The sequence below is a fragment of the Streptomyces sp. NPDC005266 genome, from assembly GCF_040607655.1.
GTDB lineage: Bacteria > Actinomycetota > Actinomycetes > Streptomycetales > Streptomycetaceae > Streptomyces.
The window spans coordinates 513122-569716 of record NZ_JBEXHC010000001.1 but is presented as its reverse complement, the minus strand read 5'-3'; the positions used below and the strand labels follow the sequence as shown (position 1 = coordinate 569716).

Here is a 56595-nt window from a genome sequence, read left to right as displayed (position 1 = left end):
GCCGCGGGGGCTGTCGGCGAGGGCGGTCAGCAGGACGCCCGAGATCAGTGCGGCCGGGAACATGCCGGCGTGCAGCCAGCCGCGCAGCATCGGTTTCACGAGGGGCGGCGGAGCTGCTTCGGGCCCCTGGGGGGTGTCAACGGCGGCGTCGGGCGCAGCGGCAGTCATGGCGCTCATGCTACCTACGACACCGTAAGTTACCGAGTCATGCCGAGTGGTGATGGTCACCAAGGCGCCCACTGGACAGATCGGCCGCACAGACGGATGATCAAATGAGCGCGGTCGGCACCGGATGAGCTGAGCATCCGGGTCGCAGCCCCCAAGGGGTAGCTGTCTCCATATGCGGATGTATGTGCACATATCCGCCTAAACCCTCAATCTATGACGTCGGAGCCGTGCGGTTCCGACGGGATGGAGCGATCGTGGCGCCCAGCAATGTGGCTTCCTCTCTCACCGCCAGCCCCACCACCCACCAGGAGCTCATCTCCTGGGTGGGCGAGATCGCCGCCCTCACCCAGCCCGACGAGGTGGTGTGGTGCGACGGCTCGGAGGCGGAGTACGACCGCCTGTGTGCGGAGCTTGTGGAGAAGGGGACCTTCCAGCGTCTGGATCCGATCAAGCGGCCGAACTCGTACTACGCGGCCTCCGATCCGAGCGATGTGGCGCGCGTCGAGGACCGTACGTTCATCTGCTCCGAGAAGGAGGCGGACGCCGGTCCTACAAACCACTGGAAACACCCTGCCGAGATGCGGGCCATCTTTTGCGGAGAAGAAGGCAGTCTCTCCGGGGACCAGGGCATATTCCGGGGCTCGATGCGGGGCCGGACCATGTACGTCGTGCCGTTCTGCATGGGCCCGCTCGGCTCGCCGCTGTCCGCGATCGGTGTCGAGATCACCGACTCCGCGTATGTCGCCGTCTCCATGCGCACCATGACGCGTATGGGACAGGATGTCCTTGACGTTCTGGGTGACGAGGGCTTCTTCGTGAAGGCCGTCCACACCCTCGGCGCCCCGCTGGAGCCGGGCCAGGCCGATGTGCCCTGGCCGTGCAACTCGACCAAGTACATCTCGCACTTCCCGGAGACTCGGGAGATCTGGTCGTACGGCTCCGGCTACGGCGGCAATGCCCTGCTGGGCAAGAAGTGCTACGCCCTGCGCATCGCGTCGGTGATGGCGCGTGACGAGGGCTGGCTCGCCGAGCACATGCTGATCCTCAAGCTCACTCCGCCGCGCGGTGAGGCGAAGTACGTTGCCGCGGCGTTCCCGAGCGCCTGTGGCAAGACCAACCTCGCGATGCTGGAGCCGACCGTCCCCGGGTGGACGGTCGAGACGATCGGTGACGACATCGCCTGGATGCGGTTCGGCGAGGACGGCCAGCTGTACGCCATCAACCCCGAGGCCGGCTTCTTCGGCGTCGCGCCCGGCACCGGCGAGCACACCAATGCCAATGCCATGAAGACCCTGTGGGGCAATTCGGTCTTCACCAATGTCGCGCTCACCGATGACGGCGATGTGTGGTGGGAGGGCATGACCGAGGAGCCGCCCGCTCATCTGACCGACTGGAAGGGCAACGACTGGACCCCGGCGAGCGAGACGCCTGCGGCCCACCCCAATGCCCGTTTCACCGTGCCGGCCGGCCAGTGCCCGATCATCGCGCCCGAGTGGGAGGACCCCAAGGGCGTGCCGATCTCCGCGATTCTTTTCGGCGGGCGGCGGGCGAGCGCGGTTCCGCTGGTCACCGAGTCGTTCGACTGGCAGCACGGCGTCTTCCTGGGCGCGAACGTGGCGAGCGAGAAGACCGCGGCGGCCGAGGGCAAGGTGGGCGAGCTGCGCCGCGACCCGTTCGCGATGCTGCCCTTCTGCGGCTACAACATGGGCGACTACATGGCCCATTGGGTCAAGGTCGGCAAGAACGCCGACGAGGCCAAGCTGCCGAAGATCTACTACGTCAACTGGTTCCGCAAGGACGCCGACGGGCGCTTCGTGTGGCCGGGCTTCGGCGAGAACAGCCGGGTGCTGAAGTGGATCGTGGACCGTCTGGACGGCAAGGCCGAGGGCGTCGAGACGCCGATCGGTGTGCTGCCGACCCGCGACGCGCTGGACACCGCCGGTCTCGACCTCGACGACGCCTCGCTCGATCTGCTGCTCACCGTCGACGAGGACGTCTGGCGCGAAGAGGCGGCCCTGGTGCCCGACCACCTGAACACGTTCGGCGATCACACGCCGAAGGAGATGTGGGACGAGTACCGCGCGCTGGTGCAGCGCCTGGGTTGATCGGCCCGGCCCTGAGGCCCGGAGGCTCGCGCTGCGGGCCTCCGGCCTTTTACGCCGCGAGGCCCAGGGCCGTCGCGTGGGACTTCAGACGCTCGGCCGCCAGCTTCGTGGCGGCCGTGTCGTCGCGTGACGTGGCGACCACCAGCGCCCAGCCCGCCAGGGTGTGGGCCCGCTGGTGAAGGGCCGCGATGTGCGTCGGGTCGGAGTCCGTCGTCGTGGGGGCCGCGCGGAACGGGGTGCGGCCGTCGCGCAGCCGGGCGGCCTGGTCGGCGATGCGCTGGGCGGCGTCGTCAAGGCCCGGGTCCGGGGTGAGGGCGCGCAGCTCGTCGGTCACGGTCAGCAGTGCGGTCAGATGTCCGGCCAGCCGGATGTCCAGCTCCTCCTCGCGGGAGCGGTGCGGGAAGTCGGGCTGGGGCTCGGCCATGCTGTGGACCGACTTGGTGCGGATCGGTTCGTACATGGATGGCCTCCAAAGGTTCAGGAGGCCATCCTAACTTAGACGCTGTCTAAAGTTGAGTCGCTACTAAAAACGTCAGGGTTGTCCGTATCCGTCGAGGAACTTTCCGATCCGGGTCACCGCGTCGGCCAGGTCCTTCTTCGCGGGGAGCGTGACGATGCGGAAATGATCCGGCTCCGGCCAGTTGAAGCCCGTACCGTGCACGATCATGATCTTCTCGGTGCGCAGCAGATCGAGCACCATCCGCCGGTCGTCCTTGACCTTGTAGACCTTGGGGTCGAGCCTCGGGAACGCGTACAGCGCGCCCTTCGGCTTGACGCAGGTGACACCCGGGATCTGGGTCAGCAGTTCATGGGCGGTGTCGCGCTGCTCCAGCAACCGGCCGCCGGGGAGCACCAGATCGTTGATCGACTGACGGCCGCCCAGGGCCGTGGCCACCGCGTGCTGCGCGGGCATATTGGCGCACAGCCGCATATTGGCGAGGATCGTCAGCCCCTCCAGATAGCTGGCGGCGTGGGCCTTCGGGCCGCACACCGCGAGCCAGCCGCTGCGGTAGCCCGCGACCCGGTACGCCTTGGAGAGCCCGTTGAAGGTCAGGGTCAGCAGATCGGGGGCGATGGCGGCGGTCGGGGTGTGGGTGACCCCGTCGTAGAGGATCTTGTCGTAGATCTCATCCGAGCAGACGACCAGCTGGTGGCGGCGGGCGATGTCGGTGAGGCCCCGCAGCATCTCGTCGTCGTAGACGGCGCCGGTCGGGTTGTTCGGGTTGATGATGACCAGCGCCTTGGTGCGGTCGGTCACCTTGCGCTCGATGTCGGCGAGGTCCGGCATCCAGTCCGCCTGCTCGTCGCAGCGGTAATGCACGGCGGTGCCGCCGGCGAGGGAGACCGCGGCGGTCCACAGCGGATAGTCGGGGGAGGGGACGAGGACCTCGTCACCGTCGTCCAGCAGCCCCTGCATCGACATCTGGATCAGCTCGGAGACGCCGTTGCCGAGGAAGATGTCCTCGACATCGAGGTCGATGCCCTTGGTCTGGTAGTGCTGCATCACCGCGCGCCGGGCGCTGAGCAGACCCTTGGCGTCGCCGTAGCCGTGGGCGTCGCCGAGATTCCGCAGTATGTCCTCGAGGATCTCCGGGGGGCACTCGAAGCCGAAGGTCGCCGGGTTGCCGGTGTTGAGCTTGAGAATGCGGTGACCCGCCGCCTCCAGTCGCATCGCCTCCTCGAGAACCGGGCCACGGATTTCGTAGCAGACGTTGGCGAGCTTCGTGGACTGGATCACCTGCATGTCCGACACCTTACGGTGGTGCCTCGGGAGCCGCTCGGTGTTTTTCGCCACGTGGGCGGCGTGTGGACGGTGTGCGGAAGCGCTCGCGGCCGGCGTCATGGCGCCGCGCGCCGCCGTACGTCCCGGCGGCGCACGGACCGTCCGGCCAGCACATCCGTCCTCCGGCCGTCCTCGATCACGAAGCGGCCGTCGATCAGGACATGCGGGATCCCGGTCGGAAGCGTGCGCGGCGCATCGAATGTCGCCCCCGCCGCGACCGTCTCCGGGCCGAAGAGGACGAGGTCGGCGCGGTAGCCCTCGCGGATCAGGCCGCGGTCGGGGAGGCGCAGGCGGGCCGCGGGGCGGCCGGTGAGGTGGGCCACGCACTCCTCCAGGGTCAGCACGCCCAGCTCCCGTACGTAGCGGCCCAGGTAGTGGGGGAACGTCCCGTAGGCGCGCGGGTGCGGCTTGGCGCCGTGCAGGATGCCGTCGCTGCCTCCGGTGTGGACGGGGTGCCTCATGATCGCCCGGACATTCTCCTCGTGCCCGACGTGCTGCAGGATCGTCGAGCCGAGCCGGTCCTCCAGCAGCAGTCGGCGGGCGGTGGCCCACGGGGCCTCGCCGCGTTCGTGTGCGGTGGCGGCGATGGTCTTGCCGACGTGGTCGGCGAGACGGGGGTCGCTCACCCCGGAGATCTCGATGGTGTCCCAGTCCATCGGCACCCCATGGCAGCCGTCCGCCCCCTCCACCTCCATCACCTGCCGGATCCGCTCCGCCGTCGCGTCGTCCCGCAGCCGCGCGAGGGCCGCCTCGGGGCCGCCCTCGGCCGCCCAGCTCGGCAGCATCGCGGCGAGCGTGGTGCAGCCGGGGAGATAGGGATAGGTGTCGAGAGTGATGTCCGCGCCCTCGGCGAGTGCGGCGTCGAGCAGGGCGAGGAGCTCGGGGGCGCGGCCCTTGTTCACGCCGAAGTTCATCGTGGCGTGGGCGAGGTGGAGCGCGCAGCCCGCCTCCCGGGTGAGGGCCACCATCTCCTCGTACGCGCGCAGGGCTCCGGCCCCGTAGGAGCGGTGATGCGGGCAGTAGTAGCCGCCGTATGCCGCCACGACCCGGCACAGCTCGGTGAGTTCGGCGTCCGAGGCGTACATGCCGGGCGTGTAGGTGAGCCCGGAGGACAGCCCGACGGCACCCTGCTCCAGCCCCTCGGCCACCAGCCGCTTCATGTACGCGACCTCGGCGGGCGTGGCGTCGCGGTCCTCCCAGCCGACCGCGAGCATCCGGACGGTGCCCTGCGGGACGAGGTACGCGGCGTTGACCGCGATGCCCTGGCCGTCGAAGCCGTGGTCGAGGCGGTCCAGGAAGCCGCCGACCGTGCGCCAGTCGAAGTCGACGTCGAAGCCGTCCCCGTTCCAGCCGGTGATCGCGGTACGGACCTCAGCGAGCGTCCGGTCGTCCACGGGCGCGTAGGAGAGCCCGTCCTGGCCGATGACCTCAAGGGTCACGCCCTGGGCGGCCTTCGCGGAGTGGTCGGGGTCGCGGAGCAGCGCGAGGTCGCTGTGCGCGTGCATGTCGATGAAACCGGGGGCGAGGACGAGGCCGCCCGCGTCGAGGGTGTGCCGGGCGGTGGGACGCCGGGTGCCGTCGCCCTCTCTGACGATGGCGCGGATCCGCCCGCCCTCCACGGCCACGTCGGCCCGGTAGGCGGCGTTTCCGGTGCCGTCGGTGACGTGCGCGTCGCGGATGACCAGGTCCATGCGGGGTGCTGCCTCTCTGCTCGTGCCGGCCGCGCGCTACGGCGCCGGGTGGTGCGCCCACCCGCCCAGTCTCCCGAGGGGGCAAGCCCCCTCGGGCTCCCCGGGGCCGGGGCGCGGCATCGGGCGAACCGCCGTCAGAAGAAGGTGCGGATGTAGTCCGTGACCGTGCCGTCGGCCTCCGCTACCGGGATCAGTTGCCACTTGTCGAAGCTGGTGCAGGGGTGGGAGAGGCCGAGACCGACCCAGTCGCCGACTTCCAGGTCGGTGCCTTCCGCGACCGTGACCCAGGCGTGCTGGTCGGACAGGCCGGTGACGGTGAGACCGTCCGCGGGGCGGGTGGAGCCGTCGCGGGCGGAGCGGATGAGCTGGGGCTCGGGGAGGTCGAGGTCGTAGGCGGCGTCCCGCTTGCCGGCGTTGAGGAAGGCCTGGCCCGGTTCGGGGCGGGAGATGACCTGGGCCCAGAGGCGGAAGGCGGGCCGCAGGGCGCCCTCGTCCGGGATCCGGTTGAAGGGGGTCAGGTGGCGGTAGTGGCCGTCGTCGTGGGAGACGTACGCGCCCGAGCGCAGGAGCTTCAGGACAGGGCGGGAAAGCTCCGGGAGCTCGGCGAAGACGTCCGCCACCGCGTCGAACCACGCGCTGCCGCCCGCGCTGACCACGATCTCGTCCGTGCCGCCGAGGCTCTCGAAGCGGCCCGCCGCGTCGAAGTCGGCGGCCAGTGCGGTGAGGCGGCGCAGCCAGGCCCGGACCCGCTCGCCGTCCGCCCTCGGCACTTCGCCCTCGTAGCCCGCGACGCCGGCCAGGCGCAGGGTGCCGGTGGCCGTGACCGCGTCGGCGACCGCCGCGCACTCGGCTTCCGTACGGACGCCCGTACGCGCCCCCGCGCCCGCGCCCAGCTCGACCACGACATCGACGGGGCGTCGCGCCCCCGCCTCGCGGAGTGCCGCGTCCATCAGTTCGACGCCGCGCGCCGAGTCGACGTAGGCGATGAAGCGGAAGTCCGGGTCGGCGTCGAGTTCGGCGGCGAGCCAGTGGAGGGCGGCGGCGTCGACGACCTCGTTGGCGAGGAAGATCCGCTGGATGCCGAAGGCCCGGTACAGCCGCACCTGGGTGGGGACGGCGGCGGTGATGCCCCAGGCGCCGTGGGCGAGTTGGCGCTCGAAAAGCTGTGGGGCGAGGGAGGTCTTGCCGTGGGGGGCGAAGGCCAGCCCATGGGTGAGGGAGTAGCGCTCCATCGCCTGGAGGTTGTGTTCCAGGGCCTCGGCCGACAGGGCCAGTACAGGGGTGGTGAAGCCGCCGGTGAACAGGGAGCGGCGTTCGGCGGCGAGTTCGCCGACGGTGCGGCCCTCGGCGTTCGGCGGCAGTCCCTTGAAGCGGTGGTCGACGCGCTCCCGCGCGAGGCCCGCGACGGACGGGTCGCTGGGGTCGATGGCCATGGAGGCGCCTCCATATCGATCCTGGTTGCAATATGTGCAACGTTCATTGCGTATACCGCTCAGGGCTGTCTAACATCCCGCCAGGCACCGGGTCAACGGTGCCTGGCCCACCCCCGTCGCCGAGGAGCGAGACCGCCCGTGTCCCCTGTCCCGAGCGCCGTCCCGAGCGTCGACGTCGTGTGCCTCGGTGAGTCGATGGTGACCTTCGCCCCGTCCCGGCCGGGGCGGCTCGCCGACGTGCCCTCCTTCGATCGGGGGATCGGCGGGGCCGAGTCCAACGTCGCGTGCGCTCTGGCCCGCGGTGGCCACAGCGCCCGCTGGATCAGCCGGGTCGGCACGGACGGCTTCGGCGACCACCTCGTGGCGCAGATCGCGGCCACGGGGGTGGACGTCGGCTACGTCCAGCGCGACCCCCGCCGTCCCACCGGCGTCTACTTCCGTACGGCGGGCGAGCGGGCCACCGGATCGGAGCCCGCCGCCACCTCCGAGCCGCTCGCCGAGGTCGTCTACTACCGGGCCGGATCGGCCGCCGCGGCCATGTCCCCGGCGCTCGTCCCGCGCGAGCAGGCGTGGTCCGGCCGTGTCCTCCATCTGACCGGCATCACCCCGGCCCTCTCCGGCGACTGCCTCGCCCTGATGCGCCGGCTCACCGCGCGCGCCCCGGGCCGCCCGCTTGTCTCCTTCGACCTCAACTACCGTGCCCCGCTGTGGCGGGACGGCGCCGCTGAGGCCGAGGCCGAGGGCCCGGGCCCGTCCGTCCTGCTGGACCTCGCCCGCGGCTGCGACCTGGTCTTCGTCGGCGAGGACGAGGCAGAGGCGGCGTGGGGGGTGCGCGGCGCGGCGGCGATCCGCGCCGCCCTTCCCGAACCGGAGGTGCTGGTCGTCAAGCAGGGCAGTGTGGGAGCCACCGCCTACACCCGCCAGGCCGGCGGAGAGGACGCCCTCACCTTCGAACCCGCCCTGCGGGTCGACGTCGTGGCGCCGGTCGGGGCGGGCGACGCCTTCGCCGCCGGGTTCCTCTCCGGCACCCTGCGCGGCCTGCCGGTGGCCGCACGGCTTCGCCACGGCCACCTCATGGCAGCCGCCGCCCTCACCGTCCCCGGCGACCTCGGCACCCCGCCCTCGAGCGAGCGCGCCGATCGTCTGGTGGCGCTCGACGCCGCCGCGTGGGGCACACTGCGATGCGGCCCCGGCTGGACAGACCTGCCGAACCCGGCACATCCGGGGCCCGAGACCGCAGCCGTGGAGGTAGCCAACCCATGAGCCAGACCGTCGACCGAGCCCTGAGCATCCTGCCCCTGCTGGCGGAGGGACCCGCCAATCTGGAGCAGGTCGCCACGCGGCTCGGCGTGCACAAGTCGACCGCGCTGCGGCTGCTGCGCACGCTGCACGAACACGGCATGGTCTACCGCCAGCAGGATCAGCGCTACCGGCTCGGCGCCCGGCTCTTCGCGCTCGCTCAGGAGGCGGTGGAGAACCTGGACGTACGGGAGATCGCCCATCCCCATCTCGTCGCACTCAACGAACGGTGCGGGCACACCGTGCATCTCGCGGTGTACGAGGAGAACGAGGTCCTCTACATCGACAAGGTGGAGAGCCGCTACCCGGTGCGGATGTACTCGCGGATCGGCAAGCCCGTCGCCATCACCGTCGCCGCCGTGGCCAAGCTGTTGCTGGCCGATCTGCCCGAGCCCGAGCGGCGGGCGCTGGCCGAGCGGCTCACCTACCCCGCGTACACGCCCCGTTCGACGCCGAACGCCGCCGCGTTCCTCAAGGAGCTGGCGCTCGTACGCGAACAGGGCTGGGCCACCGACCTCGGTGGCCACGAGGAGTCCATCAACTGCGTCGCGGCGCCCATCCGGGGCACGGACGGCCGGGTCGTCGCCGCCTGCTCGGTGTCGGCGCCGAACGTCGTCGTCACCGCCGATGAACTCCTCACGCTGTTGCCCCAGGTACGCCGCACCGCCGAGGCCATCAGCCGGGAATACTCGGGCAGCCCCCAACTGTCCCACGGGTCCCACGACTCATCTGAAGCGACATCTGAAGCAACACCCGACGCAACACCCGACAAGAGAGCCGAGGAAACCTCCTCATGAGCGAGAAGCTGCAGAAGACCGCGATCACCCCGGCCACCCACACCGCCCCGCCCGCCAAGTTCTCGCACGGCGTGAGGAAGGGCAACATCCTCCAGGTCGCCGGTCAGGTCGGCTTCGGCCCCGCCGTCCCCGGTCAGGCGCCCACCCCCGTGGGGCCGACCCTGCGTGAGCAGACCCTGCAGACCCTGCGCAATGTGCAGGCCGTGCTGGAGGCGGGCGAGGCGAGCTGGGAGGACGTCGTGATGGTGCGCGTCTACCTCACCGACACCGGCCACTTCGCCGAATTCAACGAGATCTACAACGAGTTCTTCGCGGACCTGAAGGAGGCGCCGGCGGCCCGTACGACGGTCTACGTCGGGCTCCCCGCCGGTCTGCTCGTAGAGATCGACGCGCTCGCAGTCCTCGGCTGACGCGCCCTTTTCGGGCTCGGTTCGCCTCCGGGGCGCTCAAGCCCCTGTCGACGGTCGATCGTGCTCGGCCCCTCGTTCCCCGGGCCTCCGCACGTTCTCCCTTCGACAGCGGCGCGCCCCTTCGGCTCACTCGCCCCCTGGCCCCCGTGGCGGGCAGGGCGCCCGAAGGGCTCACCCCCCGTTGCCCTACGGCCGCAGCCCCGCCCGCCACGGGTTTCACCCCCCACTCGTCGGAAGCCGGACTTCTGATCATCCACACCCCGCCACCCCCACCGCGCGGCCCTCCGCCGTGCGGCGCTCCCCCCTACCCGGAAACCGGAGTTCCCCATGTTGTTCGCGGCCGCTCCCGCTGCCGAGACACCACCCCACACCGGTGGTCTTCTCGCGATCGTCGACGGCACCGCCGGTCTGCTGACCGTCGCCGCCCTCGGTATCGCCCTGCTCCTCTTCCTCATCATCAAGGTCCGGCTGCAGCCCTTCGTCGCGCTGCTGGGCGTCTCCATCGCCGTGGGCCTGGCCGCCGGTCTGTCGGTCACCGAGCTCTTCGGCACGGTCCAGAAGTCCGACGCCGTCTCGCTCATCGAAACCGGCATGGGCGGCATCCTCGGCCACATCGCCATCATCATCGGCCTCGGCACGATGCTCGGCGCGATCCTGGAGGTCTCCGGCGGTGCCGAGGCCCTCAGCGGCCGGCTGCTCGGCCTCTTCGGGGAGAAGCGGGCGCCGCTCGCCATGGGGCTCACCGGCCTGATCTTCGGCATACCCGTCTTCTTCGACGTCGGCATCTTCGTCCTCGCGCCGATCGTGTACGCGGCCGCCAAGAGGAGCGGCAAGTCGATCCTGCTGTACGCGATGCCGCTGCTCGCGGGCCTCTCCATGACCCACGCCTTCCTCCCGCCCCACCCCGGGCCGGTCGCCGCGGCCGGGCTGCTCCATGTCGACCTCGGCTGGGTCATCCTGATGGGCCTCCTCGTCGGCATGCCGTCCGTGCTGGCCGCGTGGGGCTACGCCGCGTGGATCGGCCACCGCGTCTTCGTCCCCGTACCGCAGGACATGGTCGAGGCCGCCGAGGAGGCCAAGGAGGCGGTCGCCGCCGAACAGCGCGCCGCCGGCGCCACTCCGGCGGAGCGGCCCGTCTCCGTCTCCACCGTTTCGGCGATCATCGGTACGCCGCTCGTCCTCATCCTCTGCGCGACCTTCTCCTCCATCGCGCTGGACCCGAGCACCGGGCGCTCGGTCATCGAGTTCTTCGGCCACCCCTTCGTGGCGCTGACCATCGCGCTCTTTCTCGCCTACTACCTGCTGGGCATCCGGCGCGGCTGGTCCCGCAAGTCCCTGGAGACCGTCTCCACCGCCTCCCTCAAGCCGATCGGCAACATCCTGCTGGTGGTCGGCGCGGGCGGCGTCTTCGGCGCCGTCCTGAAGGGCAGCGGCGTCGCCCAGGCCCTCGCCGACGCCTTCGACAGCGCGGGCCTCCCGGTCATCGTGCTGGCCTGGCTCATCTCGCTCGTCCTGCGGGTCGCCCAGGGCTCGGCCACCGTCGCCATCGTGACGACGGCGGGCATCGTCTCCCCGCTGCTCTCCGAAGGCCACTACTCCCAGGCCCATCTGGCGCTGGTCATCATGGCCATCTCGGCGGGCTCGATCTTCGCCTCGCACGTCAACGACGGTGGCTTCTGGATGGTGGCCAAGTACTTCGGCATCTCGGAGCGGGACACGCTGAAGTCGTGGACGGTGCTGGAGTCCGTGCTGTCGGTGGCGGGCTTCGCGGTGGCGGGCCTGCTGAGCATCGTCATCTAGCGGACGGCGCCCGCATGACGACGGCCCCCGATCGGCGGAAACCGCCCAGATTCGGGGGCCGTCGCTTCGGCGGTGGGGAGTGGGGTGGCGGGTGCGCGAACTCCGCGAACGCACCGGCCGGGCCAGGCAGCCCCGACGCCTGGTGAGCCGGCTCCATCAACTCGGCTACCAAGTGACCCTCCAAGCGGAAGGAACTGCTCAATGGGACTGGTCGGGCCGTGGAGGGGACTACGGTCCGTAGCCGCCGGCGGGTGAGCACTACCGGTCCGCTGCATCGTGACCGTGGTGCCAACGGGCCGCGGCGTGTCGATCCTGACGTCGGGGTCCACGACCGCCCCGTCAGAGGTGCGGAAGAAGCCGCGTTCGCCACGACAACGCCGAAGCAAGCAATTCCGCTTCGTGTCCAGTTGGCATTCACCGCAACATTCACCATTGCAACTCATTCATGGGAGCATCTAATTTTGCTCAAATATTGGCAAATAATGCTGGTCGAAACAGGAACGGCTCCCGCTCGGCGGTGACGTCGCGAATGCCAAGTCGTTTCATGTTCTACGTACATTCAACTCTCCATCCCCATGAGCGGCATGATCAATCCATAGGGTCCTTGAGGCATTTGAAGGAAGGGACCCATGGAAGAACTCCGCGCAATCCGGGCTCGCGATATCACGAAGAGCTTCGGTGATGTCGTCGCCCTGGACGGCATCGATCTCGATGTGACGCAGGGTCGGATCCACGGCCTGGTCGGACCGAACGGCGCCGGAAAAACGACGTTGCTCGGCCTTCTGCTGGGGCTCGCGGTGGCCGACAGCGGTCGCCTGGAGGTCCTGGGTACACCGGTCGAGCGGGCACTCGACGCTCCCGACGGTGTCGCCGGCTTCGTGGACGGCCCCGCTCTCTACCCCTCGCTCACCCCACGGCAGAACCTCGCCGCGCTGGCCGCACTCCGCGGCCACGACGCGCGCACGGCGGGGATCGACGACGTACTCGCCGAGGTCGGTCTCACTGATGTCGCCGACGACCGTACCCGCGGCTTCTCCCTCGGCATGCGCCAGCGGCTCGGGCTCGCCGCCGCCCTGCTGACCAAGCCCCGGCTGCTCGTGCTCGACGAACCGTCCAACGGCCTCGACCCGGCGGGCAAGAAGCACGTGCACGGTGTCCTCAACCGGCTCGCGGCCGACGGAACCGCCGTCGTGCTCTCCAGCCACAACATGGACGACCTCGAGGCGCTGTGCTCCGAGGTGACCATCCTCGCCGCCGGACGCGTCGTCTTCTCCGGCCCGCTGTCCAAGCTGGCCACCGAGAACCGTGAACTCGACTACCGGCTGCTCACCTCCGAGCCGCAGGCCGCGCGCCGGCTGGCGGACGACGCGCCGGGGATCCAGGTCGTCGACGACGCCGGGGTACGGCAGCACGCCGAACTGCTGGTCGTACGCGCCCTGGTGCCCGCCCTCGACCAACTCGTGGTGCGGCTCGTGGAGAGGGGCGTCGCGCTGCGCGAACTCACTCCCGTGGTGTCGCCGCTCGAAGCCGCGTTTCTCGCCCTCACCGAGCAGCAGGAGGCGGGCAGATGACCGCGACCCTCACCCAGAGCCGGGAACAGGAACACGAGCAGGTGACCGGGGGCCGTCGCGTCCCCGTCACCCGCGCCTGTCGCTTCGAGCTCGTCAAGCTCGTCTCCCAGTGGCGGATCCGCCTGCTGGTCCTCGCCTGCTGGATCGCTCCCGCCCTCTTCGTCGCCGGGGTGAGCCAGCAGAGCACGCTTCCCGTCGACACCCTCTTCGGGCGCTGGATGCTCGCCTCCGGGTGGGCCGGGCCGCTGGTGATGCTCGGTTTCGCGGGGACCTGGGCGCTCCCGCTGCTGACCTCGGTCGTGGCCGGTGATGTGTTCGCCTCCGAGGACCGGCTCGGCACCTGGCGCCATCTGCTCGTCGCGGTCCGCTCGCCTCGGCGGATCTTCGTGGCGAAGGCGGTGGCCAGTCTCACCGTCCTGCTGCTGCTCGTGGCCGGGCTCGCCATCTCCAGCACCGTCGGCGGCCTCCTCGTGGTCGGCAACCAGCCGCTGGTCGGTCTCGACGGCCATCTCCTGGCACCGTCGGACGCCGCCGTCTCGGTCCTGCTCTCCTGGGTCTGCGTCCTCGCTCCGACCCTGGCGCTCGCCGCACTCGGCTTCCTTGGGTCGGTCACGCTGGGACGGTCCCCGATGGGGCTGCTGGTGCCCGTGCTCGTCTCGCTCGCGATGGCGGTCGCCCAGATGCTGCCGCTTCCGGTGGCCGTGCGCGTCGCCCTGCCGAGCTACGCCCTCATCTCCTGGAACGGTCTGTTCACCAGCCCCCGGCAACTCGGCCCGCTGCTGATTGGCATCGTCGTCAGCCTCGTGTGGGCCGTGGTCGCGACGGCACTGGCGTATGTGCTCTTCGTACGGCGCGACTTCACCAACCTGGCCCACGACGGTTCGGGCCGCCGCGCGATCACCGTCGGAGTCCTGCCGCTCGTCGGGGTGGCCGCCGCGTCGTTCGCGGTCGTCGCCGCGACGACCCCGGCGACGGGCTCCGGGATCGAGCAGGACAAGGTGCAGCGCTCGCTCGCCACGGCGTTCGCGCACCTGTACCGCATGCAGACCGACCAACTCAACCGATCCGCCGTCACCGAGGCCCAGTTGCAGGCCACGGCGTCGTGCAACAAGGGAAGCGCCAGGGTCGCGGCACAAGGCCCGGGCAACGACTGGCGCTGCGTCGTGACCTGGCATCTTCCCGGCGTCGAGGCCACAGGACAGGCCATCTACCAACTTGACGTCACTCCGGACGGGCGGTTCATGGCCGATGGCGATGGACCGAAGGAAGTGAACGGCTACTTCCTGGTGCGGACCCCCGATGGGGACGCACCGAACCCGCTGTGGCAGTTCGACGGCAACGTCGAACTGCTCGACACCACCCCGAAGGGATAACCCTCAATGCAGGTAACTCGCCGCCGGAAACTCGTCGAGGAAGCTCGGATCAGCCTCATCAGCAGACGCATCGGCCGCCGCATACCGCTGTTGACGGCGGGCACCACCGCTGTTGCCCTCGTGGCCGCCGGCACGGCGCTCGCGCAGACCCAGCAGTTCGGCACGGACCAGGTCGGTCAGGTCACCGAGAATGGCCAGGTCGTCTCCAGCAACCAGTACATCGCCCCGTACGGCGACCGTCTTGTCATCAACCAGGGCAAGATCATGTCGTCCTCGGTCAGCCCGGACGGTACGCACATGGCCGCCTCGGTCACCGACGGTGGCGCGGCCCTGGCCATCGTGGACCTGAAGAACTGGAAGACGCAGCAGCTCGTCAGCAACGCCGCGTCGTCGAACCCCCGCATCAGCAGCAACAACGTGGGCCAGGAAGGCCCGACGTACTCGCCCGACGGCAAGCAGCTGTGGCTGGGCCAGCCGGACGGCTACACCGTGTTCACCGTGAACGCGGACGGCGGCGTCTCCAGCCCGCGGACCGTCAGCATCCCGGCGCAGGGCTCCAAGCACGCACTGGTGGCCGCGGCGGCGTTCTCGGCCGACGGCAAGACCGTGTACTCCGCGGTCAACGGCCAGAACCGGGTCGTCGCCATCGACGCCGCGACCGGGACCGTCAAGCAGAGCTGGAACGTGGGCAACGCCCCGCGCGGCATGGTCGTCGTCGGCGACAAGCTCTACGTGAGCAACGAGGGCGGCCGCCCGGCCAAGCCCGGCGAGCCCACGATCAACTCGTACGGTACGCAGGTACTCGCCGATCAGAAGACCGCTGCCACCACCAGCGGCACGGTCAGCGTCATCGACCTGGCGAACCAGGACGCCGCGGTCTCCAGCATCGAGGTCGGTCTGCACCCGACCGCCATGTACGCCAAGAACGGCGTGGTGTTCGTCACCGACACCGCCGACAACAACGTGTCGGTCATCGACACGGCGAAGGACAAGGTCGTCCAGACCATCTCCACCCAGCCGTGGGCCAAGGCCCACGTGGGCTACGAGCCCGACGCGGTGACCCTCACCGACGACGGTCATCTGCTGGTGACCCTCGGCCGCGCCAACGCCGTCGCCGTCTACAAGTTCACCTCCGCGCAGGAGCCGGTCAGCTACGTCGGCCTGCTCCCCACGGACTACTTCCCCTCGGAGATCACCACCTCCGGCAACGAGGTGTACGTCTCCAACACCCGTGGCATCGACGCCCGCCGTAAGGCCACCGGCGGTCACGGCACCCACGACACGACGTCGAGCGTGCAGAAGTTCACGCTGCCCGACGACAGCGTGATCAGGTCCTACACCGGCAAGGTCTTCAAGCAGAACGGCTGGAACGGCGAGTCCCTCAAGAAGTCCGACGGCTCCCCGGCCAAGCCGGTGCCGGTCCCGGTCAAGCTCGGCGACCCCTCGACGATCAAGCACGTCTTCCTGCTCGTCAAGGAGAACCGGACCTACGACCAGGTCTTCGGTGACATGCCGCAGGGCAACGGCGACCCGTCGCTGACCCAGTTCGGCGAGAACGTCACGCCGAACCAGCACGCCCTGGCCAAGCAGTTCGGCCTGTTCGACAACACGTACGACATCGGCACCAACTCCGCCGAGGGTCACAACTGGCTGATGCAGTCCGACAACCCGGAGTACACCGAGTCCTCGGCCGGTGAGTACACCCGCAGCTACGACACCGAGGACGACGCCCTCGGCCACCAGAAGACCGGCTTCATCTGGACCGGTGCGCAGGCGGCCCGCAAGTCCGTCCGCAACTTCGGTGAGTTCCAGCAGTTCCTGACCAAGCCGTCGGGCGCCAGCTGGCAGAACCTGTACTGCGACAGCAAGAACATGGCGGCGACCGGTCAGGACACCGCCTACCCGCTGAACTCGACCTCGCCGATCCCGTCGCTCAACGACGTCTCGGTGCACGGCTTCCCGAAGTTCGACACCAGCGTCCCGGACGTCTACCGGGCACAGATCTGGAAGAAGGACTTCGAGAAGAACGGTCCGGCGAACCTGAACATGTTCTGGCTCTCCAGCGACCACACCGGTGGCCCGGTGAGCCCTGCCTCCCAGGTCGCGGACAACGACCTCGCCGTGGGCCAGATCGTCGACAAGATCTCGCACAGTAAGTACTGGAAGGACTCGGCGATCTTCGTCGTCGAGGACGACTCCCAGGCCGGCCTCGACCACGTCGACGGCCACCGCGCCCCGGTCCAGATCATCAGCCCCTGGGCCAAGCACTCCACGGTGGACAGCCACTACTACTCGCAGATCAACATGATGCGGACCATCGAGCAGATCCTCGGGATCCAGCCGATGAACCAGAAGGACACCGCGGCCACCCCGATGGCCTCGGCGTTCACCCAGCGCCCGGACTTCACGCCGTTCAAGGCGCTGCCCAACCGGACCTCGCTGACCGACGGGGTGAAGACCCCGCCCTCCTGCGGTCTCGACACTCCCGCGGCGCAGAGCCCGAAGGCGGCGGCCGTGCCGTCGGCCTCGGTGCCGGCGGACATGAAGAACGTCGCCGCCCAGTGGGACCAGTGGAAGTCGAAGCAGCGGCTGACCGGTCCCAACGCCGTTCCGGACTACGCTCCCCCCGCCCAGATGAACCACCTCACGTGGTACGAGACGCACAACTGGGCGAAGCCGTACCCGGGCGAGAAGAAGATCTACGCTCCCAAGGACGTGCCGGGCGCCTACATCCCGTCGGCGGAGAACGACGGCTGACGCAGGCTCACGTTTCGGGTGGCCCCTGGTCGGGATCATCGCCGGTCAGGGGCCCACCTGCGGTGTGGCCCCGCACCCTGGATCAGGTGGTGCGAAACTCCCCGCGCCTGACGGTGGAGACGAACGCCGACCACGCGGACGGCTCGAATACGAGCGCCGGGCCGTACGGGTTTTTGCTGTCGCGAACGGGTATGGCGGAGTGGCCACGCGCGACCTCAAGGCATTCACCCTGATCGCCGCCGCTGTAGCTGGACTTGTACCACCCGGTGAGGGCGGACGCGTCGGAGACGGTGTGCTCACTACTGACCATGCGCGTGTTCCTCTGCTGCCGCCCTGACGAGGGCCAGTGACTCCTGTTGCGACAACGCGTCGCTCAGGGCCAGAGCGTAGGCGGTGTGGCAGGCGTTCACCAGAGATGGATCATCCATCAAGTTGCCGGTGAGGAAGCCTTCGACGTAACCCACGGGGGCGGAGTCCTTGAAGCTCATGAGCGTGAGCAGACTCTGTTGGAGTGCGTGAGCCCCAGCACTGTAGGGCAGTACGTGCAGCCGCAGGCGTCCCGCTTCCCCCATGTCCGCGATCTTGTTCAGCTGTTCGGCCATGACCTGGGAGCCACCGACGTGGCGTCGAAGGACGGCTTCGTCGAGGAGCGTCCACACGACAGGCGACGGGCTATCCAGAAGCCGGGCGCGCTCCGTTCGGATGACGACTTCCCGGTCAAGTTTCTCGGCTGTGTGGTTGGGTCGATAGGCGCTGAACAGGGCGCGTGCGTAGGCGGGAGTCTGGAGCACGCCAGGAACAAGGGTGAGCGCAAATTGCTGGATCAGCGTGGCCTGCTGTTCCAGCTCGGCCACGGCCGCGAAGTGGTCGGTCCACTTCGTCTCCAGGTCCTCCAGCCACCGCGCGAAGAACCCGTCCGTCCCCAGCGCCTGGTCGATCCGCGTCGCGTCGTCCGGCCTCGGCAACCGGCGTCCCGCCTCGAAGTGACTGATCAGCGTGGGCGAGCACACCACGATCTCGCTCAGCGCCTCCTGTGTCATGTCGGCCGCTGTGCGGCGGATCCTCAGCTCCTCCCCGTACTTCTCCCTGGGGGTGCGTGGCCTTCGGTCCATCTTCATGGGCTGACTCCCCGAGTTGAAAGGTGCGTGGTCAGGCTCGCCCTGCTGGCAGCGTAGCCAGAACAACCACCAATCTGTGAGGAAATCGCCACACAGCGTGAAGTAACTCAATGGAGCTGATGAACATGAGTACCGGGCTGCGCCTGCTGCCGTGGTCAAACCCCGACGGCAAGCCGTGTTACCTGGCGTCGGACGACGGGGACAGCCCGTTGAGCCGACGTGCGGACGCGATCGAGGCCGTGCAGATGTCCATGGGCGAGGAACTCCTCCGGCACGCCCGGGAGCTGCTGGGCGAGCCCAAGGCAGACGCGCGGGAACTCCGCTTCCTCGCGGATCGGCTGTGTGAGGCGCTGCGCGACGTGTTGCGGGTCGCTGAGAGCAGGGGCGCCCGCCTGCCTGCGTACGGCGGTTGCCAGGGCGATTGACGAGGCGCCGTCCCGGCGGGTTTCCCCGCCGGGACGGCGCCCGCGGCGTGCCCTACGGCCTCGGCTCAGGAGCAGTACTGGGCCTCCTTGCCGATCGACCGGTACATGCAGTCCGCGTTTTCCAGGAGTTGGAGCACCGCGTCCCGGTTGCGGCTGGTCTCACGGTCGATGACCTCGTCGGGTGGGTAGAAGCCGCCCGCGCCGGCCGAGGCCGGGTACATCTCGAAGGTGTACGCGAAGACCTTCTGCGTGCCCCACAGCCAGTCGTCGATCGTGCCGTCGGTGATGTAGAGGTCGCTGGACTGCTCGGGCGTGTAGCCGTTGCTGGCGGCCATCTTCTTGCCCACCGCGGCGAAGGCGTCGCGGTCGTCCTTGGTCATGCCGGTCGCCGTGTCGCTGGTCGTCCAGCCGAAGGGCCACAGCACCAGTTCGCTGTAGGTGTGGAAGTCGATGGCGGCCTTGAGCTGCTGCTTGCCGCCGACCATGCGGCTGCGGGCGAAGTCGGCGACGACCTTCACCTCGGGGGCGGATTCGGCGCGGGGGCCGCGGTAGGTCTCGGAGCCGGGGGAGCCGGAGGAGCCGCCGCAGCAGCCCCATTTGAAGTCCCAGTTGCGGTTGAGGTCGGTGCCGACGTACGAGGAGCCGGAGTTGGGCTGGCGGTTCTTGCGCCAGCTGCGGTAGGAGCCGGTGGCGATGTCGTATTCGCCGCCGTCGGGGTTCACATCCGGGATGATCCAGATTTCCCGGCCGTTGACCGCGCCGGTGATCCGGGAGTCGGTGCCGTAGCCGTCGGTGAGCTGGTGCATCAGATACAGGGCCATCTCCACCGTCAGATGCTCGCGCGCGTGCTGGTGGTGGGTGAAGAGCACCTCGGGCTCGTTCTCGTCGGTGGCCACGTTGTCACTGATTTTGAGGGCGACGATGGAGCGGCCCTCGTACGACTTTCCGATGACGCGCTTGCTGAGAATGGCGGGGTACTTGGCGATCGCGGCGTCGATCTCGGCGTTCATCTCCGCGTAGTTGTGGTACTTCGCGTCGGCCGAGGGGAAGTCGAACGGCCTCGTGGCCCGGCCCTCCTCGGCGCCGGGTGGAGCGGGGAGTTCGGTGAGCCGGTAGCCGAGCGCGCGCAGGGCCCTGGCCTGCGCGGCGTCGGCGGTGACGACCACGGACCGGGCGTCCACCTCGTCGATGGAGACCCCGGTGGCGGCGACGGCGGTGCGGTCGGCGGGGGTGGCGGGGCCGTCGATCCGGTACTGCTTCACCTTTTCGTCGGCCTCGACCTCGACGTCGGCCTCGACCTCGACGTCGGCCTCGACCTCGACGTCGGTCGCGACCTGGGGCGTGGTGGCCGAGGAGGCGGCCTGGGGGGCGGTGCGTCCGGAGCCCGGCCGTGGGGCCGGATCATCTGCCTGAGCCGCGATGGGGGCGGCGAGGGCGAGGGCCAGCAGGGCGGCGAGGGCGGTAACCCGTCTGCCGCGGATGCGAAGTCGCATGAATGCTCCTGGGGGGTGGGGAGAGGCGAGCGACTGCTGCGCCAGTGTTCGACCATGTGCATGACACGGTCAAGAGTGGGAAATGGTCGAAGCCGAAGGAACTTCTCACCGAGGGAAGGATCACCCCCCATGAACAGACCTCTCGTCGGCGCGCTCTCGGCCCTGTTACTGGGTGGCGCGACCCTCGTGAGCGCGGGCGCGGCCCCCGCGACCGCCGCGCCCCACGCCAAGACCCCGAAGGCGGTCACCTTCGCGGGCACGGTGGCGCTCAGCAACTGCTCCGGCTCCGTCGTCCGGGCACCGGGCTCCGCCGACACCGACCCCGCGCTCGTCCTCTCCAACGGGCACTGCCTGGAGAGCGGCTTCCCGAGCGCGGGCGAAGTGATCGTCGACCAGCCGTCCACCCGGAGCTTCACTCTGCTGACCGGCTCGGGCAGCCGCGCCGGCACGGTCAGGGCCACCAAGGTCGCGTACGCGACGATGACCGACACCGACATATCGGTGTACCGGCTGAGCTCGACATACGCCCAGATCCAGTCGACGTACGGCATCAAGGCGCTGTCGCTGTCCGACACCCGCCCGGTCCAGGGCTCCGCCATCAATGTGGTCTCCGGCTACTGGAAGAAGATCTACTCCTGCGACATCGACGGATTTGCCTATCGTCTTAAGGAAGGGGAATGGACCTGGAAGGACTCGGTCCGCTACACCTCCGCCTGTAACACGATCGGCGGAACCTCGGGCTCGCCCGTCGTCGACCCCGCCTCCGGCAAGGTCGTGGCCGTGAACAACACGGGCAACGAGGACGGCGGCCGGTGCACCCTCAACAATCCGTGCGAGGTCGATGAGACCGGCGCGACAACGGTCCGTCAGGGCATCAACTACGCCCAGCAGACGTACGGGATCACCCGATGCCTGACCACCGGCAACAGGATCGACCTCACCCTGCCCGGGTGCGAGCTGCCCAAGCCGTGACACGGACGTAGAGCCCGCCTCCTCCGGGGCCGGCCCCCGCCGGACGGAATGAGCCGGCCGCACCACCGTTGGGCCATTCGGGTGGTGCGGCCGGGGCTTGACGCGTCCCTACATCCCGTGGACGTGCGGCCCGACCGCCTTCGACCAGGCGTTGCCGCTCGCCGCGTCCCAGTTGGTGGACCAGGTCATCGCGCCCCGGATGGCGGGGTAGGTCTTCGACGGCTTGAAGCTGCCGCAGCCGGTGCCCTTGGCGAGACAGTCCAGGGCCGCGCTGACGACGGACGGCTCGACATAGCCGGAGCCCGCGCCGCTGGTGGAGGCGGGGACGCCGAGGCCGACCTGCGACGGGTCGAGGCCGCCTTCCAGCTGGATGCAGGCCAGGGCGGTGAGGAAGTCCACCGAGCCCTGGGAGTAGACCTTGCCGTCGCAGCCCAGCATCGAGCCGCTGTTGTAGTACTGCATGTTGACCACCGTCAGGAAGTCCTTGATGGCCAGCGCGGTCTTGAAGTACTCGGTGGACGTGGACTGCATGTCGATGGTCTGCGGGGCCATCGTCACCACGACATCGCTCTTCTTGTCGTGGACCGCCTTCAGCGCCTTGGTCATGTAGGTGGCGTTGAGGCCGTTCTCGAGGTCGATGTCGACGCCGTCGAAGCCGTACTCGTCCATCAGTCCGGTGACGGACGAGGCGAAGGCGTCCGCGGACGCGTCATCGCTCACCGAGACCGTGCCGTTCTGGCCGCCGACCGAGACGATGACGGACTTGCCCGCCGCCTGCTTGGCCTTGATGTCGTCCTTGAACTGCTGCTCGCTGCCGTAGCCGACGGCCGGGTCGAGGGTGAAGTCGACGCCGCCGGGCGTGCCGGTCGCGTCCGCGAAGGCGACGGCGATGATGTCGTAGTCGTCGGGGACGTCGGCGAGCTTCTGGACGGTGGCGCCGTTGTCGAAGTTCTGCCAGTAGCCGGTGACGGCGTGCGCCGGTACGGCGGCGGCCGCGGTGGCGTGATCCTCGGTGGCGTTCGCGCTGCCGGCGGATATCAGCCCGCCGGCGGCGAGGGCGATCACCGCTGCGGCTCCGAGCAGCCTCTGTGTGAACTGTGCGCGTACCACGACAGCCTCCGTGCGTGGGGGGAGGTGGGGGGGAGGTGGTGCCAGTGCGCGTCCAGGGGCCCCTGAGGCGGTGGATACAAGGTGGTCCAGACCAATAGGCTTGTCAAGCCCAGGCGACGGAGAAGCTGGTCATGGGCTCCACCCCTCTCGGTTGCGAGGAGGGGTGGAGTGGGGGTGGGGGGGGAAGTCCGCCCGAGGAGGGTTACCGGGACTCTTACAGAAAGCCCCCGGATTCGAAGCCGGGGTTCCGGGCGAGGTTGGCCTCGGCCGCGCCGGCGGTGGAGCCGCCTGCCAGGGTGAGGCCGGTGGCGGCGAGCGCGGCCGCCGCGAGCATGCCGGTCAGCCGGCCGAACCGGCGTCTGAGCCGGGTGGTCGGGGTGCGGGGGACACGGTCCATGACTGCCTCCGTGGGGGAATCCATGAGGATGGTGATGAGAAGCAGGGGTATGGGGACGGTGGCCACCGCGTAAACGTAAAATGGTCCAGACCAATAAGGTTGTCAAGGGAATGCGCAGCCCGTTCGGGCCTGCGGACCGCAACTCTGGGGAACTGTTCTCTCACGCGGCTTTCGTGGATAAAGTGACGATGCACCAGACCCAGGAGGAGTAACGACCTGCGGCCGACGCCGCTCGGCGCCGATGTGAGACGGGGTAGCCGACGTGCCCACCGCGATAGCAGTCACCGGCCGCGAGCTGGTGCTTCCGCCGCCTGACGGGCAGACCCCATCCGGCGTGGTGCTCCGGCCGCCGGACGCACAGTCACTCGACGACGCGCTCGCCGAGGTCGGGGCCCTCCTCGACCAGCAGGGCTATCTCGTCGTGCTCTACCCCGCCGCGGCCCCGCCGCCCGTCGTCCGCAGACTGCACACCGTGCGCGCGGTCCTGGAGAGCGACCGGATGGCGCTGATGCCCCTCGACCTGCCCCCGCTGGCCGTCGCCGTGCTCGCCCGCCAGCTGCGCCAGTTGTCCGTCTCCGACTTCAGCCCCGGCGTCCTGGCCTGCGCCGCCCGGCTGCTGACGCACTACATCCACGCGGGCGCGCTGCTCGGCAGCGTCGCCCGGCTGGACCGGGTGCCGGTCAGCCTCACCTCGCACATCAAGTCCTGGATGCCGGGCGCCCACTTCGGCGTGCTCGCCCACCCCGCCCCCCAGCTCGTCAAGGTCGGCGGCGCGACGGCGCTGCCCTCGCCCGGTTACGCCACCGTGCTGACCGTCGGCCGAGGGCAGCTGAACAGCCACGGTTACGGGGGCGGGGCACCGGGGCGCGACGACTGGGTCACCGGAGCGCTCGCGCCCGCGTGGGGCGTGCGGGGCGTGGAGGAGGTGCCGCTGCCCGAGGAGTCGGCGCGCTGGTGGGGCACCCCGAAGCTGATCGAGTTCGCGGCGGCCATCCCCGACCTCTCCGTCCTCTACCAGCTCGTGGCTTCCGTACGGAGAGAGGAGTGCCACTGGTGCGGCTTCGAACTCATCGGGGACCGCTGTGCCTTCTGCTCCTGCCCGGTGGCCCGCGGCGATGACATCCCCGCCCTCCGCCAGGCCCACCGCCCCGCTCTGACCAGCCGGTAACGTCCCCCGAACGAGGTTGTCCGCCCCATGAATTCACGCCAGCGCCGCGGAGTCATCCTGCTGCTCCTGTCGGTCCTGTGCGCCGTCGGCGCCTTCGCCGGGGTGCTGTCCGTCATCGACGACGTGGAGTCGAAGGTCGGCCCCGAGACCACCGCGTACAAGCTCACCTCGGACGTCGAGCCCTACAAGGCGCTGGACGCGGGGGACTTCACCAAGGTCTCCATACCCAAGCGTTATGTGCCCTCCACCGCCGTCACCGACCTTGCCGCGCTGCGCGGCAAGATAGCGGTGACCACGCTCCGCAAGGGGTCGCTGCTCCAGGAGGACATGATCGTGGACCGGCCCGCGCTCAAGGCCGGGCAGCAGGAGATCGCCATCATGATCGACGCCTCGACCGGGGTGGCCGGCAAGATCACTCCGGGGGCGAAGGTCAACATCTACGCGACCTTCGATGCCAAGGCCCAGGGTGACGAGCCGGTCTCCAAGCTGATCGTCGCGGGCGCGGAGGTCCTCGACCTCGGCAGGATCACTGCCCTGAAGCCGGACCAGGACGACTCCCGGCGGATCGACAAGGCCGTGCCGATCACCTTCGCGCTCGACACCCGGAACGCACAGCGCGTGGCCTACGCCGAGTCCTTCGCCTCCCATGTGCGCCTGGCGCTGGTCGCCCCCGGCGGCGACGGCTCGACAGCCCCCGGCGAACGCACCTACACCCTCGACGGCGACAAATGAGTGAGGAGGTGCCGCGATGACGATCAGAATTCTGCCGGCCGTCGGCGACCCCGACGCCGCCCGCTCCCTCAGTGGGCTGCTCGGACAGCTGCCCGGTGTCGAACCGTCGGCGCCGATGGGCGATTCGACCCTGCTGCTCGACACCCTCGCCGTCCTGGCGGCCGCTTCCCTGGAGGAGTTGCCGGAGGTCGTCCTCGTCCATGAGCGGATCGGCCCGGCGCCCGCCCTGGAGCTGATCCGCGAGATCGCGCTCCGCTTCCCGGCGGTGGGCGTGGTGCTGGTCACCGGGGACGCGGGGCCCGCGCTGTACTCGGCCGCCATGGACGCCGGGGCGCGCGGCATCGCCGGAATACCGCTCTCGTACGAAGAGTTGGCGGCCCGCGTCCAGGCCGCCGCCCAGTGGGCGACGGGCGTACGGCGCCATCTGGGCGGCGGCGGTGACGCGCCGGCCACCGGGCCCGGCGGAAAGCTGGTCGCGGTCGCGGGCGCCAAGGGCGGGGTGGGGACCACGGTCACCGCCGTTCAGCTGGCGCTCGCGGCACGGGCCGCGGGCCGCAAGGTCGCGCTCGTCGACATGGACCTCCAGTCCGGGGACGTCGCCTCCTACCTCGATGTCCAGTTCCGGCGGTCGATCGCCGATCTGGCGCAGATCAGCGACATCTCCCCGCGGGTCCTCCAGGACGCGGTCTTCACCCACCAGACCGGCCTCGGGCTGCTGCTCGCACCGGGCGAGGGCGAACGCGGCGAGGAGGTGACCGACCGCACGGCCCGGCAGGTCATCGCGGCACTGCGGTCCCGCTTCGAACTGGTCGTCGTCGACTGCGGCACCCAGATGACCTCGGCGGGCGCCGCCGCCGTCGAACTCGCGGACATCGCGCTGCTGGTGACCACCCCCGACGTGGTCGCGGTGCGCGCCGCCAAGCGCATGGTCCGGCTGTGGGACCGGCTCCAGATCCGCAAGGCTGAGGAGACCGTGACCGTCGTCAACCGGCATGCGCGCGACGCCGAGATCCAGCCACAGCTGGTCGGGCGCGCGACCGGTACGACGGTGGCGCGCACCGCGATCCCGGCCGGCTTCAAGGAGCTCCAGCCCGCCGTCGACTCCGGCCGGATGCAGGACCTGGACGCCAAGTCGGCTGTCAGGCAGGCGCTGTGGGGGCTGGCCGGCGAACTGGGACTGGTGGACGCGGCGCCCGGCGGCGGCGGTGGCCGCCGGGCGGCTCATGCCGCGGGCGGCGACCGCGTACTGCCCGGGCTGCGGCGGCGCCGTGCCATAGAGGCGGCGGGCGGCGACGCGGCGGGGGAGGGCAGCGTGGGCGACGGCACGGACGCGCTCAACGAGATCGGCCCGCCGGCCGGTGGCCGCTTCCTGCGGAAACGGGGTGGCGACTTCCTGCGGAAACGGGGTGGCGACCGGGGTCAGGTGACGGTCGAGTTCCTGGGCGTGCTGCCGCTGGCCCTCATCGTGCTCGCGGTCATCTGGCAGCTGGTGCTGGTCGGCTACACGTACTCGCTGGCGGGCAACGCGGCCGACAAGGGCGCACGCGCGGGCGCGTCCGGAGGGGCGGGCGCCTGCCAGGAGGCGGCCCAGAAGGACATCCCCGGCTCCTGGAGCGCCGACATCACCTGCCCCGGCCAGGGCGGCGGCGCCGTCTACAAGGCGACGGTGCGCCTGCGGGTCCCGGTGCTCTTCCCCGGCGCCGCCGACTTCCCGTGGACGGTGACGGGCACGGCGGGCGCGGCGGACGAGACGGACGCGGCGGGCGGAGGGCAGTGACATGACGAACCACCGCCCCGGGTACCCCACGTCTCCGCCCGCGGCCGCGGCGTCGACCGGCATCGCCCGTCCGAGCGCCCGGCGCCGCAGGCCCCCGCGCGCGGCCCTGCGGGGCACGGGCGTTCGCACCGCCCTGCGGGGCGCGGGTCTTCGTGCGGCCCTGCGGGGCACGGGTCTTCGTGCGGCCCTGCGGGGCGCGGGTGTTCGCACCGCCCTGCGGGGCACGGGTGTTCGCGTGGCCCTGCGGGGCGCGGGTCTTCACGTGGCCCTGCGGGGCACGGGCGTTCCCACCGCCCTGCGGGGCGCGGGTCTTCGTGCGGCCCTGCGGGGCACGGGTCTTCGTGCGGCCCTGCGGGGCGCGGGTCTTCGTGCGGCCCTGCCGGGCGTCGCCGGGCCCGGCGACGCCCCTTCCGGGACGGGTCCGGGTGCCGTCCCGTCGGGCAGCTTCCTGCCTGGTGCGGCCTCTCCCGGGACGGCCCCGCGCGTCGTCCGCTTCGGCGTGGCCCCTCGTGGCATCGCCCGGGCCGGCACCCCCCGGTCCCGCGCCCCGGACGCGGGGCCACGGCGCCGTCAGCCCGCGTCGGCCGCCTGTCCGGGCGCCCGGCGGGGCGCGGCCTGCCGTGGGCTCCATGGGAGGCGGCGGGGTGGGGAGCGGGGGTCGGCGTCGATCGAGTTCATCGGTTTTCTGCCGATCCTGCTCCTCGTCGCATTGGCCGCCGTTCAGCTCGGGATCGCCGCGTACGCCCTGCAGCAGGCCGGTACCGCGGCACGCGCGGCGGCGCGTACGGGCTCGCTGGACGAGCCGCGCACCAGCCCGGCCGCCGCCGGGCTGGAGGCGATCAGCGGCTGGCTGGCCGACGGGGCGAGCATCAGTGGTGGCGGCTGCGGGGACGGCGAGGCGCACGCCACCGCGATCGTGGAGATCCCCTCGGTCATCCCGGGCTTCGACTTCGGCAGCGCGGAGAAGAGCGCCACGATGCCCTGTGACCGGGGAGACGCGGCGGGACCGGCGGCGATGGGAGGACAGCGATGAGCCTGCGGGCCCGTATCACCGTGCCCGAGGGGCCCAGCGAGGGGCGTCAGGACGGACATCTGGTCTCCGTCTACCGGGCCAAGCTCCTGGAGGAGATCGACCTCGCGGAGATGTCCTCGCTCGCCGCCGCCGAGCGCCGCTCCCGGCTGGAGCGGGTGCTCGGACACATCATCAGCCGTGAGGGCCCGGTCCTGTCGACCAGCGAGCGCTCTCAGCTGATCCGCCGGGTGGTGGACGAGGCGCTCGGCCTCGGGGTACTGGAACCGCTTCTGGAGGACGCCTCCATCACCGAGATCATGGTCAACGGCCCGGACCAGATCTTCGTGGAGCGTGCGGGCCGGGTGGAGCTGGTCCCCGTCCGCTTCGCGTCCGAGGAGCAGCTGATGCAGACGATCGAGCGGATCGTCTCGACGGTCAACCGCCGCGTGGACGAGTCGAATCCGATGGTCGACGCCCGCCTTCCGTCCGGGGAGCGGGTCAACGTCATCATTCCGCCGCTCGCCCTCACCGGGGCCACGCTCACCATCCGCCGCTTCCCCCGCGCGTACACCCTGCATGAGCTGATCGGCATGGGGACGCTGGACGAGCAGATGCTGATGCTGCTGGCGGCCCTCGTGCGGGCCAAGTGCAATGTGGTGGTCTCCGGGCCGACCGGCTCCGGCAAGACCACGCTGCTCAATGCCCTCTCCGGGCTGATCCCCGACGGCGAGCGCATCATCACGGTGGAGGACGCCGCCGAGCTTCAGCTTCAGCAGACCCATGTGATCCGGCTGGAATCCCGGCCGCCGAACGTGGAGGGCAGGGGCCGGATCACCATCCGCGATCTGGTCCGCAATTCCCTGCGCATGCGCCCCGACCGCATCATCGTGGGCGAGGTGCGCGGCGGTGAGACGCTCGACATGCTGCAGGCCATGTCCACCGGCCATGACGGTTCGCTGGCCACCGTTCACGCCAACAGCGCCGAGGACGCGCTGATGCGGCTGCAGACGCTGGCCTCGATGTCGGATGTGGCGATTCCGTACGAGGCGCTGCGGGACCAGATCAACAGCGCCGTGGACTGCGTCGTCCAGCTCGTCCGGCACGCCGACGGCTCGCGGCGGATCAGCGAGATCGCGCTGCTGGACAGCCATGGTCATGAGGAGTACCGCATCGCCACCGTCTGCCGTTTCGACGCCCTGCCCATGGGCGCTGACCGGGTGGTGCACGGGCGGTTCGCGTACTTCCCGCTCCCGGAGCGGGTCGGGGAGCGGCTGCGGCTGGCGAACGAGTCGGTGCCGCCGGCGTTCGGGGTGGCCGCCTTTCCGGCGCAGCTGACCACCCGTGGCGCCGCCTCCGCCGCGTACGACCGGCCGGCGTTCGGCCCGAGGGACCGGAGGTAGCAGGGCGCATGGACCATCTTGCGACGGCGGCCCTGGGCGCGACGCTGGTGTGCGGCGCGCTGGGCGTGGCGGGCGTGCACAACTACGCCCGGGGCAAGGAGCAGCAGCGCGCGTTGATCGACCGGCTGTCGGACTCCGGCCCGCTGCCGCACTCCGGCCGCCCGCGCCGTTTCGCCCGGGTGGACCGGCGGCTGCGGTCGACCTCGCTGGGCCGCAGGCTGGAGTTGCGGCTGGCGGCTACGGGGCTGGACCTGACGCCCGGGGAGTTCTTCGTCTACACGGTCACGGCGGCGGCCGGGCTGTGGCTGGCCGCGGCGTCCTTCCTCGCGGCCTTCTTCGGGCCGATAGCGGCCGTGATCGCCGTCTGGGGCTCCTACGGCTTCCTCAACTGGCAGCGGCACAAGCGGATCGAGCGCTTCATCAATCAGCTGCCCGAGCTGTCCCGGATCCTGGCCAACGCCACCCAGGCGGGGCTGGCGCTGCGCACGGCGCTGAGCATGGCGGCGGACGAGATGGAGGCGCCGGCGGGCGAGGAGCTGGCCAAGGTCGCCGCCAAGCTGGCGGTGGGCCACTCGATCGACGACACGCTGGAGGAGCTCGCGGAGCGGCTGCCGTCCCGGGAGCTGGTGGTGCTGGTCACCACGCTCGTGTTGTCCAACCGGGCGGGCGGGACGGTCGTCAGCTCGCTGCGCAATCTCACCCAGACGCTGGAGGAGCGCAAGGAGACGCGGCGCGAGGTCCGCACCCAGCTCTCCCAGGTGACGGTCACCGCGTATGTCGTCCCGCTGATGGGGATCGGGACGCTGCTGCTGATGAACAGGATCTCGGCGGGCTCGCTGGACCGGATGACCTCGTCCTTCTGGGGCCAGGCCGCGGTGGTGGTGGCCTTCGTCCTGTACGGGATCGGCTTCTTCCTCATCCGCCGCATGTCCAGGATCGACGTCTGAGAGGCGGACGGTATGGCAAGGGGAGTGCTGCTGGCGCTGGCCGCGGGTCTGTCGGTGGCGGGCGTCGCCTACGGCATCGCCCTGTACCGCAGAGAGGCCAAGCTGCCGAGCGATCTGGCCGTCGCCCTGGAGGTCGGGTCGACCCGGACGACCGTGGTCGGCTCGGCCGTCGACCGGATGGGCATGCGCTGGGCCCCGCTGGTGCTGCGGCTGATGGGCGAGAAGCGGGTGGCCAGGGTGCGGCGCCGGATCGATCTGGCGGGCAACCCGGGCGGGCTGACGGTCGACCGCTACGCGGCCCGGAGGGCGGTGTACGGCGCCCTCGGATTCGGCGGCGCGCTGGTGATGCTGATGAAGGGCCAGGTCCTGATGGCGCTGCTGCTGGTGGCGTTCGGTCTGTTCTGGATCGAGGTCGGCATCTGGGCGGCGGTGCGCGAGCGCAAGGACGCGATCGAGCGGACGCTGCCGGACTTTCTCGATGTGCTGGCGGTCGTGGTGAGTGCCGGGCTGAGCTTCCGTCAGGCGCTGGACCGGGTGGCGGAGAAGTACGAGGGGCCCTGGGCGGATGAACTTCGCATCACGCTTCGGCAAATGGACATGGGGGTCGGCAGACGGCAGGCGTTCGAGGAACTGCGGAAACGCAATGACTCGGAGCAGGTCGCGCGGTTCGTCACCGCGTTGCAGCAGGGCGAGGAGCTGGGCGCGCCGATCGTCGAGACCCTGATCGCCATTGCGAACGATATGCGTCGCACCGACGCGCAGAACGCCCGGCGGCGCGCGGCGCGCGCGGTGCCCAAGGCGACCGTGGTCATCACGAGCTTCATGGTGCCGGGAACGATGGTGCTGCTCGTCGCGGGGTTCTTCATCGGCTCGGGCACGGACTTCGGGTCGGTGACCGGGGACTGATGGTCTCTTTTGTGAATTTCCTTCGCGGTTGCAATTGAATGTGGCACAGTCGTTGATTGAGGACTCCTCGGGTTCGGGAGGGGGTGAGACGGATGGGCCGCGGTGGGCGGGGCATGCGTCCTCGGTTCGAACGCCGTGCATGGGGAAGGCAATGCTCCCTGGGGCACTGTTCCCAAACCGGTGTTTCGGCGTACTTTGCTCGTGTCGCGAGCGACACCACGGGGGTTGAGTCGCCGGACCGGAGCGGGACGGCAGCCCATGGAGGGGAACACAATGGGGAAGCGCGTTACGGGGAACGACCGGGGGCAGACCTCGATCGAGTATCTGGGCATCATCGCCGTGGTGGTGGCCATCGTCCTGGTGCTGTCGACCACCGACTTCGGCAGCATGATCGCAAATGCGATCTCGGACAAGATCGCAGAGGTCGTCGGCATCTGACGACCGGCTCCGTGACAGTCCGCAAGGACATCAGAAGCGATACCGGGCAGGCTTTTCCGATCTATATCACCGCCGTGGCGGGCCTGCTCTTCCTCGCGCTCGCCTTCTTCGCCGTCGGCCAGGCGGGCGCCACCCGCAACGGCGGACAGACCGCCGCCGACGCGGCGGCCCTCGCGGCGGCGCAGGACTACCGCGATCAGCTGCGCAAGGGGTTCATCGAGGCGATCGCGAGCGGCAGCGTCTGGGACGATCTGCTGAACGGGCGCGGGCTCGGCCCGGGGGACGCGTGTGACCAGGCCCAGTGGTTCGCCGCGCGGAATGACGCGGCGCTCACCGGAGAGGGATGCGTACCGGGCTATCTGCCGACGTCCTTCACCGTGACCGTCCGGACCGACAAGCCCGTCGGCGATTCCGTCATCCCCGGCACGGAGAGCAAGCACGCGACGGCGAAGGCCAGGGCGGTCGTCACGCCGCGCTGTACGGTGCCCTCGGCCGAGCCCACGCCCAGCCCGTCCGCCGACGACGGCAAGGGCGACGGTGGCAAGGGCGACGGTGGCAAGGGCGACGACGGCAAGGGCGACGACGGCAAGGGCAAGAAGCCGCCCATCGGCCTCCTCTGCGACGGCAGGGATCTGACCATCGACCCGGCGCATCTCGATCTCTTCCCGGACGCCAAAGACCTCTTCTCCGTGCACCTTGCCGACTGACGAGCGAACGAAGAGTAAAGGACAGCGAGCGATGAGTATGCGGCACACGACGAAGGCCCGGAGGGGGGCCGCCGCGACGGCGCTCGCCGCGGCCCTGGCCCTCGGCGTGGCCGGGTGCGGCAGCGGCGACAACGGCGGGAGGAAGCCGGACGACGGCTCGCCGCAGAAGTCCACCGCGGCCAAGGAGGACGACGGCGGACGGCAGGAGCCCGCGGCCGATTCCTCCAAGACCATCGGCGAGATCAAGGGACCCGGCGGGATCGTCGTCACCCTGCACTCCGCGGTGCGCGACGGCGGCGGCTTCGTCACGGTGAGCGGGACCGTCACCAACCACGGCGACAAGTTGTTCAACGCGATCGACTGGCGCTCGAAGGAGACCGAGGTGAAGTCGCCGTCGTCGGTGTCGGGTGCCTCCCTGGTCGATGAGGGCGGCAAGAAGCGGTATCTGGTGTTGCGGGACACCGATGGCCAGTGTCTGTGCACGACGGGGCTCTCCGGGATCAGGCCGGACGAGAGCCGCCCGCTGTTCGCGCAGTTCCCGGCCCCGCCGAAGAGCGTCACGGAGGTCGACTTCCAGATCCCGACGATGCCGTCCGTCAGCGTCAAGCTCTCCGGGTGAGCGACGCGATGACGACACGGCCGAAGCGTCCACCGGCACGGACGACAGCCCGCGGCGCGCGGTGCGGTGTCCTCCTGGCCGCGCTCGCCTCCACCGCGCTGTGGATGACCGCCCCGGCCGCCCACGCCGACAGCGGCCCCGGTGCGCCCGCCGACACCACCCCGCCCGTGAAGATCGACCCCAAGGACCCCGATCTGCGGATGCCGGAGGGCGCCAAGCTCGCGCCCGGCCGGGTCCTGGACATCAAGTCGGTCGTCGAGACGGACGACGGCGACGAGCGGCGCGAGGACACCAACGCGAAGGTGAAGTTCGCCCTGCAGGCCGAGGTGCTCTTCGACAAGGACAGCGCCAAGCTCGGGGGCGCGGCGAGCGCCCGTATCAAGGAGATCGCCGGGGAGATCGAGCGGCAGGGCGCGAAGAATGTGCGGGTCTTCGGCTTCACGGACGACCTCGGCTCGGCGGGGCACGGCATCAACCTGTCGAAGAAGCGGGCCAACGCGGTGCAGCAGGCGCTCTCCGAGGACCTCGACGCGTCCGTGAACTACCAGATCCGCGGCTACGGCGAGCAGTACCCGATCGCGGACAACGCGACGGAGGAGGGCCGCGAGAAGAACCGGCGCGTGGAGGTCAGCTTCGCCCGCTCCGGGTGACACCGGCCCGCCAGCGTGACGGACATGCCGGCGGGCATGATGGTCGGGTGCGTCGCACCCTGCGTGGGAGTCTGCCCTGAGCACCGCCGCCGAGATCCTCGCCGCATGTCTACGCCTGTACCCATCTGGCGAACTCCACGACCCTGCTCCTTCCGGTCTGGAACCTCACGAACCTCCTCGCACTGGAGGCCGGCGGCGTCTCCTTCGCCCGCTTCGCCGTTCTCATGGGCCCCGCCTGGCTGCTGACCATCTGGTCGAAGGAGGCGGCCGCCGAGCTGCTGACGGCGGCAGCCGGGCGGCTGGGCCGCCCGGCTGCACCGGCTGCACCGGCTGCACCGGCTGCACCGGCTGCACCGGCTGCACCGGCTGCACCGGCTGCACCGGCCGCACCGGCACGGCCGTATCGCACGCGAGGTGGTGCGCGCGGCGGACGGTGTCGATCTGCTGATCTGTTCCCGGGACGGGGACCGTACCCGGCTGGCTCCGCACAGCCTGGGGCCCGCCACCCGCTTCGTGGTCGACCGCGCCCTGCGATGTGCTGCTGGTCTGGCCGGCGGCGGCGCCCGGGATCGACTCCCTGCCCGCCCCGCCGCCACACCATGGGCCGTGGAGTTGACCCCGGGGACCCAGGGTCAGGACTCGATCCAGTTGTGGGCCTGGGCCAGCTCGATGACGCGCCGGCGCACCTGCTTGATCTGGTCGGCGGTCAGGCTGCCGCCCATCTCGACCAGTGCCTCGGTCAGTTCCTGCCGGAACTCGGTGACCGACAGGACATCGCACATGGTGTCGTCGCCCGCGTCCGGCCCGGGGGCCCGTAGGACCATGGCGGCGCGCTCGACAATGCGGACCTCGGATGCCTTGGGGCCCTTGTCGCCGTACTCGGGGACGAACCGCACCTTGGATCCGGGCTGGAACAGGTGCTTCTCGTCCAGAAGGTCGTTCGCGTGCATGAAGACGTCCTCGCCGCCGTCGTCCGGCGCGATGAAGCCGTAGCCGCGAAATTCGTCGAACCGCAGAATCTTGCCCGTTGTCGTCAACGTGCCACCCCTACCCCTGTACCTCTACCTCAACGACCTCGACCGCGGTCGAGGGGTGCCCCAACCATGGCACCGGGAAATCAGCCTAGCGAAGGCGGAGGCGGCGCAGAAGCGCCGGGCCCGATCGCGACGCGTACGCCCCGACGCACCCCCCAGCGCTCCCACGCGCCGGCCTCGGCCTCCAGGACATGGCGTGCCCGCAGCCGGGGGCGCCCGAGCCGGCCGGGGGGCATGGTGCGGACGGCCAGAACGGTCAGCCGGCGGTCGAGATAGGCGACGTCGATGGCGAACCGCATCCGGAAGGTGTGCACGCCGCTCGCGGGGGTGAGCAGGATCGCGCCGGTCAGCCCGGCCCGGCCGAGCAGCCCGCGGGCGCGGGCGCGGTAGGAGGCCGCGACGATGAGCGGAATTCCACCCTCCGGGTCTCCGGCGCCCGTTTCGTCGCCGAGCACGCGCAGCGTCGCCGTGCCGTCGCGCCAGCGCCCCATGTCCGCGCCCCTTTCCGCCCCTTGGCGCAGTGTTCCACCGCCCGGCCCCTTCCGTAGGCTCGGGCCGTGGATCCGCTGCTGATCGCCCTGGCCGCCGCGTACGGAGCGGCCGCCGGGCTGCTTGTGCCCCGCCCGCTCTACCGGCTGGCCGTCGAGCCCGAGGAACCCTGGCGCGCCGCCTGTCCGCGGGGGCACGCCCTCACCGGCCCGGCCCGCGGCTGGCTCGGCCCCGCCCGCTGCCCCGGCTGTGGGGACGGCGCACAGACGTATGGGGCGGGCCCGGTGTGCGCCATGGCGCTGACCGCGCTGGTGTGCGCGGGTCTCGCGGCGGCCGTGGGCGCACGCCCCGAGCTGGCGGTGTGGCTGCTGCTCGCCCCGCTGGGGGTGCTGCTCGCGGCGGTGGATCTGGCGGTGAACCGGCTGCCGGACGTACTGACCTTGCCGATGGCTGCCGGGGCCGCAGTGCTGCTCGGTGCGGCGGCGCTGCTGCCGCACAGCGCGGGCTCCTGGACGCGGGCGCTGCTGGGCGGGGCGGTGCTGGGCGGCGGGTACCTGGTGCTCTTTCTCATCAGCCCGAGCGGTATGGGGTTCGGCGACGTCAAGCTGGCGTTGACGCTGGGGGTCGTGCTCGGCTGGTACGGCTGGGACGTGCTCTTCGTGGGCGCCTTCGCCGGGCTGCTGCTGGGCTCCTGCTACGCCGCGGCCCTGGTGCTGACCCGGCGAGCTGGGCGTAAGACCGCCATGGCGTTCGGGCCGTTCATGATCCTCGGGGCGTGCGCCGGGCTGGTGCTGGGGGCGCTCGGGGCCGGGTGACGTCAGCGCCGCGCCGATTGTCACCCATGTCGATGCATGGACATCCGCTCACGAAGGGTTATGGTGGAAACCCCCCCTCGGGCCGGTCCGTACTCCCCCCCACGGACCGGCCCGCTCTATTCGGGGGGAGTCGGGCCGCAGGGGCCGGTACGTAGGCCGCACGGCCGATTACGAAGCGTCACGCCGGATGGGCCGTCGCGGTGGTCACCGCGGTGGCCGGGGCCCCGCCCGGCGGCCCCGGTTCGCCAGTCCTTCCGGCCCGCAGTAGGGTGTCGGCCTTGGGGCGGACTGCCATGGCGAGCCATGCGAGGCACTGAGGGGCTGGAAGACGTGAAGTTGCGCGACCTGGTGTACGGGCTCTACGCACGCCGGGTGGAAGGCCGCCTCGACCACGCCCAGGTGCCCAAGCACATCGGCGTCATCCTCGACGGCAACCGCCGCTGGGCCCGTGCGGCCGGCGGCACCGCCGAGCAGGGGCACAAGGCGGGCGCCAGCAAGATCCAGGAGCTGCTCGGCTGGTGCAACGAGACGGACGTCGAGGTCGTCACGCTCTGGCTGCTCTCCACCGACAATCTGGACCGCCCCGAGGAGGAGCTGGTACCGCTCCTCAGCATCATCGAGGGCGCGGTGCGCGACCTGGCCGCCGACGGCCGCTGGCGGGTGCACCACGTGGGGAACCGCGATCTGCTGCCCTCCCGCACCCAGACGGTCCTCAAGGAGGCCGAGCAGGCCACCGACCACATCGGCGGAATACTGGTCAACGTCGCCGTGGGCTACGGCGGCCGCCAGGAGATCGCCGACGCGGTGCGGTCGCTGCTGCTCGACCACGCGACCAAGGGCACGTCCTTCGAGGAGCTTGCCGAGGTCGTCGACATCGACCTCATCTCCGAACACCTGTACACCCGCGGTCAGCCCGATCCGGACCTGGTCATCCGCACCAGCGGTGAGCAGCGGCTCTCCGGCTTCATGCTGTGGCAGAGCGCTCATTCGGAGTACTACTTCTGCGAGGTTTTCTGGCCCGCCTTCCGTAAGGTGGACTTCCTCCGCGCGCTGCGCGACTACGCCGCGCGCCACCGCCGGTACGGCAACTAGTCCCCTATCGCGCACGGCAGTTCACCGGCCGGGGCCGGACGCCGCACGGCGTCCGGCCCCGGCCTCGTGTAGCACGGCGGTTCCACAACGTTCATATACGTGCCGTCATATGCCGTTGCATGGCTCCGCACGTTCGAGGGAATATCCCTTGCAGGTCGACGCTCTGCCCCACCGTACGGAGGGGCTGGGCATCGTCGGATTGCCAGCGGACGGCATCGGGTCGTTCGCCCGGGAGGCCCTTTGCACACGGACGACTGTGCGGATCGTGCGTATGACGCGGAGGGCCGGCGCTCGGCCCTCCCGGCAGGGCCTGAGCCCGGTCCGCCCCCCGCCCACGGCGGGGGCTCACTCCCGCGACGCCGTCGCACCCCGACCTCTCCCGAGGGGGTTCGTCCACCCGTGGTGAACAGCAAGAAACGCCGCGAGCACGACCGGCGCACCTATGTCCTCGACACCAGCGTCCTGCTGGCCGACCCGAACGCCATGGCCCGCTTCGAGGAGCACGAAGTCGTGCTGCCGGTTGTCGTGGTCACGGAGCTGGAGGCCAAGCGGCACCACCCGGAGCTCGGGTACTTCGCCCGGCAGGCGCTGCGCCTGCTGGACGAGTACCGCATCCGGTACGGCCGTCTTGACGCTCCGATCCCGATCGGCGATCTGGGCGGCACCTTGCGTGTCGAGCTCAACCACTCCGACACGGGCGTACTGCCCGCGGCCTTCCTGAACCACGGCCGCATGCCGGACAACGACTCGCGGATCCTCGCGGTCGCCAGAAACCTGCAGGCCGAGGGGTATGACGTCACCGTCGTCTCCAAGGACCTGCCGCTGCGCATCAAGGCGTCCTCGGTGGGGCTGCTCGCCGAGGAGTACCGCGCGGAGCTGGCGATCACCGACTCGGGCTGGACGGGGATGGCGGAGCTCGCCGTCTCCGCCGAACAGGTGGACGATTTGTTCGCCGCCGAGACGGCCTGCATCCCCGAGGCGGCCGAACTGCCGGTGCACACGGGTCTGGTGCTCCAGTCCGGGCGCGGCAAGGCGCTGGGCCGGGTCACCCCGGACGGGCAGGTGCGGCTGGTGCGCGGCGACCGGGAGGCGTTCGGCATCCACGGGCGGAGCGCGGAGCAGCGCATCGCGCTGGATCTGCTGCTCGACCCGGAGGTCGGGATCCTCTCGATGGGCGGCCGGGCCGGCACCGGAAAGTCGGCGCTCGCGCTGTGCGCGGGTCTGGAGGCAGTGCTGGAGCGGCGTCAGCACCGCAAGGTGATGATTTTCCGTCCGCTGTACGCGGTGGGCGGGCAGGAATTGGGCTATCTGCCCGGCAGCGAGGCCGAGAAGATGAGCCCCTGGGCTCAGGCGGTCTTCGACACGCTGTCCGCGGTGACCACCTCCGAGGTCATCGAGGAGGTGGTGGGGCGCGGGATGCTGGAGGTCCTGCCGCTCACCCACATCCGCGGCCGTTCGCTCCATGACGCCTTTGTGATCGTGGACGAGGCGCAGTCGCTCGAACGGAATGTGCTGCTGACCGTTCTGTCCCGAATCGGCGCCAACTCCCGGGTTGTGCTGACCCATGATGTGGCGCAGCGGGACAACCTCCGCGTCGGGCGGTACGACGGGGTGGTGGCGGTCGTCGAAAAGCTGAAGGGGCATCCGCTGTTCGCGCATGTCACCCTCACCCGGTCCGAGCGTTCGCCGATCGCGGCGCTGGTGACCGAAATGCTGGAGGACGGCCACGTCTGATCCGGTTGAGTCCGGTATGAGGTGCTGAGGGCGCCGCGCGGAAAGGCCAACGAGCTTAGCCGCGCGGCGTCTTGCTGCGCCGGGATTTCCAGAAATCGCAGGGGGTAAACGGGATGTGAGCTTTCACACCCGGCGGGGAATTGCCTAGACGGCTCCGGTTCCGGCAGTGTGTGGGTCCTGTCAGGCCCCGCATACGGCCCACCAGTACCCCCAGCGGTACAGAACCACAGCAGTACCAGAACTGAAGAGCGTTCGTCGTATGCCGCCCGAGCAACTCGCGGACCTCCTGCGGGAGGACGCACCGGGCCAGTGCCTCCCGTGACCAGCCGACCCCGCCTTGCGGGGGAGGAACAAGGGGAAGCCAGCGTCAGGGGCACGATTGCGCCCGCGAGGTCACCTAAGCGGGCGATGCTGGAAGGAAACCGAGTGAGCCGGATTTCGGTCCGGGGATTCGCAGTGGCCTCGGCCACCGCGGTCACCACTGTGGGCGCTGTCGTCGGTGTCGCCGCGGGTGGCGAGCAGCAAGGCTCGTCCGACCCGGTCGAGGCGACGGCCGCCGACTCGACGCTCCTCGCGGACATACCCGCCGGGCAGCAGGCCGTGGCGCAGACCGCATCCCTGACGCAGCAGGCGGATGTTCAGTCCACCGCGGCAGACGCGGAGGCGAAGAAGTCCGCCGAGGAAGCCGCCCGCAAGCAGGCGGCCAAGGACGCGCAGGCCAAGAAGGCCGCCGCGGACAAGGCAGCCGCCGAGAAGCTGGCCAAGGAGCGCGAGGCAAAGAAGAAGCAGGAGATCGCGAGCCGTTCGGCCAAGCGTGACGCCGGCGACTTCCTACAGAAGGCCTCGTACACCATCGCCGAGACCCAGGCCATGGCGCGCCAGATGATGGCGAGCGATCAGTTCCAGTGCTTCAGCAACATCGTGGACCATGAGAGCGGCTGGAACTACAAGGCCACCAACGCCGGGTCGGGCGCCTACGGTCTGGTGCAGGCACTGCCGGGCTCCAAGATGGCCTCGGCCGGTGCCGACTGGCAGACCAACCCGGCCACCCAGATCAAGTGGGGCCTGAACTACATGAACGACCGCTACGGCAGCCCCTGTGGCGCCTGGGACTTCTGGCAGGCCAACAGCTGGTACTGATCGGGCCCGGCTCAGCCGGCCGACACAGAAGATCGAGCTTCGCGAAACCCCCGACCGCACCCGGTCGGGGGTTCCGTGTGTCCTCAGCCGGTAACGTCTTCCCGACGGCCGAGGGGGAAACTGGGGGTAGGGAAAGAGAAAATGTCCAGATTGCCACAGTGGGTTGGCAGGCTGGGAGCCGGCCTGACCCGGCTCGCCCACCGGCTCGAATCCCAGGAAGCCCGGATGCGGGCCACGGAAGGCCACGGGGAGGACGCGACCGAGCCCCACGGGGCGTCCCCTCCGCACGAGAGCGCCGGTGCGGGCGGGGCTGCCGGTGCCGCCGGTGAGGGCGGTGAGGGCGGCGCGGAGGGTGCCCCTGAGCGGGCCCGCGGGAGCGCCGACGCGAGTGCTCCCGAGGGCGCCGAGGGAGCCGAGGGCGCCGAGGGAGCCGAGGGCGCCCGCAACGGCGCGGCTGGGGACGCCGGTTCGGAGGCCGGGCAGGGCGAGGCCGGCCGGCCGGAGCCGCCCAGCGTGCCCGCACCGCCCGCCTACGCCCCCGCTGTCGCCGCCAAACCCGATCCGGTCGCCGCCGTTCCGTGGGGCGTCCGGGTCGCCGCCGAGGCGGGCTGGCGACTGCTGGTGCTCGCCGGGACGGTCTGGGTGCTGATGCAGGTCATCAGCTCCGTCCAACTGGTCGTGCTGTCCTTCACGGTCGCCCTGCTCATCACCGCGCTGCTGGAGCCCACCGTCACCCGGCTGCGTCGGCGCGGGGTGCCGCGCGGCCTGGCCACCGCCCTCACCTTCATCGCCGGCTTCGTCCTCATGGGTCTGGTCGTCTGGTTCGTGGTCTGGCAGGTCATGGAGAACATCGACGACCTCTCCAGCAAACTCCAGGACGGTATCGACGATCTGCGGCGCTGGCTGCTGCACAGCCCGTTCCATGTGACCGAGAAGCAGATCAACCATGTCGCCAAGAGCCTGCGCCAGGCGGTCGGCGCCAATACCGACGAGATCACCTCGGCCGGGCTCGAAGGCGTCACGGTCGTCGTCGAGGTGATGACCGGCATTCTGCTGACGATGTTCTCCACGCTCTTCCTGCTGTACGACGGCCCGAGGATCTGGGACTGGACGCTGGGGCTCGTCCCGGCCGCGGCCCGCGAGGGCGTGGCGGGAGCGGGGCCGCGCGTGTGGGCGACGCTGACCGCCTATGTGCGCGGCACGGTGATAGTGGCGCTGATCGACGCGATCTTCATCGGCGTGGGGCTCTTCATCCTCGATGTCCCCATGGCCGTGCCGCTTGCCGTCTTCATCTTCCTCTTCGCCTTCATCCCGCTCGTCGGTGCGGTGGTCTCCGGCGCGCTCGCGGTGATTGTCGCGCTGGTCACCCAGGGCGTGTTCACGGCGGCGATGGTGCTGTTGGTGGTGCTCGCCGTGCAGCAGCTCGAGGGCCATGTGCTGCAGCCGTTCATCCTCGGCCGGGCGGTCCGGGTCCATCCGCTGGCCGTGGTGCTCTCGGTGGCGGCCGGCTCGCTGATCGGCGGCGTGGGCGGCGCGGTGGTGGCCGTACCGCTGGTGGCGGTCGCCAATACGGCCGTCGGTTATCTGCGCGCGTACAGCCATGAAAGCGCCCTGCGCGCCACCACCGGCCCCCATGGCGCGACCGCCGCCGCCCCGACCCAGCCGCCGGCCACGCCGCCCGGCGAGGGCGAGGCGCGGGGCTGACTTCGGCGGCCCGTACGCGAAGGGGCGCCCCACCGGATGATCGGTGGGGCGCCCCTTCGGCGTCTCGTGTCAGGCTCAGGCGCCCAGGACGCCCTCGGCGTCCAGGGTGGCGCCGACCGCCTGCACAACGGCAGCGATCTTGAAGGCCTCGTGGATCGTCTCGCGGTCCACGCCCGCCTTGCGGAGCACCTGCTCGTGCGAGTCGAGGCACATCCCGCAGCCGTTGATCGCGGACACGGCCAGCGACCACAGCTCGAAGTCGACCTTCTCGACGCCCGGGTTGCCGATGACGTTCATCCGCAGGCCCGCGCGCAGGTTGCCGTACTCCGGGTCGGACAGCAGATGCCGGGTCCGGTAGTAGACGTTGTTCATCGCCATGATGGCGGCCGCCGACTTGGCGGCGGTGTACGCCTCCGGCGAGAGGTTGGCCTTGGCCTCCGGCTCCAGCTCCGTCAGGACGCGCGGCGAACGCGAGGCGATCGCGCAGGCGAGCACGGTGCCCCACAGCTGCTGCTGGGGGAGGTCCGAGTTGCCGATCACCGAACCGAGGTTCAGCTTGAGGTCCTTGGCGTAGTCCGGAAGCGCGGACTTCAGCTCGTCGAGTGCCATATCAGCTCCGTTCACTCACCGGACAGGAGCGTGACCGGGTCGAGGGTGTCCTCGCCCTTGCTCCAGTTGCACGGGCACAGCTCGTCGGTCTGCAGGGCGTCCAGCACCCGCAGGACCTCCTTGGGGTTACGGCCCACGGAGCCGGCCGTCACCATGGTGAACTGGATCTCGTTGTTCTGGTCCACGATGAAGACGGCACGCTGCGCGAAGCCGTCCTCGCCCTCGACGCCGCAGTCGCGCATCAGCTCGTGCTTGGAGTCGGCCAGCATCGGGAAGGGCAGGTCACGCAGGTCGGCGTGGTCCTTGCGCCAGGCGTGGTGGACGAACTCGGAGTCGCCGGAGACGCCCAGGATCTGCGCGTCGCGGTCGGCGAACTCGTCGTTCAGCTTGCCGAACGCGGCGATCTCGGTCGGACAGACGAAGGTGAAGTCCTTCGGCCAGAAGAACACGACGCGCCACTTGCCCTCGTAGGACTTGTGGTTGATCTGCTCGAACTCCTTGCCGCTCTCCAGCGACACGCAGGCGGTCAGGTCGTAATCGGGGAACTTGTCACCGACAGTGAGCACGCGCTCTCCTTGCAGCTTTCGCATGGGAAACCCTCTTGATCGGGTTTGATCAGGTTTCCTGGGGGATGGACGGTCCCTACCCTGGCACATCGGGCATTGATCAGTGAAATAGCTAGACTCGGTGGCGTTGATTGGATGTGGTTATCAGTGGTCGCATCGTCCACCCCGCCCGGAAAGTCCCGGCAGCCCAGCCTGTCCCAGCTCAGAGCCTTCGCCGCGGTCGCGGAGCATCTGCACTTCCGCGATGCCGCCGCCGCCATCGGAATGAGTCAGCCCGCGCTCTCGGGCGCCGTCGCCGCCCTGGAGGAGGCGCTGGGCGTCCAGCTCCTGGAGCGTACGACGCGGAAGGTCCTGCTCAGCCCGGCGGGGGAGCGGCTCGCGGTCCGGGCCCGCACGGTGCTGGAGGCGGTCGCCGCCCTGCAGGAGGAGGCCGAGGCGGCGCGGGCGCCCTTCACGGGGGTGCTGCGGCTCGGGGTGATACCGACCGTGGCACCGTATCTGCTGCCGGCCGTGCTGCGGCTGGTGCGGCAGAACTATCCGCTGCTGGACCTCCAGGTGCACGAGGAGCAGACCGCCTCCCTCCTGGACGGGCTCGCCCAGGGCCGGCTCGATCTGCTGCTGCTCGCGGTTCCGCTCGGCGTCCCCGGCGTCGTCGAGCTGCCGCTCTTCGACGAGGACTTCGTCCTGGTCACGCCGCAGGACCACTGGCTGGGCGGGCGCGCCGACATTCCGCGCGAGGCGTTGAAGGAGCTGGATCTGCTGCTGCTCGACGAGGGACACTGCCTGCGCGACCAGGCCCTGGACGTCTGCCGCGAGGCGGGCCGGCCCGAGGGCGCGCCGGTGACGACGAGCGCCGCCGGGCTCTCCACGCTGGTGCAGCTCGTCGCGGGCGGGCTCGGGGTGACGCTGCTCCCGCGCACCGCGCTACGGGTCGAGACCGGCCGGGGCGACCACCTGGCCACCGGCGACTTCGCCGACCCGGCGCCCGCCCGCCGGATCGCCCTGGCCATGCGCGCGGGCGCCGCGCGCCAGGGGGAGTTCGAGGAGTTCGCGGCGGCGCTGCGGGAGGCGCTGCGGCCGCTTCCGGTGCGCATCGTGGGCGGGTGAGCCGGAGCGGCCCGGGCACGGCTGCGGGGTCGCTCCCTTGGAGAGCTGCGGGGCTGCGGGGCCGCTCCCTTGGAGAGCTGCGGGGCTGTGGGGGCGCTCCCTTGGAGAGCTGTGGGGGCGCTCCTATGGGGAGCTGTGGGGGCGCTCCCATGGGGAGCTGCGGGGGCGCTCCCATGGAGAGCTGCGGGGCCGCTCCCATGGAGAGGGGAACGGCCCCGGAGCCGGGGACGCGCCGCGGCCTCACTCCGTCCGCAGGCCCTCCGGCCGCATCATGCGCCACAGGGGCGGCAGGCTGACGAACGTCACCAGCAGGATGACGCCCGCGCCGATGCCGGCCATGGCGCCGAGGCCGGACCAGTCGATGGCCAGCGGCTGGTCGACCATCTTCAGCAGGATCGCGCCGAGCGCCAGTCCGCCCGCGATCGAGAGCCCGAGCCCCAGCACCACCGGGACCGCGGTCTGCCACAGGATGGACCAGCTCAGGGTGGTGCGCCGGGTGCCGAAGGCGACCAGGACGGACAGCAGCTTCTTACGCTCGCGCAGCTGCTCCAGGGTCGTCACGATCATGCTGGCGCCGATGAGCAGCAGGGTTCCGGTGGCGCCGATGAACAGGCCGCGGCGGATCGTCGCGAACTGGTCGGACTCCGCGGTGCTGGAGAGCGTCATCACATCCAGCGTGGGGTCGAGCGCCGCGCTGGTGTTGCGCGGGTACTCGGCGACGTCCGGCACCTTCGGGTCCAGCCGCAGCATGGCCACCGCCTCGGGCTGGTCCAGGTCCGCGACATCGAACGCGCCGGGGGTGGCGAGGATGCCGGTGCGCTCACGGCCGATCGGGTCCGTGCGGCTGCCCACCACCTTGGCCGAGCGGGGGATCGTCCACAGCTTCTTCGTCGCACTCGGCGTGTACCCGGTGTCGTCCATGTTGAGGTTGACCTGGGCGCCGGGCTTGGCGAAGGCCCTCTCGGGGTCGTAGTAGTCGGTGGAGCGGGGGTTGACGACGAAGACATCGCCCTCCTTGCAGCTGGTGACGCGGGCAACCTCGCGCAGCGTGGGGCAGTCGGCGACGGTGAGGGAGTCGGTCGGGATGTCGGCCCGGCCCTTCTCCTTGCTCGTGGCGTCGGAGACATACGCCTCGGTGACGCCGAGCACATCCTTGACGCCCTTGGTCTTGCGGAACCGGTCGAGGACGTCGCGGGCCTGGGCGCCGGTCTCGACCCGGACGTGCGCGAGCATCTGGGCGCGGTGCGGGTCCTGGCCGGTCTCCTTGGTGTGGGTGTCCTGCACGGTGGTGAAGAGCATCTGGATGGCGATCGCCCCGGCGACCGCGACCGTGATGCCGCTGACCGCGCGCGCCGCCGTGCCGCTGCTGAGCTGGAGCCGGCGGGTGGCGAGCTGCCAGGGCACCGGCCCCTTGCCGAAGCGCTCGACGACGGCCTCGACAAGCCAGGGCAGCAGCGCGGTGAGGCCGATGAGCAGCAGGATGGCGCCGAGGGCCGCCTGGTACGCCTTGTTGTCGCCTCCGCCGCTCGGCCCGAAGCCGCCCGCGAGCGGCAGCAGCAGCCCGATGCCGAGGACCGGCAGCAGCAGCCGCCACCACAGACGGCGTCGCTTGGGGGTGGCGTTCCGTACGACACCCAGCGGCTCGATGGTGATCCCGCGCAGGGCGACCAGGGTGACGATCACGGCCGAGGTGGGCACGGTCACCGCGATCAGCAGGGCGAGCGGCCCGGAGGGCCGGATGTCGGAGGCGAAGAAGCTGACGTCCCACAGCGTGACGCCGCTGATGAATTCCCGGACCGCCAGGAAGAGCGCACCACCGACGGCGAGCCCGAGCAGCGAGCCGAAGAGCGACTCACCGGCGGCGATCCGCCGGGTCATATGGCTGTCGGCGCCGACCAGCCGCAGCGCGGCCAGGCGGCGGTCGCGCCGCTCGCCGCCGAAGCGCGCGGCGGTGGCGATGAAGATGAGCACCGGCAGCAGCAGGACCACACAGCCGACGATGACCAGCAGCAGCAGCGCGGGGTCGATGGGCCTGGGCTTGCCGGCGTCCTTCGTGCCCCAGCGCTCGATGTGGTATTCGCTGTTGACGTGCTCGAACGCCTTCTGGGTGATCCCCGCGTAGTAGCGCAGCTCGGCCGGGCCGGACAGTCCGCTGTCGTCGATGGTGCCGATGACGCGGTACGGGATGCGCTCGCGGAGCAGCTTTCCGTCGTCCGAGTCGAGCAGCTTCTTCAGAGCGGGCGAGACCCACATCTGACCGGGGGCCGGGATATGGCTGATGCCCGGCGGCTGGGGCGGGTGCGCGCCGTCCGGCGCCATCACCAGGCCCTCGATGTCCGCGTCCCGGTAGGTGGTGTCGGCCCGGCCGAGGTGGATCGTGCCGGGGCCCGGCGCGGGTTCGGTCTGGAAGCCCAGCGCGGCGCGTGCGTCGGACCGCTCGCTGCGCAGGGAGTACGCGGTGGGCGCGGAGGAGGCCAGGAGCAGCAGCGCCACGCCGAGGCCCACGCCGACCGCCGTCATGATCGTCCGGGCCCAGCTCTCCCGGCCGCCGGTGACCGCGAAGCGCCCGCCCATGACCAGGTCGGCGGCCCAGCGGGCGCGGGAGACGCGGCGGCGGGGCCCGGGGTCGGAAGGCGCGGGCGCGGCGGGCGCCGGAACGGGTGCCTGGGCGGCGCGCTCGCCGTCCGGGCCGTTCATCGGACCCCCGCCATGTCCCGGGCCTTGCCGTCGCGTACGACGACCTCGCGGTCGGAGTAGGCGGCGACCCGGGCCTCATGGGTGACGAGGACGACGGCGGCGCGGGTGTCCCGGGCGGCCTCGGTGAGCAGCTCCATCACCCGCTCGCCGTTGAGGGAGTCGAGCGCGCCGGTCGGCTCGTCGGCGAAGAGCACCCGCGGGCCGGTGACCAGTGAGCGGGCGACGGCGACGCGCTGCCCCTGGCCGCCGGAGACCTCGCCGGGCCGCTTGTCGCGTACGTCCGCGACCTCCAGCCGCTCCAGCCACGACAGCGCGCGGGCCTCGGCCTCCTTGCGCTTGACGCCGTTCAGCCGCAGCGGCAGTGCCACGTTCTCCACGCAGTTCAGCTCCGGGACGAGCTGGCCGAACTGGAAGACGAAGCCGAACTCGCCGCGCCGCAGGCTGCTGCGCTCGGCGTCCGACATCGCGGACAGCTCGCGCCCGTTGTAGTGGACGGAGCCCGAGTCCGGCCGGACGATCCCCGCGAGGCAGTGCAGCAGCGTCGATTTGCCGGAGCCGGAGGGCCCCATGACGGCGACGACCTCGCCGGGGTGGATGGAGAAGTCCGCGCCGTCGAGTGCGGGGGTGTGGCCGTACGACTTGTGGAGGCCATGGGCTATGAGCAGAGAGCCTGCCGGGGTCATGGACGTACCGCCTTGGCGAGTTGGCCGAGGCGGGCCGCGGTGAGCTCCAGCCAGCGCAGATCGGCCTCGAGGTGGAAGAGGGCGTGGTCGCAGATGAGTTGGTCGGTGAGGTCACCGCCGCGCTTGCGCTGGGTGAGCTCGCGCATCAGCCGCAGATGTTCGGCGCGCTGGACGTCCAGCAGATCGGCGGCGTCGCGCCCGGTGAGCAGCGCGAGCACGACCTTGGTGTAGAGGACCGACTGGAGGTAGGGCTCGGGCTTTTCGGGCTGGGTGAGCCAGTGCTCCACATCGGTGATGCCCGCGTCGGTGATGGCGTAGCGCTTGCGCTCGGGGCCACCGCCGTGCTCGATGCCGTCGACCTCGACGAGGCCGTTCTTCAGCAGCCGGGACATGGTGGAGTAAACCTGCCCGTAGTGGAGCGGACGGTCGTGTCCGAATCTTTCATCGAAGGCCCGCTTGAGGTCGTACCCATGGCGCGGGCCGGACTCCAGGAGTCCGAGCAGGGTGTGGCCGATTGACATGCGCGCACTCTACACCATGCGTATACGCAGTGTGTATAGCCGCGTCGAATAGTGTGTCCCCGCAGGTCAGCGGCATTTCGTCAAGGTCGCTTGCTACTCGGGCATCTCGTCGGTGTCCTCGGAGGGAGCGCGCGGCGGGCGGCCGCGGCGCGGGATCGGCCGCACCGCACCAGGTAGCCGGCCGGCCTCCGCGAGCGCCTTGCGCAGCAGGAACTCGATCTGCGCGTTGGTGCTGCGCAACTCGTCACCCGCCCAGCGCGCGATCGCGTCATGGACGGCGGGGTCGAGCCGCAGCAGCATCTGCTTGCGCTGCCGCGGCTGCCGGGCGGGGCGCTGCTTCGGCCGGCCGGCCCCGCCCCCGGACGGCCCGACGCCGCCGACGATGCCGGCCGGGCCGAGCGGCAGGGCCGGCCCGCCGCTGACGCTCCGCGCGGGCCGCTCCCGGGCCCGGGGCTCCGGGGGGGGGGCCGGTACATCCGCTATGCCGGTGATGTCTGTAGTGGGCGTCGCGTCGGCCATGGAGGTTCCGCGTTTCCTGTCGGTGGTGCCGTCATCTAGCAAAGTGATAGCACTTTAACCCCTGCGACAACCCTTAGCGCCTGCTGAGCGTCAGTTCCCATGGAGCAGGTGCTTTTTGTCACCTTCGGAAAAAGCTTGATCGATGAGTATTTGACGGTAGTTGCGGTGTTAGCTTCATGAGCTGGGCTGGGGGCTAACGACTGAAGCGGCGGGAGAGATGGGCAGAGCGGAAGAGCGGCGCGCGCGGCAGCAGGGCGCTCGTAGGGCCGAGAAGGCCGCGAAAAAGGGGGGCATACGCCGTTTCTTCACCTGGAAGAGGGTGCTGGCGTACTTCGTCTCGCTCTGTGCGCTGGTCGTCGGCGGGTTCTTCGTGCTCTATTTGCTCGTACCCGTGCCCGGTGCCAACGCCAAGGCCAAGGCGCAGGCCAACATCTTCAAGTACAGCGACGGCACGATCATGGCCAAGGACGGTGACGTCAACCGCGAGTCCGTACCGCTGTCCAAGATCCCCAAGCAGGTGCAGCGCACCTTTGTCGCGGCCGAGAACAAGGACTTCTACACCGACTCCGGCGTCTCCCTCACCGGCACCGCCCGCGGTCTGATCAACACCGCCCTCGGCAGGGGCAAGCAGGGTGGCTCCACCATCACCCAGCAGTACGTCAAGAACTACTACCTCAGCCAGGAACAGACCGTCAGCCGCAAGCTGAAGGAGCTGGTGATCTCCCTCAAGGTCGACCAGCAGAAGTCCAAGGACTACATCCTCGAGGGCTACATCAACACCAGCTACTACGGCCGCGGTGCCTACGGCATCCAGGCCGCGGCCCGCGCGTACTACGACAAGGACGTCGAGGACCTCACCACCGAGCAGGGCGCGTATCTCGCGGCGCTGCTCCAGGCCCCCAGCCAGTACGACATGGCCACCGCGGGCCCCAACGGCAAGCGGCTGGCCAAGAACCGCTGGAACTACATCCTCAACAACATGGTGGACAAGCACTGGTTGACCAAGGATGAGCGCCAGGGCATGAGGTTCGACAACCCGGTCAAGCCCCGGCCGATCCCCGGCCTCGACGGCCAGACCGGCTACTTCATCGAGGCGGCCAAGAAGGAGCTGTTCAAGGCCGGGGTGAACGAGAACGAGTTCGGGCACGGCGGCTGGACGGTCACCCTCAACATCGACCGGAAGAAGCAGAAGGCGCTGGAGAAGGCGGTCCGCACCCAGCTGACCGACAAGCTCGACCCGAAGAAGCGCACGGTCGACAAGCACGCCCAGGTCGGCGCCGTCTCGGTGGACCCGAAGAGCGGCGGCGTCGTGGCCATGTACGGCGGCGCGGGCTACACCGAGCACTACACCAACAACGCCACCCGCGCGGACTACCAGCCCGCCTCCACCTTCAAGCCGATCATCCTCGCCTCCGCGCTGGAGAACGGCTCCACCACGCAGGACGGCACGCCGATCACGGCCAACACCCTGTACGACGGCACCAGCAAGCGGCCCGTCAAGGGCAGTGACACCGCCTTCGCCCCGCCGAACGAGGACAACAAGTCCTATGGCCCGGTCACCGTCCAGAAGGCGATGAACAGGTCCATCAACTCCGCCTTCGCGCAGATGGCGGTGGACGTGGGCCTGGCCAAGGTCAAGGACACCGCCATCGACCTCGGCATGGACGGCAAGGACGGCAACGGCTTCGATGTGCGCCCCGCGATGTCGCTGGGCGTGATGGGCGCCAGCCCGTACCAGATGGCGGGGGTCTACGCGACCCTCGACAACCACGGCAAGAAGGTCACCCCGGCGATCGTGAAGTCCGCCGAGAAGGGCGACGAGCGGGCCCAGCTGCCCGACCCGACCAACGGCCAGGCGATCAGCCGTGGCGCGGCCGACTCCGTCACCTCCGTCCTCACCGGCGTGGTCGACGACGGCACGGGTTCGGCGGTGCAGCGCAAGGGCATGGACATGGCCGGCAAGACGGGTACCTCGGACGACAACAAGTCCGCCTGGTTCACCGGCTACACCCCCGGCCTGGTGACCTCGGTCGGCATGTTCGGCGAGGCCAAGGACGGCAAGCAGGTCACCCTCAAGGGCACGGGCGGCGGCGGCCGCGTCAACGGCGGTGGCTACCCGGCCGAGATCTGGGCCGCCTACATGGGCGCCGCGCTGGGCGACAAGGCGGCCTCCGAGTTCGATCTGGACACCGACATGGGCGCGGCCATCAAGCCGCCCCCGCCGACGACCCCGAGCGACGCCCCCTCGTCCACCTCGCCCTCCCCGACGCCGAGCGAGTCGGAGAGCGAGTCGTCGTCGCCGAGCCCGACGCCCTCCGAGTCGTCCACCAGCCCGACCCCGTCCACGTCTCCTCCGTCGACGCCGCCGGACCAGTCGACCCCGTCCTTCCCGATCCCGACCACCACGCCCCCGCCCGGAGACGGCACCGACCGTCAAAAGCAGCCGAAGCAGGGGCAGTAGCGCGGCCGATCAGGCACCACGGCGGCCGGAACGAGGCGAAGAGCCCCGTTCCGGCCGCCGCCGGTTACGGCATCGCCAGCTCGAACCAGACGACCTTGCCCGTGGACAGCCGGGTCGCGCCCCAGCGCTGGGCCATCCGGTTGACCAGGTACAGCCCGCGCCCACCCTCGTCGGACGGCCGGGCCTGGCGCAGCCTCGGCAGCTGCGGGACGTCGTCCCCGACCTCGCAGCGCAGCACATCGGTCCGCAGCAGCCGTAGCGTGATCGGCCGCTCCGCGTATCGCACGGCGTTGGTGACCACCTCGCTGACCAGCAGCTCGACCGCGTCCGTCAGATCGTCCAGGTCCCAGCGGGCGAGCGCTCGGCGGGCCAGCCGGCGGGCCTGCCCGGCCGTCTCGGCCTTCGGGTCCAGGAACCAGTACGCGACATCGCTGGGCGCGATCCCCTCGAAGCGGGCCGCGAGCAGCGCCACGTCGTCATCCCGGTCGCCGGGGCCCAGCATGTCCAGGACCTCGTCGCACAGCGGCTCCAGCGGTGGCGGGTTGGGGCCGGTGAGCCGGGCGGTGGCGGACAGCCGCTCGCGCAGCTGCTCGATCCCGGTCCACACGTCGCGCATGCGCGACTCGACCAGCCCGTCGGTGTAGAGCATCAGGGTGGCCCCGGCGGGCGCGTCCAGCTCGACCGCCTCGAAGTCGACGCCGCCGACCCCGATCGGCGCCCCCGGCGGCACCCGCAGCACTTCGGCACGGCCGCCCCGGTGCAGCAGAAGGGGCGGCGGATGGCCCGCGTTGGCGACCACGATGCGGTGTGCGACCGGGTCGTAGACCGCGTACAGGCAGGTGGCCATGCGGTCCGTACCGAGCCGCTGGGCCTGCTCGTCGAGGTGGTGCAGCACCTCCTGCGGCGGCAGATCCAGACCGGCGAGGGTCTGCGCGGTGGTCCGCAGCTGGCCCATGATCGCGGCGGAGGTCATGGAGTGGCCCATGACGTCGCCGACCACGAGCGCCACCCGGTTGCCCGGCAGCGGGATCGCGTCGTACCAGTCGCCGCCGACCCGCGCGGTCTCGGCCGCGGGCAGATAGCGGCTGGCCAGCCGGACGCCGGTGGGCTGGGGCAGCGAGTCGGGCAGCATGGTGCGCTGGAGCTCGTCCGCGATGTAGACCTCGCGCCCGTAGAGCACCGCCTTGTCGACGCCGAGCGCGGTGTGGGTGGCCAGCTGGGCCGCCACCAGCAGATCGTCCGGTTCGAACGGCGGACGGTCCGGCCGGCGTACGAACACGGCCGCACCGATCACCCGGCGGCGCCCGCGCAGCGGCGCCAGCACCGTGCGCTGACCGGTCGCCACCGAGGGCCCGTCGCCGAGGAGTTCGGGGAGCGCGGCGCGCGCGGCCTGCGAGTCGCCGAACACCGGCCGCACCCCGCGCAACACCTCGGCCAGCGGACCGCCCGCCTCCACCTCACACAGCTCGGCGGCCGGGCCGCCGCCCACGGCGGGCGACAGATCCGGCTGAGAGGGCATCAGCGGCAGTCGGCCGCTCTCGGTGTCCGGATCCAGCGGGATCCGGTCGGTGCGGCGCAGCCGCAGCACCACCGGGCCCACCGGGCGCTCGTCGCCGACCGGCAACGGATCGCGCAGATAGACCAGGATCGCGTCGGCGAAGGTGGGCACGGTGGCACGGCACAGACCGAGCACGATCTCATCGAGGTCGATACCGCGCGCGATCCGCCGCGTCGCCGCCCCGACGAACCGCAGCCGGTCACCGCCCCGGTCCCGGGCGGCCGCCGCCTCGGCGGCGCCGGGCTCGACCACGGGCACCGCGGGCACCGCGCCGTCGGGGGTCGTGTATCCGACCTCACCCGCCGCGCCCACCGCCGAGGCGGCCTCGCTGGGCTGCGCCGGATGCTCACCCGCGTCGGTGCCCCGCCGCCCGGATCCCCGGCCCCGCCCGCCGCCCCCGGCGGCCGGGGGCTGATCGTCGCGGCCCGGTCCGCCGTCCCGCGATCCGGGTCGGCGCGCCGCGCCTCTGGCCGCATTGCGGTCCGCGTCCCACACAGGCTCGCCCTCCGGTGTGCCGTGCTCCGGCTGCGCCGGGTGCTCGCTCTCCGCCGTCTTCCGGCGCTCCGTACCTCCGCCACCGCGCGCTGCGGCCTTGGCGCTCCCCGCGCCTGCGCCGTTCGCCGCGTTCGCCGCGCCGCGGCCACGGAGCCCGGACCGTGGCCGGCCGGTCCCGCTGCCCGGCTCCGGGGCCGGACCGCCCCCCGCGGCGCGCCGGGCCGGCTCCTCGCCGGGGCCCGCGGCGCCGCCATGGGCGGCCTGCGCAGCCGGGCCGTCCGCGGGGAAGGCCGGGCGCGGACGGCCGCCGTCCGGCTCCTGGCCGGGGGCAGCCGCCTGCCGCGCGGCGGTCCGCGGGTCCGGGACCGCGCCGTGCGCGTCCTCGGGCGCGGGCGCGCCCGGGGCGGCAGGGGTGGCAGCCTGCCGCCTGTTGGGGGAGGTGGGGTGCTCCGTCACGCGTGGGTTTCCATCCGTCCGGGGCCGTGCGCCCTGTGGTCGAGGGCGCACCGGGTGTCAGGCACGTCGTCGGCAGTTCAGATAGAGCTGGATCTCGGGTGGTACGTCCGTGCTGGCCGGGGCGTACGCGTGCGAGTCCTCCCCGACGATCTCGAAGCCCGCATCGTCCACGACCTGTCGCAGCTCGTCCCGCAGATAACCGGATACCCGCACCGAGTTGCCGAGGAACGGGATGGGGAAGTCGTCGACGTCGGCCTCGACCATGCCGAGTCCCAGCAACCCGCCGGGTCTGAGCACGGCGTGCAGCGCCCGCAGCGCGTAGGGGATCTCCGGGCGGGGCAGCAGCAGCAGCGAGAAGTAGGCCGCGATGCCGTCGAAGGGGCCGAGTTCCCGGGATCCCCCGGGGCCGTACCGGCCGCCCACCCGCAGATCCACGATGTCCACCTGCTGGAAGGTGGCGCCGGGCACATTGTCCCGGGCGAGCTTGAGCATGCCCGGGGAGATGTCGATCCCGATGACCTCGTGTCCCGCCTCCACCAGCTGACGGGCCGTGGGCAGGCCCGTACCACAGCCGACATCGAGCACCCGGGAGCCGGGCGGAAGCGTTTCGGCCAGCCATTGACCGGCCGCGACCTGACCCTCTTTGCAGGGGAAGGCCTCGGCGTAGCGGTCGCCTATCGCGTCGAATGCCTCCGCCTGACCGCTGCGATCCAGCGCCAAGCGGTCGAAGTCCTCGTACCCCTCATAGCCGTCGCCGTAGTCGTCCTCACCGCTCACGACTCCGCCCCTCCTGTGACATCGCGTCAGCTCCTGTGCATCGTCCGTGAGTTGCGCCAGTGTCTGGTTTCCCGCAGGTGCAGTGTTCCGGACGACGATCCTACGTTTGAAACACCGGGACACAGCAAGAGGTTCAGGACCTCGAGTGTGCGGACGTATGCCCCCGGCCCGTACGGCCCCAGTCCGCCGGAAGGGCGGGGACCGGCCACGCCGGGTCCGGCCGCCAGTCCTCCCAGCCGTCCCCGAACGGCGTCCCCCAGCACTCGATGAGCCGGACGGCGGCCCGGCCCGCGGCCCGGACCCGCCGCCCCTGTCCGGCGGCCATCAGCCCGGCTCGCTGCGCCTGGTCGAACTCGTCCTCGTCCTTCCATTCCCAGGTGTGGTCCGGGTAGACCGCGATGTCCAGGAAGTGGTCCTCGGAGTCGACCCCGCCGGCCCAGCGGACCAGCGGCTCCTCCAGGTTCACGTACCAGTTCTTGAACCGCCAGCCCTGGTCCCAGAACAGCCACACCGACCAGGGCTCACCGGGCCGGGCGAGCTTCAGTACCCCGGTGCCGAACCACTGCGACAGCGCCGTCGTGCGGGGCTTCGTGTAGCGGGTGGACAGCGGCTCGAGGTGCACCGGCGTGCCGTCGGTCAGCTGCGGCTTGACGCAGGCGGTGCCCGGAGCCAGCCAGACGGCGAGCAGCTCAGCGGTGTCCCGGACCACGGTCACGGGACGGCAGATGTGGATGAGGTCGGAGGCGTTGGCGCGATAACGCCACAGGATGTGCTCCCCGGCCGCCCATCGGGGCGTGTCCGCCGTCCCCGTCGTCTCCACGATGTCCGCTGTCATGAGCAGATCTTAGGTGCGACGGGGCCGCCGTGCCGTGACCTATGCCGCAACGAATGCCGCCCGCCAGGTTACGGATTCTCTCGCGTCAAAGCCCAGGTCTTCAGGCCGGGGCTGAGATGCCTGCCCGTCTGAACTCGTTCGCCGCCGCTATGAGGCCAAGCGCAGTAAGCTTGCAATCGGCAGTTACGATACAACTACCGTATGTATCCGAAAGCGGCCCGGCGTCATGCGTTGGCCCGTGCGTTCGGGTGCGCCCATGTGGTGTGGAACGACTGCTTGCGAGCCCGCGAGTGCCCCGGTACAAGTCCAAGGAGGACACGCGGCAGTCGATCCGCCTGAACACCAATGCCTCCGGCGTCAGAGACAACGGTGCCGTGTATGTGGCCAAGGCAGTGCAGGTGGCCAAGGCCGGGGACCTCAAGGTCAGGTGGTCCCGGGCCCCTTGTGGCCGCCCCCACCTCCCTGACGGTCACTGAAGGAGGACACGCGGCAGTCGATCCGCCTGAACACCAATGCCTTCAGCGTCAGAGGCAGCGGTGCCGTGTATGTGGCCAAGGCCGGGGACCTCAAGGTCAGGTGGTCCCGGGCCCCTTGCGGCCGCCCCCACCTCCCTGACGGTCACTTGAACGCGTCGACGAACACCCTGGCCGCCGGACGGGCGGACAGGCTGAACGCCTGCGGAGCGCGGGTAAGACCGGGACCTGGCCCGGCACAGCGTGATGAAACAGGAAGCCACCCGGACGGTCGGACGACCGTGGCGGGAATCCCTCGCCTTCAGGCCGGGGGAGCACGTCAAGGATGCGTCATGCGCAGCACGTCCAGCGCCTCGTCCAGCTGTTCCCGCGTCAGCAGACCGCGCTCCACATAGCCGGACTCCAGCACCACCTCGCGGATGGTCTTCCGCTCGGCCAGCGACTTCTTGGCGACCTTGGCCGCCTCCTCGTAGCCCAGATAGCGGTTGAGCGGGGTGACGACTGACGGCGAGGACTCCGCGTACTCGCGGGCCCGCTCCACGTTGGCGGTGATCCCGTCGACGGTACGGTCCGCCAGCAGCCGGGAGACATTGGTCAGCAGCCGGATCGACTCCAGCAGATTCTTGGCGATCACCGGGAGCATCACATTGAGCTCGAAGTTGCCGGCGGCCCCGGCCGTGGCGACGGTGGTGTCATTGCCGGCGACCTGCGCCGCGACCATCAGCACGGCCTCGGGGATCACCGGATTGACCTTCCCCGGCATGATCGACGAGCCCGGCTGCAGATCGGGCAGGGCGATCTCGGCGAGCCCGGTGCGCGGGCCCGACGCCATCCAGCGCAGATCGTTGGCGATCTTGGTGAGGCCGACCGCGATCGTCCGCAGCTGCCCCGAGGTCTCGACTAGGCCGTCCCGCGCGCCCTGCGCCTCGAAGTGGTTCCGGGCCTCCGTCAGCGGCAGCCCGGTGGTACGGGCCAGCTCGGCGATGACGGCGGCGGGGAAGCCGGGCGGGGTGTTGATCCCGGTGCCCACGGCGGTACCGCCCAGCGGCAGTTCGGCCAGCCGCGGCAGCGCGGCGCGCAGCCGCTCGATCCCGTACCGCACCTGCGCCGCGTAGCCGCCGAACTCCTGACCCAGCGTCACCGGCGTCGCGTCCATCAGATGCGTGCGCCCCGCCTTGACCACGTCCGCGAACGCGTCGGCCTTGCGCTCCAGCGCCTCGGCGAGATGGCCGAGCGCCGGGATCAGATCGGCGGTGACGGCGGCGGTCGCCGCGATGTGGATGGAGGACGGGAAGACATCGTTGGACGACTGGCTGGCGTTGACGTGGTCATTGGGGTGCACCTCGCGGCCCAGACGCTCGCTCGCGAGGGTGGCCAGCACCTCATTGGTGTTCATGTTGGAGGAGGTGCCGGAGCCGGTCTGGAAGACGTCCACCGGGAAGTGGTCGTCCCAGCGGCCCGCGGCGACCTCGGCCGCCGCCTCCGCGATCGCCCCGGCGATGTCCTTGTCGACCACCCCCAGCTCGGCGTTGACCATGGCGGCCGCGGCCTTGATCCGGGCCAGCGCCTCGATGTGCGCCCGCTCCAGCCGCTCGCCGCTGACGGGGAAGTTCTCCACCGCCCGCTGGGTCTGGGCCCGCCACTTGGCGTACGCGGGGACCCGCACCTCGCCCATGGAGTCGTGCTCGGTGCGGTAGCTCTCGTCGGTCATCGTGGGACACCTCCGTCCAGCACAGCGCTGTCACGTCCCGCCGTGTTCCCCCGTCCGCCGG

Annotated in this window: 51 protein-coding genes and 2 pseudogenes (1 of these 53 running past the window's edge); 31 read left to right on the top strand and 22 right to left on the bottom strand. The window is 70.6% G+C overall.

Features of this window, described 5'->3' with window-relative positions:
• Positions 1–168, bottom strand: partial view of a hemolysin III family protein gene (locus tag ABZU99_RS02590; RefSeq protein ID WP_355943514.1) — the 5' end (the start) only. Its footprint begins 534 nt before the window's first position; only the first 168 of its 702 coding nucleotides appear in the window; it begins with the start codon at positions 166–168; its stop codon lies beyond the left edge, outside the window.
• Positions 169–422: 254 nt separating this feature from the next.
• On the opposite strand from ABZU99_RS02590, the gene ABZU99_RS02585 reads away from it, so the two are divergent.
• Positions 423–2273: a phosphoenolpyruvate carboxykinase (GTP) gene (locus ABZU99_RS02585; protein ID WP_355943512.1), complete on the top strand. Its 1851-nt coding sequence runs from the start codon at positions 423–425 to the stop codon at positions 2271–2273.
• A 49-nt stretch (positions 2274–2322) separates the two neighbouring features.
• Here the strand turns inward: ABZU99_RS02585 and ABZU99_RS02580 are convergent, their stop codons facing one another.
• The 4 genes from ABZU99_RS02580 to ABZU99_RS02565 form a co-directional block, all read right to left on the bottom strand.
• A complete protein-coding gene (locus tag ABZU99_RS02580; RefSeq protein ID WP_355943510.1) occupies positions 2323–2733 on the bottom strand; it encodes a hypothetical protein in 411 nt (136 codons plus the stop codon).
• A 72-nt stretch (positions 2734–2805) separates the two neighbouring features.
• Positions 2806–4017, bottom strand: a complete 1212-nt coding sequence (locus ABZU99_RS02575; RefSeq protein ID WP_355943508.1) for a pyridoxal phosphate-dependent aminotransferase — start codon at positions 4015–4017, stop codon at positions 2806–2808.
• Between the two features lie 95 nt (positions 4018–4112).
• Positions 4113–5747, bottom strand: a complete 1635-nt coding sequence (locus ABZU99_RS02570) for a D-aminoacylase (RefSeq protein WP_355943506.1) — start codon at positions 5745–5747, stop codon at positions 4113–4115.
• Positions 5748–5881: 134 nt separating this feature from the next.
• Positions 5882–7180, bottom strand: coding sequence for an amino acid deaminase (locus tag ABZU99_RS02565; RefSeq protein ID WP_355943504.1), 1299 nt, complete (start codon positions 7178–7180; stop codon positions 5882–5884).
• A gap of 138 nt (positions 7181–7318) precedes the next feature.
• Between ABZU99_RS02565 and ABZU99_RS02560 the strand changes: the two genes are divergently transcribed.
• From ABZU99_RS02560 to ABZU99_RS02530, 7 genes are all read left to right on the top strand, one after another.
• Positions 7319–8443 carry a sugar kinase gene (locus ABZU99_RS02560; RefSeq protein ID WP_355943502.1) on the top strand — a complete coding sequence of 375 codons (1125 nt, stop codon included), beginning with the start codon at positions 7319–7321 and terminating at the stop codon, positions 8441–8443.
• Positions 8440–9276 carry an IclR family transcriptional regulator gene (locus ABZU99_RS02555; protein WP_355943500.1) on the top strand — a complete coding sequence of 279 codons (837 nt, stop codon included), beginning with the start codon at positions 8440–8442 and terminating at the stop codon, positions 9274–9276. Before ABZU99_RS02560 ends, ABZU99_RS02555 begins: the two co-directional genes overlap by 4 nt.
• Positions 9273–9686, top strand: coding sequence for a RidA family protein (locus tag ABZU99_RS02550; protein WP_355943498.1), 414 nt, complete (start codon positions 9273–9275; stop codon positions 9684–9686). The genes ABZU99_RS02555 and ABZU99_RS02550 overlap by 4 nt, the downstream gene beginning before the upstream one ends.
• A 327-nt stretch (positions 9687–10013) precedes the next feature.
• Entirely contained in the window at positions 10014–11486 is a 1473-nt protein-coding gene (locus ABZU99_RS02545) for a gluconate:H+ symporter (protein ID WP_355943495.1), read from the top strand.
• 629 nt (positions 11487–12115) lie between these two features.
• Complete coding sequence (locus ABZU99_RS02540) at positions 12116–13057, top strand: ABC transporter ATP-binding protein (RefSeq protein ID WP_355943493.1); 942 nt, start codon at positions 12116–12118, stop codon at positions 13055–13057.
• Positions 13054–14430, top strand: a complete 1377-nt coding sequence (locus ABZU99_RS02535) for an ABC transporter permease (RefSeq protein WP_355943491.1) — start codon at positions 13054–13056, stop codon at positions 14428–14430. The genes ABZU99_RS02540 and ABZU99_RS02535 overlap by 4 nt, the downstream gene beginning before the upstream one ends.
• A gap of 6 nt (positions 14431–14436) precedes the next feature.
• Complete coding sequence (locus ABZU99_RS02530) at positions 14437–17187, top strand: alkaline phosphatase family protein (RefSeq protein ID WP_355943489.1); 2751 nt, start codon at positions 14437–14439, stop codon at positions 17185–17187.
• A gap of 82 nt (positions 17188–17269) precedes the next feature.
• Here ABZU99_RS02530 and ABZU99_RS02525 read toward each other — a convergent pair whose 3' ends face one another.
• Entirely contained in the window at positions 17270–17497 is a 228-nt protein-coding gene (locus ABZU99_RS02525; RefSeq protein ID WP_355943487.1) for a DUF397 domain-containing protein, read from the bottom strand.
• Positions 17487–18305, bottom strand: a complete 819-nt coding sequence (locus ABZU99_RS02520) for a helix-turn-helix transcriptional regulator (RefSeq protein ID WP_355943485.1) — start codon at positions 18303–18305, stop codon at positions 17487–17489. Before ABZU99_RS02520 ends, ABZU99_RS02525 begins: the two co-directional genes overlap by 11 nt.
• Before the next feature lie 119 nt (positions 18306–18424).
• Here ABZU99_RS02520 and ABZU99_RS02515 point away from each other — a divergent pair, with 119 nt between their 5' ends.
• Positions 18425–18730 (top strand): hypothetical protein, encoded by a 306-nt coding sequence (locus tag ABZU99_RS02515; RefSeq protein WP_355943483.1) that lies wholly within the window; start codon positions 18425–18427, stop codon positions 18728–18730.
• Positions 18731–18795: 65 nt separating this feature from the next.
• Here the strand turns inward: ABZU99_RS02515 and ABZU99_RS02510 are convergent, their stop codons facing one another.
• Positions 18796–20223 carry a M14 family metallopeptidase gene (locus ABZU99_RS02510; RefSeq protein ID WP_356044129.1) on the bottom strand — a complete coding sequence of 476 codons (1428 nt, stop codon included), beginning with the start codon at positions 20221–20223 and terminating at the stop codon, positions 18796–18798.
• Positions 20224–20352: 129 nt separating this feature from the next.
• Between ABZU99_RS02510 and ABZU99_RS02505 the strand changes: the two genes are divergently transcribed.
• Complete coding sequence (locus tag ABZU99_RS02505; RefSeq protein WP_355943479.1) at positions 20353–21195, top strand: serine protease; 843 nt, start codon at positions 20353–20355, stop codon at positions 21193–21195.
• 108 nt (positions 21196–21303) lie between these two features.
• Here ABZU99_RS02505 and ABZU99_RS02500 read toward each other — a convergent pair whose 3' ends face one another.
• Positions 21304–22305, bottom strand: a complete 1002-nt coding sequence (locus tag ABZU99_RS02500; RefSeq protein ID WP_355943478.1) for a chitinase — start codon at positions 22303–22305, stop codon at positions 21304–21306.
• A gap of 214 nt (positions 22306–22519) precedes the next feature.
• The gene (locus tag ABZU99_RS02495) at positions 22520–22702 is read right to left on the bottom strand and encodes a hypothetical protein (RefSeq protein ID WP_355943476.1); all 183 of its coding nucleotides are present in this window, start codon (positions 22700–22702) and stop codon (positions 22520–22522) included.
• Between the two features lie 262 nt (positions 22703–22964).
• On the opposite strand from ABZU99_RS02495, the gene ABZU99_RS02490 reads away from it, so the two are divergent.
• From ABZU99_RS02490 to ABZU99_RS02430, 13 genes and pseudogenes are all read left to right on the top strand, one after another.
• Complete coding sequence (locus ABZU99_RS02490; RefSeq protein WP_355943475.1) at positions 22965–23870, top strand: hypothetical protein; 906 nt, start codon at positions 22965–22967, stop codon at positions 23868–23870.
• 27 nt (positions 23871–23897) lie between these two features.
• Positions 23898–24602, top strand: coding sequence for a Flp pilus assembly protein CpaB (gene cpaB / locus ABZU99_RS02485; RefSeq protein ID WP_355943474.1), 705 nt, complete (start codon positions 23898–23900; stop codon positions 24600–24602).
• Positions 24603–24618: 16 nt separating this feature from the next.
• A complete protein-coding gene (locus ABZU99_RS02480; protein ID WP_355943472.1) occupies positions 24619–26379 on the top strand; it encodes an AAA family ATPase in 1761 nt (586 codons plus the stop codon).
• 1 nt (position 26380) lies between these two features.
• On the top strand, positions 26381–27412 hold the full coding sequence (locus ABZU99_RS02475; protein WP_355943470.1) for a TadE/TadG family type IV pilus assembly protein: 1032 nt from the start codon (positions 26381–26383) through the stop codon (positions 27410–27412).
• Entirely contained in the window at positions 27409–28791 is a 1383-nt protein-coding gene (locus tag ABZU99_RS02470) for a CpaF family protein (protein WP_355943468.1), read from the top strand. The genes ABZU99_RS02475 and ABZU99_RS02470 overlap by 4 nt, the downstream gene beginning before the upstream one ends.
• Before the next feature lie 8 nt (positions 28792–28799).
• The gene (locus ABZU99_RS02465) at positions 28800–29738 is read left to right on the top strand and encodes a type II secretion system F family protein (RefSeq protein ID WP_355943466.1); all 939 of its coding nucleotides are present in this window, start codon (positions 28800–28802) and stop codon (positions 29736–29738) included.
• Positions 29739–29750: 12 nt separating this feature from the next.
• Complete coding sequence (locus tag ABZU99_RS02460) at positions 29751–30644, top strand: DUF5936 domain-containing protein (protein WP_355943464.1); 894 nt, start codon at positions 29751–29753, stop codon at positions 30642–30644.
• Positions 30645–30917: 273 nt separating this feature from the next.
• Positions 30918–31082 (top strand): hypothetical protein, encoded by a 165-nt coding sequence (locus ABZU99_RS02455; protein ID WP_355943463.1) that lies wholly within the window; start codon positions 30918–30920, stop codon positions 31080–31082.
• A gap of 11 nt (positions 31083–31093) precedes the next feature.
• On the top strand, positions 31094–31789 hold the full coding sequence (locus ABZU99_RS02450) for a pilus assembly protein TadG-related protein (protein WP_355943461.1): 696 nt from the start codon (positions 31094–31096) through the stop codon (positions 31787–31789).
• Between the two features lie 31 nt (positions 31790–31820).
• Entirely contained in the window at positions 31821–32408 is a 588-nt protein-coding gene (locus ABZU99_RS02445; RefSeq protein WP_355943459.1) for a hypothetical protein, read from the top strand.
• On the top strand, positions 32405–33058 hold the full coding sequence (locus ABZU99_RS02440; protein WP_355943457.1) for an OmpA family protein: 654 nt from the start codon (positions 32405–32407) through the stop codon (positions 33056–33058). The genes ABZU99_RS02445 and ABZU99_RS02440 overlap by 4 nt, the downstream gene beginning before the upstream one ends.
• Positions 33059–33159: 101 nt before the next feature.
• Positions 33160–33303: pseudogene (locus ABZU99_RS02435) on the top strand (arsenic transporter); the annotation flags it as partial.
• A gap of 145 nt (positions 33304–33448) precedes the next feature.
• Positions 33449–33674: pseudogene (locus ABZU99_RS02430) on the top strand (universal stress protein); the annotation flags it as partial.
• A 16-nt stretch (positions 33675–33690) separates the two neighbouring features.
• On the opposite strand, the gene ABZU99_RS02425 reads toward ABZU99_RS02430, so the two are convergent.
• Both ABZU99_RS02425 and ABZU99_RS02420 read right to left on the bottom strand, forming a co-directional pair.
• Entirely contained in the window at positions 33691–34095 is a 405-nt protein-coding gene (locus ABZU99_RS02425) for a cold shock domain-containing protein (RefSeq protein WP_355943455.1), read from the bottom strand.
• An 80-nt stretch (positions 34096–34175) separates the two neighbouring features.
• On the bottom strand, positions 34176–34583 hold the full coding sequence (locus ABZU99_RS02420) for a DUF192 domain-containing protein (protein ID WP_355943453.1): 408 nt from the start codon (positions 34581–34583) through the stop codon (positions 34176–34178).
• Between the two features lie 66 nt (positions 34584–34649).
• Here ABZU99_RS02420 and ABZU99_RS02415 point away from each other — a divergent pair, with 66 nt between their 5' ends.
• The 5 genes from ABZU99_RS02415 to ABZU99_RS02395 all read left to right on the top strand — a co-directional run bounded on the left by ABZU99_RS02415 (position 34650) and on the right by ABZU99_RS02395 (position 41066).
• Entirely contained in the window at positions 34650–35396 is a 747-nt protein-coding gene (locus ABZU99_RS02415) for a prepilin peptidase (protein ID WP_355943451.1), read from the top strand.
• 330 nt (positions 35397–35726) lie between these two features.
• Complete coding sequence (locus ABZU99_RS02410) at positions 35727–36488, top strand: isoprenyl transferase (protein ID WP_355943668.1); 762 nt, start codon at positions 35727–35729, stop codon at positions 36486–36488.
• Between the two features lie 399 nt (positions 36489–36887).
• The gene (locus ABZU99_RS02405; RefSeq protein ID WP_355943449.1) at positions 36888–38222 is read left to right on the top strand and encodes a PhoH family protein; all 1335 of its coding nucleotides are present in this window, start codon (positions 36888–36890) and stop codon (positions 38220–38222) included.
• Between the two features lie 426 nt (positions 38223–38648).
• Positions 38649–39362 carry a transglycosylase SLT domain-containing protein gene (locus tag ABZU99_RS02400; RefSeq protein ID WP_355943447.1) on the top strand — a complete coding sequence of 238 codons (714 nt, stop codon included), beginning with the start codon at positions 38649–38651 and terminating at the stop codon, positions 39360–39362.
• A gap of 141 nt (positions 39363–39503) precedes the next feature.
• Complete coding sequence (locus ABZU99_RS02395) at positions 39504–41066, top strand: AI-2E family transporter (protein WP_355943445.1); 1563 nt, start codon at positions 39504–39506, stop codon at positions 41064–41066.
• Positions 41067–41141: 75 nt separating this feature from the next.
• Here ABZU99_RS02395 and ABZU99_RS02390 read toward each other — a convergent pair whose 3' ends face one another.
• Positions 41142–41675 (bottom strand): alkyl hydroperoxide reductase, encoded by a 534-nt coding sequence (locus ABZU99_RS02390; protein WP_355943443.1) that lies wholly within the window; start codon positions 41673–41675, stop codon positions 41142–41144.
• An 11-nt stretch (positions 41676–41686) separates the two neighbouring features.
• Positions 41687–42241: a peroxiredoxin gene (locus tag ABZU99_RS02385; protein ID WP_355943441.1), complete on the bottom strand. Its 555-nt coding sequence runs from the start codon at positions 42239–42241 to the stop codon at positions 41687–41689.
• A 147-nt stretch (positions 42242–42388) separates the two neighbouring features.
• On the opposite strand from ABZU99_RS02385, the gene ABZU99_RS02380 reads away from it, so the two are divergent.
• Positions 42389–43348 carry a hydrogen peroxide-inducible genes activator gene (locus ABZU99_RS02380; protein ID WP_355943439.1) on the top strand — a complete coding sequence of 320 codons (960 nt, stop codon included), beginning with the start codon at positions 42389–42391 and terminating at the stop codon, positions 43346–43348.
• Between the two features lie 240 nt (positions 43349–43588).
• Here the strand turns inward: ABZU99_RS02380 and ABZU99_RS02375 are convergent, their stop codons facing one another.
• From ABZU99_RS02375 to ABZU99_RS02360, 4 genes are all read right to left on the bottom strand, one after another.
• Complete coding sequence (locus tag ABZU99_RS02375; RefSeq protein WP_355943437.1) at positions 43589–46045, bottom strand: FtsX-like permease family protein; 2457 nt, start codon at positions 46043–46045, stop codon at positions 43589–43591.
• Positions 46042–46728 carry an ABC transporter ATP-binding protein gene (locus ABZU99_RS02370; protein ID WP_355943435.1) on the bottom strand — a complete coding sequence of 229 codons (687 nt, stop codon included), beginning with the start codon at positions 46726–46728 and terminating at the stop codon, positions 46042–46044. Before ABZU99_RS02370 ends, ABZU99_RS02375 begins: the two co-directional genes overlap by 4 nt.
• Positions 46725–47249, bottom strand: coding sequence for a PadR family transcriptional regulator (locus tag ABZU99_RS02365; RefSeq protein ID WP_355943433.1), 525 nt, complete (start codon positions 47247–47249; stop codon positions 46725–46727). Before ABZU99_RS02365 ends, ABZU99_RS02370 begins: the two co-directional genes overlap by 4 nt.
• 93 nt (positions 47250–47342) lie before the next feature.
• The gene (locus tag ABZU99_RS02360; RefSeq protein WP_355943666.1) at positions 47343–47549 is read right to left on the bottom strand and encodes a hypothetical protein; all 207 of its coding nucleotides are present in this window, start codon (positions 47547–47549) and stop codon (positions 47343–47345) included.
• A 436-nt stretch (positions 47550–47985) separates the two neighbouring features.
• Here ABZU99_RS02360 and ABZU99_RS02355 point away from each other — a divergent pair, with 436 nt between their 5' ends.
• A complete protein-coding gene (locus ABZU99_RS02355; RefSeq protein WP_355943431.1) occupies positions 47986–50229 on the top strand; it encodes a transglycosylase domain-containing protein in 2244 nt (747 codons plus the stop codon).
• 64 nt (positions 50230–50293) lie between these two features.
• On the opposite strand, the gene ABZU99_RS02350 is transcribed toward ABZU99_RS02355, so the two are convergent.
• The 3 genes from ABZU99_RS02350 to ABZU99_RS02340 form a co-directional block, all read right to left on the bottom strand.
• Entirely contained in the window at positions 50294–52738 is a 2445-nt protein-coding gene (locus tag ABZU99_RS02350) for a SpoIIE family protein phosphatase (protein ID WP_355943429.1), read from the bottom strand.
• Between the two features lie 57 nt (positions 52739–52795).
• Positions 52796–53515, bottom strand: a complete 720-nt coding sequence (locus ABZU99_RS02345; protein WP_355943427.1) for a methyltransferase domain-containing protein — start codon at positions 53513–53515, stop codon at positions 52796–52798.
• Positions 53516–53648: 133 nt separating this feature from the next.
• Positions 53649–54350 carry a DUF402 domain-containing protein gene (locus ABZU99_RS02340; protein WP_355943425.1) on the bottom strand — a complete coding sequence of 234 codons (702 nt, stop codon included), beginning with the start codon at positions 54348–54350 and terminating at the stop codon, positions 53649–53651.
• A gap of 201 nt (positions 54351–54551) precedes the next feature.
• Between ABZU99_RS02340 and ABZU99_RS02335 the strand changes: the two genes are divergently transcribed.
• Complete coding sequence (locus ABZU99_RS02335; protein ID WP_356044151.1) at positions 54552–54689, top strand: helix-turn-helix domain-containing protein; 138 nt, start codon at positions 54552–54554, stop codon at positions 54687–54689.
• A gap of 453 nt (positions 54690–55142) precedes the next feature.
• Here ABZU99_RS02335 and ABZU99_RS02330 read toward each other — a convergent pair whose 3' ends face one another.
• A complete protein-coding gene (locus ABZU99_RS02330) occupies positions 55143–56534 on the bottom strand; it encodes a class II fumarate hydratase (RefSeq protein WP_356044154.1) in 1392 nt (463 codons plus the stop codon).
• Positions 56535–56595: the final 61 nt, after the last annotated feature.

Bases quoted from the DNA above. Each gene is read 5' to 3' on its own strand.
- ABZU99_RS02580 (WP_355943510.1), bottom strand. From the start codon at position 2,733: ATGTACGAACCGATCCGCACCAAGTCGGTCCACAGCATGGCCGAGCCC.
- ABZU99_RS02575 (WP_355943508.1), bottom strand. From the start codon at position 4,017: ATGCAGGTGATCCAGTCCACGAAGCTCGCCAACGTCTGCTACGAAATC.
- ABZU99_RS02570 (WP_355943506.1), bottom strand. From the start codon at position 5,747: ATGGACCTGGTCATCCGCGACGCGCACGTCACCGACGGCACCGGAAAC.
- ABZU99_RS02565 (WP_355943504.1), bottom strand. From the start codon at position 7,180: ATGGCCATCGACCCCAGCGACCCGTCCGTCGCGGGCCTCGCGCGGGAG.
- ABZU99_RS02555 (WP_355943500.1), top strand. From the start codon at position 8,440: ATGAGCCAGACCGTCGACCGAGCCCTGAGCATCCTGCCCCTGCTGGCG.
- ABZU99_RS02550 (WP_355943498.1), top strand. From the start codon at position 9,273: ATGAGCGAGAAGCTGCAGAAGACCGCGATCACCCCGGCCACCCACACC.
- ABZU99_RS02545 (WP_355943495.1), top strand. From the start codon at position 10,014: ATGTTGTTCGCGGCCGCTCCCGCTGCCGAGACACCACCCCACACCGGT.
- ABZU99_RS02540 (WP_355943493.1), top strand. From the start codon at position 12,116: ATGGAAGAACTCCGCGCAATCCGGGCTCGCGATATCACGAAGAGCTTC.
- ABZU99_RS02535 (WP_355943491.1), top strand. From the start codon at position 13,054: ATGACCGCGACCCTCACCCAGAGCCGGGAACAGGAACACGAGCAGGTG.
- ABZU99_RS02530 (WP_355943489.1), top strand. From the start codon at position 14,437: ATGCAGGTAACTCGCCGCCGGAAACTCGTCGAGGAAGCTCGGATCAGC.
- ABZU99_RS02525 (WP_355943487.1), bottom strand. From the start codon at position 17,497: ATGGTCAGTAGTGAGCACACCGTCTCCGACGCGTCCGCCCTCACCGGG.
- ABZU99_RS02520 (WP_355943485.1), bottom strand. From the start codon at position 18,305: ATGAAGATGGACCGAAGGCCACGCACCCCCAGGGAGAAGTACGGGGAG.
- ABZU99_RS02515 (WP_355943483.1), top strand. From the start codon at position 18,425: ATGAACATGAGTACCGGGCTGCGCCTGCTGCCGTGGTCAAACCCCGAC.
- ABZU99_RS02510 (WP_356044129.1), bottom strand. From the start codon at position 20,223: ATGCGACTTCGCATCCGCGGCAGACGGGTTACCGCCCTCGCCGCCCTG.
- ABZU99_RS02505 (WP_355943479.1), top strand. From the start codon at position 20,353: ATGAACAGACCTCTCGTCGGCGCGCTCTCGGCCCTGTTACTGGGTGGC.
- ABZU99_RS02495 (WP_355943476.1), bottom strand. From the start codon at position 22,702: ATGGACCGTGTCCCCCGCACCCCGACCACCCGGCTCAGACGCCGGTTC.
- cpaB (WP_355943474.1), top strand. From the start codon at position 23,898: ATGAATTCACGCCAGCGCCGCGGAGTCATCCTGCTGCTCCTGTCGGTC.
- ABZU99_RS02480 (WP_355943472.1), top strand. From the start codon at position 24,619: ATGACGATCAGAATTCTGCCGGCCGTCGGCGACCCCGACGCCGCCCGC.
- ABZU99_RS02475 (WP_355943470.1), top strand. From the start codon at position 26,381: ATGACGAACCACCGCCCCGGGTACCCCACGTCTCCGCCCGCGGCCGCG.
- ABZU99_RS02470 (WP_355943468.1), top strand. From the start codon at position 27,409: ATGAGCCTGCGGGCCCGTATCACCGTGCCCGAGGGGCCCAGCGAGGGG.
- ABZU99_RS02465 (WP_355943466.1), top strand. From the start codon at position 28,800: ATGGACCATCTTGCGACGGCGGCCCTGGGCGCGACGCTGGTGTGCGGC.
- ABZU99_RS02460 (WP_355943464.1), top strand. From the start codon at position 29,751: ATGGCAAGGGGAGTGCTGCTGGCGCTGGCCGCGGGTCTGTCGGTGGCG.
- ABZU99_RS02455 (WP_355943463.1), top strand. From the start codon at position 30,918: ATGGGGAAGCGCGTTACGGGGAACGACCGGGGGCAGACCTCGATCGAG.
- ABZU99_RS02445 (WP_355943459.1), top strand. From the start codon at position 31,821: ATGAGTATGCGGCACACGACGAAGGCCCGGAGGGGGGCCGCCGCGACG.
- ABZU99_RS02420 (WP_355943453.1), bottom strand. From the start codon at position 34,583: ATGGGGCGCTGGCGCGACGGCACGGCGACGCTGCGCGTGCTCGGCGAC.
- ABZU99_RS02395 (WP_355943445.1), top strand. From the start codon at position 39,504: ATGTCCAGATTGCCACAGTGGGTTGGCAGGCTGGGAGCCGGCCTGACC.
- ABZU99_RS02390 (WP_355943443.1), bottom strand. From the start codon at position 41,675: ATGGCACTCGACGAGCTGAAGTCCGCGCTTCCGGACTACGCCAAGGAC.
- ABZU99_RS02375 (WP_355943437.1), bottom strand. From the start codon at position 46,045: ATGAACGGCCCGGACGGCGAGCGCGCCGCCCAGGCACCCGTTCCGGCG.
- ABZU99_RS02370 (WP_355943435.1), bottom strand. From the start codon at position 46,728: ATGACCCCGGCAGGCTCTCTGCTCATAGCCCATGGCCTCCACAAGTCG.
- ABZU99_RS02365 (WP_355943433.1), bottom strand. From the start codon at position 47,249: ATGTCAATCGGCCACACCCTGCTCGGACTCCTGGAGTCCGGCCCGCGC.
- ABZU99_RS02360 (WP_355943666.1), bottom strand. From the start codon at position 47,549: ATGCTGCTGCGGCTCGACCCCGCCGTCCATGACGCGATCGCGCGCTGG.
- ABZU99_RS02355 (WP_355943431.1), top strand. From the start codon at position 47,986: ATGGGCAGAGCGGAAGAGCGGCGCGCGCGGCAGCAGGGCGCTCGTAGG.
- ABZU99_RS02340 (WP_355943425.1), bottom strand. From the start codon at position 54,350: ATGACAGCGGACATCGTGGAGACGACGGGGACGGCGGACACGCCCCGA.
- ABZU99_RS02335 (WP_356044151.1), top strand. From the start codon at position 54,552: ATGTATCCGAAAGCGGCCCGGCGTCATGCGTTGGCCCGTGCGTTCGGG.
- ABZU99_RS02330 (WP_356044154.1), bottom strand. From the start codon at position 56,534: ATGACCGACGAGAGCTACCGCACCGAGCACGACTCCATGGGCGAGGTG.